Source organism: Nannocystis sp. RBIL2 (genome assembly GCF_026626745.1).
Classification (GTDB): Bacteria; Myxococcota_A; Polyangia; order Nannocystales; family Nannocystaceae; genus Nannocystis.
Genome location: NZ_JAPNJW010000002.1, coordinates 5072858 through 5130528 on the forward strand (window position 1 = coordinate 5072858; position 57671 = coordinate 5130528).

Sequence of the window (57671 nt, forward strand, 5' to 3'; positions counted from 1 at the left end):
CGTCGAGCAGCTCGAGGAGGCGCTCAAGCAGCTGCGCGAGGAGCACGACGCGCTGTCGGCCCGCGCCGATCGCCAGCGCGTCGAGCTCGAGCAGAAGATCGGCGCCCTCGCGCGCAAGTTCGAGGACAGCCTCGATCGCCTGACCGACAACCGCGAGCTCATCTCCGGCATCAAGGCGTTTTTGCGGATGATCCGCGAGGGCGACGTCGACGCCCGCACGTGAGCCGACTGGCCGGCGCGCGCCGCCTCGCGCTATCCTCGGCGTCGTGGACGAGCACGATCGGCACCTCCTCGACGCCTGGCGCGCCGGCGACCGCAAGGCCGGGCAGGACCTGGTCGAGCGCCACTATCCCGCGGTGTACCGGTTCTTCTTCGGCAAGGTCCGCGACTCGGTGTGCGAGGACCTGTCCCAACAGACATTCGAGGTCGTGTGCCGCCGGCGCGACGCCTTCCGCGGCGACGGCAGCTTCCGCGCCTACCTGTTCGGGGTCGCCCGCTTCGTCCTGATCGGCTGGGCGCGGCGGCAGCGGCGGTTCGAGCCGACCGAGGACAGCCTGCCCGCCGACGCCGACCCGCTGCCCGGGCTGCTCGCCGACCGCGAGCTGGTCAAGATCGTCGCCACCGCGCTGCGCGGCCTGGCGCTCGACGACCAGCTGCTCATCGAGCTCAAGGACTGGGAGCACCTCACCCAGGCCGAGCTCGCCGGGCTGTTCGAGGTCCCGCAGCCGACCGTCGCCCGTCGCCTCCAGCGCGCGCGCGCGCGCCTGCGCGCCGCGGTCGAGCGGCTGGTCGACGACCCGGCCCTGCGCGACCGCACCCTGCGCGGCCTCGAGAGCTGCATGGAGAGCATCCGCCTCGAGGTCGACCGCCGCTTCGGTCCGGCGCCGCGCGGGCAGGACGACTCGGCGTGACGGGCGACGAAAAAAAATTCGCGAGCCCCGGGGATCAGCCCCCAGGGACCCGGCACTTGGCGGCCGCACCCCCGGAGTTCGTCATGCCGCCAGTCACCGCCCGCCCCGAAGTCCCCGCCTCACACGTCGTCCGCGCCGCCCAGGCCCGCCTCCTCGCCCACATCGGCGAGTCCGACGTCGATTCGTCCGCCTCGCCGACCCTGTCCCCGAACAGCACGCCCTCGGTGCTCGCCGACCCGACCTCCTGGCCCGGCCCGTCGCGCGCGCCCGGCCGGCCCGAGAGCGACGAGCGCTACGAGTTCGGCGAGGCCTTCGCGATCGGCGGCCTCGGCGTGGTCCGCCGGGCCCGCGACCGCCGCCTCGGCCGCGAGGTCGCAGTGAAGGAACTGCTGCGCACCGACCCCGCCGCCGAGCACCGCTTCGCCATCGAGGCCGCGATCACGGCCCGCCTGCAGCACCCGGGCATCGTCCCGCTCTACGACATCGGCCGCCACTCGACCGGCGAGCCGTACTACTGCATGAAGCTGGTCGAGGGCCAGACTCTCGAGCACCAGATCCGCCAGCGCCCGCGACTCATCGATCGCCTGGCGTTGATCGAGCACGTGATCGCCGCCGCCGACGCAGTCGCCTACGCGCACCGCCACGGCGTCCTCCACCGCGACCTCAAGCCGGCCAACATCCTCGTCGGCGAGCTCGGCGAGGCGGTGGTGATCGACTGGGGCCTGGCCAAGGACACCACCAACCCCGGCCCCGAGCCGCCGGCGGGCCCCGGCTCGCCCCTGAACACCAGCGGCGTCATCTCGACCATGACCGAGCAGGGCACGATCCTCGGCACCCTGCGCTACATGCCGCCGGAGCAGGCCCGCGGCGAGGCCGTCGACGCCCGCGGCGACGTGTTCTCGCTCGGCGCGGTGCTCTACCACGTGCTCGCCGGCGTCCCGCCCTACGCCGACGTCGACAGCCAGGTGCTCGCCTCGCGCGTGGTCGCGGGCGAGGTCGGCGACCTGCGCCGGCGCGCCCCCGAGGCCCCGCGCGAGCTGGTGGCGATCGCCCAGCGGGCCATGGCCCTGCGCCCCGAAGACCGCTACGCCGGCGCCGAGGCGCTGGCCGAGGACCTGCGCCGCTTCCTCACCGGCCGCCTCGTCGACGCCCACCGCTACTCGGCCGGCGAGGTCGCGCGTCTGTGGCTGCGCCGGCACCGGGCCGTCGTCGGCGTCGCCGCGGCCTCTCTGGCCGCGCTGGCGACCTTCGGCGCCTACGCCGTGCAGAACATCCGCCACCAGCGCGACGCCGCCGAGACCGCCCAGCTCCACGCCGAGTCCGCCCGCGGCGACGCCGAGGCCGCCCTTGTCACCGCTCGCCGACAGGCCACCGAGTCGCTGCTGGCCCAGGCCCGCGCCGCCCTCGACAGCGACCTCGTCGGCAGCCTCGGCGCCCTGGCGCGGCTCGACCTGTCCGAAGAGACAGTCGCTCGCCGGGCCCGCCTGCTCGCCCTCGCCGCCGAGACCCGCGGCGCGCCGTCGCGGGTGCTGCGCGGCCACACCCGGCCGGTCGCCCAGGTCGTCGGCCTGGCCGACGGCGGCCTCGTCAGCGTCGACCTCGCCGGCGAGGTGTGGCAGTGGGACCCGCAGCAGGGCACCGGCGCGCGCCTGTTCGACCTCCACGAGCAGGACGTGCAGCTCGTCGCCGCCCGCGACGTCGCGGCCTTCGCCGCCATCGGGGCCCGCAGCGCCCGCGTCGTGCGCCGCGGCGAGTCGCAGGACCTCGACATCGCCATGGTCGACCGCGGCATGTACCGCGCGCTCCACTACCGCTGGCAGATGTCGGCCGGCGGCGAGACCCTGGCCGCCCTCGGCGAGCCGGTCTCGAGCTACGGCGCCACCGCCGGCCCGCCGGCCTACCTGTGGGACATGACCCAAAAGCCAGCCACGCTCGACGTCGTCCCGGGCACGCGCGGCCGCACCGCCGCCCTCAGCCCCGACGGGCGCACCGTCGCCTGGGACGACCCGAACTACGCCGCGTTCATCCGCGCCGGCGGCGAGTCGACCCCGGCGCCCGCGATCTCCGGCCCGCTCGAGTTCTCGAGCAGCGGCGCGCACCTCGTCGCCTGGGCGACCGACAGGCCGCCGCGGCACGTCACGTACACGCCGGCCACCGGCGAGGTCCACCCGCTCGGGCGCTACACTCTGGCGGTCGCCCCGAACGACCGCGCGCTGGTGCTCGACGTCGACGACTTCACCGGCATGATCTCGCTGGCGATGCGCTCGCTCGCCACCGGCGAGACGCTGTGGACCGAGGCCCCGGTCGAGTCGGGCAACCTCGTCGAGTGGAGCCCGACCCAGGAGTACGACGTCGTCGTCGACGCGCGCGGCGACGGCCTCGCGCTGCGCACCCCCGAGGCCTGGCTGCTCGGCTCGCAGGCGGACGGCGGCTTCGCGCGCCGCCTCGACACCGGCGACCGCCGCTTCGGCGCCTACGCCGGCGACGGCCGCTTCGCGCTCGCCCACCACGAGGCCATCCACGTATGGGACGCGGCCCCGGCCAGCCCGAGCGCGCAGGGCCTCGCCCCGCTGAAGGTCGGCAAGATCTCCGCCGACGGCCGCCGCGGCGTCGCCTACTCCCGGCACAGCCCGCCCCGCCTTCGGGACATGTTCTCGGGGACATACTCTGATTCCTGCGTCGACGGCCTGGACATCGACCAGTTCCTCGATTCCAAGGACAGCGTGGCCGTGGGCGGCAGCGGCCGGGTGCTGCGCGTCGACGAGTCCGGCAAGGCGTGCCTGAGCGACGGCGCCGGCCGCCATGAATTCGCCGTAGCGACGGGCATCACCAGCGTCGCCCTGGCCGACGCCGGCACCGCGTTGACTGCCGGCTTCGGCGACGGCACCGTCCTCACCTGGCGCGACGTCGAGGCTGCCCCGCGCAAGTGGGAGCTCGGGGCCGAGATCGCCGCGCTCGCGGTCACCCGCGCCGGCGACGGCGTGGTCGCGCACACGCGCACCGGCAAGGTCTTCGCCCTCGGCGACAGGGCCGACGCACCGCTCGAGATCGCCGCCGTCGATCCCGGCCCGCAGGCCCACTTCTACCGCCCGTCGCAGACCTTCATGCACCCGAAGGCCGCCGTCGCAGTGGTCCCGCTGCCCGGCCAGGACGCGATCGCGGTCCACGACTTCGCCACCGGCGCCACCGCCCGCCACGTGCTGACGCTCCCGGCCGTGCCGTCGGCGGCCTACAGCCCGAGCGGCGCGACCCTGGCCGTCGCGGTCGCCGGTCGCCGCGTCGCGCTCCTCCGGGACGGCGAGCCCGGACGCGAGCTCACCCTGCCCGACGAGGCCCGCGGCCTCGCGTTCCTCGGCGAGGACGAGCTCGCGGTGCTCGGAGCCACCGGCGCGCTGCTCCGCGTCGACACCCGCATCGGCGAGGCCGCGGTCGTCTGCCGCGCCTGGACCCCGCCGCTCGACGGCTTCGACGCCCAGACCCGCGCCGTCCTCGCGGCCGACGCTGACGGCACGATCCTGGCCTTCCAGGAGCCGAACTTCTCCGTGACCACCCAGCCGGCCGAGTCCGTCCCGCGCGAGGCCGCCGCGCTGACCACCTGGCTGCAAGCCCGCGCCCGCCAGCTCGGCGAGCTCTAGTCCACAAGGACATGTCCTGATCGACATGTCCATGAATACATACACCGACGCGCGGCCCCGCGCCGCGGTGTTTCGCGCCTCCGCTGGCGCCCGCAGCCGGCCCGGCGTCCTCGCGCTACCGTGATCCGCGGAGGAGGAACCCGATGAAGACACCGAAGCAAACATCGAAGCAGGTCCCGATCAAGTCCGGCCTCCGCGCCGGCAACGAGATGGCGAAGAGCGTCATCGGCAACTAGCGGCCGCGACCGGGGCATGAGGGGGCCCGACCCCGCTCATGCCCCGGTGGCGTCCCGAGCGAATGTCCCCGGGGACATCTTCGAACTCGTCGCATGGGACCCCGGCCGTGCGCCGCCCTCGATTCTCGCGGCGCTCCGAAGATCGTTGAACAATTACAATGGAACGAGAGCTGCTTGGCCGACGGTCGCATGACCTTCTCGTCTCGACTGCTGTTCCCCTCCATCCTGTTGACAATCGGCGCTCTGGCACCAATGGTCGGCCAGGCCTACGATCTCAAGGTGCCGTGGCGCGGCGACTCCTTGCCGGCTCATTCATACATGCGCACGGCAGGCCACGCCGACTACGACTGCACCGGCACGGGGGTGTGCGACCTCGACATCTCGGCGATGCGCTGGGACGCCGCTACCAGCAATTATTCGTGGTACCGCGCCGACGCGACCCTCCCGTACGGCCGCAGCGACGCCGTCGGCTGGGACCTCCCGCTTTATTCTCCGGTCGACGGCGACATCGTCGCCTGCTTCCGCCGCCTGCCCGACGACAACGAGGACGGCAGCGAGCCGGCCGCCTGCCCGGGCACCTCCGGCGCGTCCAACCGCTGCGTCGCCGGCGGCAACCACGTCGTCATCCGCACCACCGACGGCCACCTGATCTCCCTCAACCATTTCCGGCAGGACTCGATCCCCGCCGCGCTGTGCCCGATCACCGACACCATGCTGTTCGACGACGACCCCAAGGTCTGCAGCCTGTTCGGCTGGAACGCCGCGCTGCGCGAGGGGGCGCGGCTCGACAATCGCAGCATCGCCCCGATCCCCGTGCGCAAGGGCGAGTTCGTCGGCCGCGTCGGCCTGTCGGGCAACACCAACGGCGTCCACCTGCACATGGGCGTGTCCGAGTTCACCACCGACCCGGCCGGCAACTACTGCTCGCGCAAGTCGGCCTCCGAGTTCCGCGAGGGCTGGTCGCAGGTACGTACCCCCGGGGTCGCGCCCGATCCGGGCGACTGGGATCGGCTGCAGGGCACCGAGCTGCCGATCGACGGCACCACCGACTTTTTGTTGTGGCCGGACCCGATCGGCGAGCGGGTCGACAAGCTGCAGATCGAGCCGGGCACGGTGCCGGCGCTGGCGCTGACGGAGCTCGGCGGTGTGGCGGCCTATCGCAACAGCGCCGGCAACCTCGCGGTCAACGCCATGCAGTTCACCTCGACCGACGTCCTGCTCGGCGTCGGCGAGGAGGAGGGCGCAGTCGGCGAGGTCGCGGTGTCGCGGATCAACGGCACCACCGGCCACGCCCTCGTCGCAGTGCGCAACGGCGCCGACAAGCTGCAGCTGATCCCCTATTACGTCAACGCTCTCGCCGACGCAGTCCGCGGCGTCGGCCGCACCGAGTCGACCGCAGGCGTCGGCCAGATCGAGGCCACCTATTCGCCGACCCACGACGGCGCCGTCGTCGCCTTCCAGAACAGCACCGGCGCGCTGTCCGTGATCAACTACGGCGTCACCCTCACCGGCACCGAGGAGCTCACCGTCGACCGCCGCGCCAGCGCCTCGCACAGCACCGCGATCGACGACGTCGACGTCGCCACCGTGGTCATGGGCCGCGGCGTCAGCGAGTCCTCGGGCGCGTGGAAGGGCGTGGTCACCGTCGAACAGCGCAGCGCGGACGACACGGTGTGGCTGCGCACCTGGCAGATCGACACTGCAGGCACCAGCGTCACCCTCGTCGACACCCAGCAGGTCAAGGACCTCGCCACCAACACCGCCTTCACCGCCGCCGACGTCGACGTCACGGTCACCGGCAGCCTCGGCAGCCGCGAGCTCGCCCTCGTCTCCGTCGCCACCCCGTCCGGCCTGCGCGTCCAGACCTGGCAGATCTCGAGCGCCGGCCTGCTCGGCCGCGTCGACCAGTGGGACGCCGGCGCAGCCAGCGAGCTGTCGTCGGCCAGGGCCGGGGCGCAGGACGCCGCTCTCGGCCTGCGCACCGGCGCGGGCGTGATGTCGCTGATCTCGTTCCAGGTCGACTCGGACGGCAACCTCGGCCGCGCCGGCACGGTCGATGCCGGCGCGGTCTCGGCGCTGGCGGTCGACGGTCGCTCCGGCGCGCAGCGGCTGGCCGCCCTCGCGCTCGACGGCGACGGCGAGATCACAGTGTTCCACCACCAGACCAATTATTCGTCGCTCTATTGAGCGGCGTCGGCCGGCGCCGGTCGCTCAGGGCGACCGGCGCCGGCAATGTGGGCACCGCTCACTTGTTCGGCTTGCGCTCCTTCAGGAAGCGCAGGTCGCCGCCGATGTCGTGGAGCGACGTGATCGGCACCACCACCGGCACCCCGGGTGTCGTCTCCAGCACCTTCGGGTTCCCGCCCGACCAGGTGATGCGGTTGATGCGGTGCTGGATCCGCCACTTCCCGTGCACCTTGACCAGGCGGTCGTCGTAGTAGCCCTGGCCCTCCCAGAAGTCGCCGCCGGGCGTCCCGGGCTTGATCAGGCGGAAGTGCCCGTAGGTCATCGCCCAGCCCTCGTTGCCCTGGAAGTCCCACAGCGTGTTCGACATCGTGTGCTGGGTGCCGCTGTAGACCGCGTGGATGACCGCGAAGATCTGTTTAAAGGTGTCGCGGCCGGTCCACACCGCGCCCTCTCCGTAGTCGGCGATCACGTCGGGCGTGAACACCTCGTCGAACAGGTCCCACTGCTGGGTGTCGATCGCCAGCGCGTAGAGGTGGACCAAAGTCAGGATCGTGTCGGCTTCGCTCTGAGACATCCCGAGCCCTTTCGCTAAAGTTCGTGTTTTCGGCGCACACCGCAGACGCGCGCCGTTTTGCAGCCTATCACACGGCCGACGCCTTTCGACGGGAGAATGCGCGCACCGTCTGCTGTCACGATTGCCGACCTCGGCAGCACCGGCGGCCCGCATCCACGAGCGCCCGATATGTCGCCGCTCGCTGCGCGGCGGCGCCGGGCGCCGGTCCGGTGACGGGCGCGGCGATGCCCCGCTCGCCCGCGCCGCGCGGCCGACCGCGGCGAATGACGACACGGGAGGCCGCGCGGATCCCCGGCCGGGCCGCGAATTTCGCCGGCCCTCGCCGCGAACCACCTGTCCGCCGTCGTCGCCTCGCGCCCGGGTCCTCGCCGCCACGCGCTCGCGGGTGGAACGTTGTATCGCCACCATTCTCCCCTCCATGCTTTGTCGCGCAGCAAAGGCGTACGAATGTCCGAGCAGCGCGTGGGAGCCTGCAATGTTCCTTGCATTGGCAACCTTGTCAGCCGCAAAGAGCCGTGGTGAAGTCGCGGCGTGAACGATCCGTTCAGCATCGGACCGCGTCTGTCGGGCGAGTTCGTCGGTCGTGACGCCGAGCTCGCCGACGCCTGGTCGTGCATCGACAACGTGGGCGACAGTCTGGTCATCGTCAGCGAATTGCCGAATGGCCGCACCTCCCTGCTGCGGCGGATCGAGGCGATGCTGCGCGAGCGGGGCCGGCGGGTCGCGTTCATGGACGCGCTGCGGCTGCCGCAGGACATCACCCCGGCGGCGCTGTGGCACAAGCTCGGGGACCGGCTCGACCTCGACCTCTCGCGCAGCTACGGCGACGGTCTGGCCCGCCCGGCCCCGGTGTTCCTTCTCGACGACTTTCACGAGCTGCTCAGCCGCCAGCAGATGCGCACCCCGGAGTTCCTCGGCATGCTGCGCTCTCTGGCCAGCATGCGCGTGCTGAAGTTCGTCAGCACCAGCGCCGCCGACCTGGTCACTCTCGGCCGGCAGCTCGGCGAGGCCTGGGGCTCGCCCTTCCTCAATACGTATCGCGAGCAGCGGCTCGGGCCCCTGAGCAGCCGCGACGTCGAGTACGTCCTCGCGCTGGCCGGCGATCGGCTGTCGGACTGCGACCGGGCCTTCATCGCCCGCTGCGCCGGCGGCCAGCCCAAGCTGCTCAACCTGCTCGCCTCCGGCCACCTGCGGGTCAACCGCGCCGCCCTGCCCGGCACCCGCGCCACGGTCCGCCACCAGCAGACCCTGCACCTCCTGCGCAACGAGCTCGGGCACCTGTTCCGCGGCTTCTGGGCCCGGCTCGCCAGCGACGAGCGCTGGTGCCTGCTGCAGGTCTGCGCCGGCCACGCCTGCCGCTCCACCGTGCCCGGCAGCGAGCTGCTCGATCGGCCAGGTGACCCCGCCCTCGCCTTCGACCACCAGCGCGCCGCCGCAGTCAGTCGCTGCTTTCAAAGCCTGCCGCGGATCGTGCTCAAGCGGGCGGTCGCCGAGGTCCTCGGCGAGGACGCGGTCCCGCAATTGCCGAGCGACATGCAGACCGACGCCGTGTTCGCAGTCGAGACCGAGAGCTTCCTGCGGCGCCGGCTGTGCGTCGCCGCCGTGCTCGCCAACCTGCGCCGGCAGGGCGCCCTCGGCGACGACGAGCTGCGCGCGCTGCAGGACCCCGGCGATTCACTCGCGCCGCCGTCGACGGCGGCGATGGAGAGCGCGCTCGAGCGACTCGCCGACAGCGGACTCCTTTTGCCGAGCGTGTCGCCGCCGGGCTGGGAGATCCGTCCGTGCGCGCTGACCGGCTGGCTGCGCGACCACCTGCGCGCCCCCGACCTCCTGTCCCGACTCATGATCCACGGCGCCGACGGTTATTCGCTCGCGCCGCTCTACACCTTCGTCCACGCCCACCGCGAGCGGTTCGCGGGCGGCGCGGGCGAATATTTCAAGGACCTCTATTGTGATGTCTCGCCGAGCTAATCCATTTATCGTCGGTAACTCCGTCGGCAACACCCCGGCCTTCGTCGGCCGCGAGGACATGTTCGCCCGCGTCGACCTGCTGTTGGGCAGCCCGACGGAGGTCGGCATCCTGCTGTTCGGTCAACGGCGGATCGGCAAGAGCTCGCTGCTCCACCAGCTGCACTCGCGCCTGCCGGCGATGGGGCCGTGGCGGCCGATCTACTTCGACCTCCACGGCCGGGCGACGATGACCGCCGCGCAGCTGCTCGGCGACCTCGCCGAGGTCATCGCCCGCACCGCCAAGTTCCCGGCCTTCACCGGCGGCGAGGCGTCGATCGGCGAGTTCCGCGGGTGGCTGCGCGAGGGCCTGCGCTCGCTGCCCGACGGCCACCGCCTGGTGTTCCTGTTCGACGAGTTCGACGTGCTGTCGGCCCCCGACGGCGAGCGGCGCTCGCACGAGCTCTACTCGGTGCTCACCGACATCCTCCAGGGCGAGGCCGGCGGTCAGCTCGCGGCGGTCTACGCGGCCGGGCGGACCATGAACGACCTGGACAGCGCGGCGCGCCCGCTGCTGCGCGGCGTCCCGGTCATTCACGTGTCCACCCTGAGCCGGCTCGAGTTCGACCAACTGCTCGACCTCGGCGAGCGCGACGGCTCGCTGATGTGGGGCGACGGCGCGCGCGACGTCCTGTGGGACCTCACCTGCGGCCACCCGCTGCTGACCCAGCTGCTCGGCTCGCGGGCCTGGCAGGCGGTCCAGCGCTCGCACAACCCGCTCGTCTCGGCGGCGATGGTCCACGAGCTGGTGCCCGGCGCGCTCAAGGAGTCGCACGGCATGCTCAGCTGGCTGTGGGACGGCATCACCCCGGCCTGCCGGGTCGTCGCCGCCGCCATCGCCGAGCACAAGAGCCGCGCGGTCACCGTCGACGAGATGGCCACGGTCCTGCGCGACAGCGGGGTGCGCATCATCATCAGCCAGCTGTCGGCCGCGCCGCAGCTGCTGCGCGAGTGGGACCTGCTCGAAGAGACAGACGGCAAGTACAGCTTCAAGGTCGAGCTGCTGCGGCTGTGGGTGCGCAAGTGCCAGCCGTTCTCGGCCGTGCGCGAGTGCCTCGACGAGCTGGTGCCGCGCGCCAACGACTTCTTCCGCCGCGCCAGCGAGATGTGGCAGGGCGCCGGCGACCTCGACCCCAAGCGGGTCGCGGCGATCGCCGCCCTGCTCGAGTCGATCTTCAACGACCCGCGCATGAACCCCAACCACGTCGGCGCCGCCCTGCTGCTGGCCGACGTCTACGTCCACCAGGGCCGCCGCGACGACGCGATCCACCTGCTCGCCAGCCTGTACCCGACCCAGCCGATCGCCATCGGCCCGCGCTACGTGCAATTGCTGCTGCAGAGCGTCGAGAAGCCGACGGCCCCGCAGACCGAGGACGAGCGCCTGGCGATCTACGAGAAGATCCTCGAGGCCGCGCCGCGCACCCACGAGGCGGTGGTCGGGCGCGCGGCGATCTTGCGCGAGCGCGGCCAGCGGCACCTCGCGGCCGGGCAGCTCCGCGAGGCCCGCGACTGCTTCGTCCGCGCCGGCGAGGCCGAGCAGGTGCTGCAGCTCGACGCCGAGCTCGAGCGGCGCCAGCTCGAGCAGCTGCTCGGCGACGTGCAGGAGCTCGAGCACGCCGGACGGCCCGCCGAGGCGCTGGCGCGGCTCATGGGCGCTCCCCCGCCGCTCGCCGAGCGCCCCGAGTGCGTGGCCATGCGCGAGCGACTGACCCGCCGCCAGGCCGCCGAGGACACGCTCGAGACCGCAGTGGTCGCGCTGCACAACCACGACCGCGAGACGGCGATCGAGCGGCTGTGCCAGGTGCTGCAGCTCGACCCCGGCCACCCGCGAGCCACGCGGGAGCTGGCCGGCCTGCTGCGCCCGCCCGAGCGCCGGCGGCTGCGCGACCGCTGGGCCCCGTACCTCGTGTTCTTCTCGCTGTGGGTCGCGACTCTCGGGGCGATCCCGCTGATCATCCGCTATTCGTATCCGCCGCCGGTCGCGCAGGAGGTCCTGACGTCCGACAAGTGCGAGGCGTCCGTGTTTCCGGGCTGGATGTTCGCGCAGCAGGCCGAGGTCACCCCGGCGACGATCGCAGCGACGCCGGCCGCTCCGCCGCCGACCGACGAGGTGGCCGCGCCGACGCCCGAGCGGCCGCCGGTCAAGCGGCTCCGGCGCTCGCGTTCGGAGACGCCGAGCAAGAGCGCCCTGGCCCAGTGCGAGCGCGGCAACGCCTGGTCCTGCTACGGCATCGGCCTGCTCTACCTCGAGTCCACCCCGGGCACCGCCATCTATTACTTCGAGAAGCCGTGCGACCGGCGGAACATCGCCGACGCCTGCTGCCGGCTCGCCGAGCTGTACGCCGAGGACGGCCCGCTCCATGACTCGCTGTTGATGCAGACGTACCGCGACAAGGCCCACGCCAACGGCATGCCCACCTGCCTCGCCGACCCCGGGCCCGCTCCCACCGAGCCTCCCGCGGGCGGCCCGAAGGCGCCCGACACTGCGCCGGCGCCGGCCCCCGAGCAGAAATGATATGTCCTCAAAGACATGTCACTCGTCCGCGTCTCGACGGACGACATGACATGCCCCCGGGGACATATCACTTAAACAACACGCTCGTCCGCCCGTAGCGACGTGAGCGAGCCTCGCCCTCGACAATGCCCTCCGGGGCATGTCGATCCCCGATTCGTCTTGTCGGACCAGCGCGGCTCGCACGGGCCCGAGGCAACGGGATGCGTCGTCGCCGAGCCCGCCCGCGACCCGGCGCACATGACCTCTCTCGCAAGTCGACATGTCCCCAGAGACATGTCCATCACGCCACGACGAGCTCACGACCCGCGCGGCTCACACGACAGCGAGTGCCACTCATCAAGGAAGAAATTTCAGGCCATGTTCTTCGGGACAGCTCGTCTTCCCGCTCGCCCGGCCTCGGCGATCCACCACAGCAGCGGCAGCGCGGCCACCAGCAGCGACAGGCCCGTGGGCGCCCAGGCGAAGCGGGTCGCAGCCTCGACCAGAGTGCGCAGCAGGCCGCCCGGCGCGGCGGGGCCGACCACCTGCAGGCTGACCACCGCTGCTGCCGAGAATGCCAGCACCTCGAGCGCGATCGCCGGCGCCAGCACCCGGCGCTCGCGCGCGCGCAGCCGGGCCAGCGCGTCGACCAGCGGCGCCCGCCGCATCAGCCCCACCGGATCGACCACGCGCGGCCGCGGCGACGGGCTGCGAGCCAGACTGTCCATGAAGACAGCCACCGCCCGCTCGCGCGGATCGGCGGGCAGAAGAGCCGGTTCAATCGCGGGAGCCGGGGCCGCGGGAGGGCGCGAGGGCGGATGGGAACGCATGGTGGTCCTTGCTTTCGTTTTGCAGGAGGTCGGCCAGCCGCGCGCGCGCGCGGCTGAGCAGCACGCGGACGCTCGCCGGCCGCACGTCGAGGATCTCCGCCATCTCGGCGTGATCGTGGCCGTCGACGTACGCGAGCCACAACAGCGCGGCGTCGCGTCGCGGCAGGCGGTCGAAGATCGCCTGCAGCTCGCTGCCCTCGCCGGGCTCGGGCGCCCGCGGCGGCGCGGCCTCGTGGGCCAGCAGCAGCTCGCGCAGGCGGGCGCCGAGGCGGGTGCGGCGGCGGTGGTGATCGGTGACCAGGTTGGTGGCGATCCGGTAGAGATAGGCCCGCTCGGCGCCAGCGCGGACGCGGCCGGGCGGCAGCTGGAACAGCCGACAATAACTGTCCTGGACCAGATCGTCGGCCGCGGCGCGCTCGCCCGTCAGGCGGTAGACGTAGGCCCACAGCCTGGCGTGCGTGGCGGCGTAGAGCGCCTGGAATCGGTCCTCGTCCATGAAGCCTCGAGCTCAGGAGCTCGCCGGATCGCGGTACGGCGAGGCCCCGGGGACGCGGCCGCGGCCGCCGAGGATCTCCCACCGCTGCGCCAGCTTGTACGCCACCGCGGCGCCGAGGAGAAGCGCCCCACCGAGGCACAGCAACAGCGTGCCGGGGATGAGCATGTCGCCGTAGCCCTCGAGCGCCGCCGCCAGCACCAGGAACGCGACGCCCAGGCCCGACAGGGCGATGCCGCCTTGCACGCTGCGCAGCAGCCGGCGCTGCAGCGGCGGCTCGCCCTGGTCGAGCAGGCGCAGGAACTCCTGGCCCGCCACGCCGCCGAGGAATTTTTCCAGCGCCTCGGGGTCGCCGAACCGCTCGAGGGTCCGCACCCCGAGCTCGAACCGCCGCTGGGTCTCGTGCTCGGCCCGCAGGCGGGTCTGGCGGACGACGAACCCGATGAGGAGGAAGAAGGTGAGCGGGATCAGGATGGCTTCGAGCTCGACGTCCATGGGCGACTCCGTTTTGCCCCCCAAGACGCCGGCCCCGCCCTCGAGGTTAACAGCCCTTCGCCCGGCGCCCTGCTCGCCGGAAAAAACGTCCTCCCACGCTGACCGCATGTCCAGGTCCGGGCGCGTCTCGCGCTGAACAAACCAACGGACATGTCTTTCAAGGCATGTTCATTCGGTCAGGTCGGTTCTCCGTCAGCGCGGCACCGACGACCCGTCTCCGGCCCGCCCTGAAAGCCCGCTGCGACCGCGTCCCGTGGCAGTTGGAGCCAGATGCCGCCGCAGAACAAAGTTTCTGGGCCGCGCCGCCGCCTTGCTAGGCTGCGCCCATGTTCCTCGCTTGTCCTTCTCGTCCTCTCGCGTTCGTCCTGCTCCTGGCTGCCTGCAGCACCGGACCGGGCGACACCACCACCGAGACTACCCCCGGCACCGAGACCGGCGGCGACACCACCGCTACCACCACGGATGCGTCGACCACCACCGACGCCACGAGCACGGCCACCGACCCGCCCACCGGCACGACCGCCCCGACCACGACGGACGCCACCACCGACGCCACCACCACGACGACCGACGCCACCACCACCGACGCCACCACCACGGATACCACCACCGGCGGCCTCGTCTGCGACCTCGTCGAGATCACCACCGAGCGGGCCCACGCGCACGGCGGCGACGTGCTCGACTGCGGCATCGTCGATCCGTGGAACAGCACCGTCGAGGAGTGGCAGACCGCCCACGACTGCGCCTCCGCGGCCATCGCCGCCGAGCAGCAGTTCCAGCTGGTCGTCTGGCTGCAGGGCATCGACAGCGACGTCGGCCGCGGCTACGTCGGCGTCGCCGGCCGCTCGTACACGATCGAGGAGATCTGGTACGACACTCTCGGCGTCCCGATCACCAGCAAGGCGAACTGCACCGCCCTGGTCCCCGTCGACGGTTGCTACGACTTCCTGGGCTCGCCGTGCTTCGGCTGCGAGGGCCTGAGCGACGGCGAGACCCTCTGCGACATCCCGTGAGACGGGCGCCGCGAGCGATCGCCTGATCGCGCCGTTCGCCCCGAACGGCGCGGCGGAACGGACAGCGCGACGCCGATTGACATGTGTCATCGACACATGTCACGGGTACACGCATCAAAAAGCCATGCCCTGGCGATCCGCAGGACCGGCCTCCCGTTCCTCGCCCCCTCGTACGGGCCGTGTCCTCGCATCGGACCCGTCACACCCGCCCGAGCATCGCGTCGATGCGCTGTCTGAACGCCCCGGCCGCCGCGTAGTACCCCGAATTGTCGGCTTCCCGGTACGGCGCGTAGCAGCGGAGCGTGTGGCCGGAGGCGGAGCCGAGCTCGACGTGGATCAGCCCGCCGTCGAACTCGAACAGCTCGCTGCCGCCGATCCGCGAAGCCGCGACCTCCGGGCCCAGCGACCGCAGCCGCGCCAGCTCGGACTCCGAGGCCGAGAGCTCGATCTGCAGCGAACGGCTGAGGTAGAGGTAGCGGACGAGGAACTCGATCGCCCACGTCGACACCCGCGGCGCGACCGCACGACCGCGGCTGAACCCGGATCCATCACCGCTCCAGTCGGCGACGAAATCATAAGTGGGCGGGTCCTCGCGGCCGAGGTCGCGGAACTGCGGCCCCCAGTGGCGATCGTTCTCGCCGGACACCAGCAGCGAGAACGCCTGGCGCCCCGGCACCTGCCTGAGGGCCCAGGCGTCGCGCAGGACGTCCGTCCAGGCGCCGAGCCGGCGGATGTCGTCGAGCAGCACGATCCACTCGCGCACCGCCAGCGGGAGCTGCTTCTTGACCCGCGCCTCGGCCTCGTCGACGGCCGCGACGGTCCGCCCCACCGGGCCGGTGTCGAGCCCGTGCCAGCGCAGGAGAAATTCGCGGAGCACCGCGAAACGACCGGAGGTGTCGGCGGGCAAGCGGTGAAGCGTGGGCTGGTACGGCGACGTCACGGGCCGGCGATCCTACCCGGATCGCCGGCCCGGCAGAACTCCCGCGGGCCGCTCGAAGCGGGCGCGTGGTGTCCCCAGGCTCGCGATTAGAGGCAGTCGTGCAGGCACTCGGCGCGGTCGTTCTGGCAGATCGCGTGCGAGTTGCCGGCCGCGAGGCAGGCCGCGTACGCGGAGCCGCACTTCTGCTCGCAGGTCACCGCGGAGGCTTGCGGGGCGCCGAAGGCCGCGAAGCACACGCCGATCATGAACGCCATCAGGGTCAGTTTTTTCATGGTGGTCCTTTCGCGCTCCCGCCGGAGCGCTCGTCATTTCGGTCGATCACAAAAAAAACCGCGGCCCTCGCCGCCGGACATAGCGCCCGGCAAGACCGCGACGCTCTCGACGAAGCACCCGCCATGCCGCAATCGTGCTTCAACAAATCCAGGCAATTGGCGCCGTCGACATGTCACGGCAGCGAGTCGTCGCAGGGGACAATGCGTCCATTGTCCCCTGCGACAATGGCGTGCCGTCGGGTCTCGCTGGCACCCTCGCGACCTCGCTCCCGCACCCCCGCGCGGGGCCGGGCGATCTCTCGAGCGACACGCCTCGCGCCCGAGCGAGCGTTGCCGGGTGGATTACCCCCCAGCCCCACCACGCCAGCGGACGCATCGTGGCCCGCCGGCGCCCTACCCTCGCGTCTGTCGCTCGCGCGTGCGCCCGCCGCAGCGCCCTGACTCACGCTATGCTGGGCCCGGCCGCGCCGATTCGCCCGCCCGGCGAAACCTCGGCAAAAGCCTCCTGTAGCCCCTTAGGCCGCGAAATTCGCCCGCCGCAATTTTTCCCGCGGCTGCGGCGACTCCACCCTCGGACGGTGACGCCCATCATGTACACCCCTGCGAACATCTCTTCGACCGCGCGCGCCAGGGTCCTGGCCGGACTGACCTGCGCCGCGCTGTTCGTCCTCCCCGAGCGGCCCGCGGCGGCGCTCTCCTGCGACGGGCCGGCCTGGGACTCCGAGTGGGCGAGGAGGCCCGGCTCGCTGGACGACGCGAGCCACGAGTTCCCGGTCGACGCCCAGTTCTGGGAGCTGCGCAGCTGCGCGTACGACTTCGCGGCGCCCTCGGGCTGTCGGCTGGAGCGCGGCGACGACGTCATCCCGGTCGCGGTCGAGCTCGACGGCGCCGGGCACTGCAACGTCGACGATTCGTACGTCTCCGACGGCAACTACCCCGACGTGATCGTCCGCTACGTGCCCGCGCGCTCGCTCATCCCCAACCGGACCTACGTCCTCGAGTGCGACGCCAACGGCCCCGAGGGCAACGACGGGCAGGGCCAGAACACGGTCGTGCGCTCGCGCCTCGATCCGGCCCCGGCCGAGGCCCCGGGCTCGCTGGACGATCTCGAGCTCGCGTACAAGCGCGGCGACGACGGCTGCTGCTCCACCGGCGATTACCTCGACCTGCAGCTCGACCACGAGCAGACCTGGCTGAGCCAGGGCGGCTACGTCGAGGTGCTCTACGACGACGGCCAGGTGTTCGCCCTCGACGGCCCCGACTCCTGGACGGGCACGATCGAGATGCCGCCGACCCGCGGCGGCCTCGAGTTCACCCCGGTCGCCGCCAACGGCGCCCGCGGCGAGACGCTCCGCCTCGACCGCGGCGAGTACGACCGCGAGCTTGTCTACATGCCCTGCGCAGTGAGCGGCAACGCCTCGCCGCTGGCGCTGTGGCTGCTCGCCCCATTGCTGTGGATCGGCACGTACGGCCGCCGTCGCCGCGCCGCCGTCGGAGGTGCGTCGTGATCTCCCATATCGCATTTTTTAAGAGCATGTTCTTTGTGACAGGTCTTTTCGGACAGCTGCAGGCGCCGGCCACCGACACCGGCGTGGCAGTCCCGGCCGCGCCCGCCGCGAGCGCCCCCGCAGCGCCCGCGCCCGCCGCTCCGGCGGCTGCGCCCGCGGCTCCTGCCGCGGCCGACGTGCCGCCCGCGCCCGCTCCCGCGCCCGCCGACCCGAACGTCGCCCCCGCCGACCCGTACGCCGCGCCGCAGCCGGGGCCCGTCTATGTCCATCAGGACATGTCCGCTCCGCCAGCTTATCCGCCCGCGCCTGCGCCCGCGGCCAAGTCGCGGTTCGTGTTCGCCTTCCTGCCGGGCCCGACCTTCGGCCTCAGCTACCTCCCGTCGGCCAACCTCCCGTTCTTCTTCGGCGCCCGGCTGAAGCACAGCCCGTGGGCCCTGGGCTTTCAGTTCACCCTGTCGACCGGCCTCGCCGAGCGCTACTTCGCGGGGCTGCTCACCCACCGCTATCACATCACCGCCCTGACCAGCTTCGGCGCCAAGGGCCGCGGCTTCGCCAGCGTCGGCGGCGGCTTCGCGGTCCGCTTCCTCTCGCCGATGGTCGAGGTCGAGGGCCGGGTCGGCTTCCGCTTCGGCTCGTCCCGCCGAGGCATCGTCGGCGGCCAGGTCCGCCTCGGCTACGACTTCGCCCACCGCGAGGGCGCCCCGGTCCCGCAGGTCGGCGCCTTCATCGGCGTCTGCACCTTCTGAGCGGCCTGTCTCTCGAGACAGGTTGATACATATTCCGCGACGCGACCCGGCGACGCATCATTAAAGAAGAACCCCGGCACGGCGCTGTGGCGCCGGCCGGGGACACTTCACTGGATTAAAACTCAGTCCTTGGCGAGGAACCAGCTGGAGCCGACGACCGTGCGGACGAGCGCGGCGATCGTGGCCTTCGGGTCGGGGTCGCGGGACAGGCGGTAGCCGGGGGTGCGCATGGCAGCCGGCAGCAGCGGGCGCACCAGGCTGTCGAGCTGCTGTTCGCCCTCTTCGACGATCTTGCCGCGGAGCAGCCCGGCGAGCACCCCGTCGCGCTCGATGTCGAGGTGGAACTTCGCGTCGTCGAAGCTGTAGGACACCCCGGCGAACTTGTAGTCGAGCACCGTGGCCCCGTCGATCTCGATCGGCGGATCGGCGGTGACGATCAGGCCGTGCTCGCCGATCCGGACCACCAGCATCGTGTCCGGCGGCAGCAGGACGCGGGCGAGCTTCGAGTCGTAGAGGATCCGGCGGCCCTCGTCGTCGACCGGGAAGCGGTCGAGCACCGCCGCCACCGCCGAGAAGTCGGACTCCGCCGCGGCCGGCTCGTAGCCGCTCAGGGCCTTGCGCACCGCCGCCTCGACCAGCGCGTTCTCCAGCTGGCCGAACTCGCCGAACTGGACCTCGCCGGACTCGAGGTGATAGCGCGCGCCGTGGAAGTCGACACGCATGCGCAGGCCGGGCACGTCGAACTGCAGCCCGTACTGGCTGGCGACCGCGACCTCGCGGCGGTTCGCGCTCACCGTCAGCACGTCGCCGGGCTGCACGTGGACCAGCGCGTTGGCCAGGCCGAGGGGCAGCTGCACGTGCAGCACGGTGATCCGGCCCGGGTCGGGCTCGGGCATCGGCGGCTGCGGCAAGATCCGCAGGCCCAGCCGCTGCACGAACGCCGGCATGCGCGGGATCACCAGCACCCGCAGCAGGTCGGCCAGCACCTGCTCGGTGCGCGGGCTGACGGGCGACGGCTCGTGGTAGAACCGCTCCTCGATCCCCGCCACCCCGAGGCGCACCGTCCCGTCGGCGAACCGATAGGCCGCCTCGTGGAAGGTGAAGGACGGCATGTCGGCCAGCGCCGGGCCGGTCAGGCGCACGCCTGCGGCCGAACGCACCGCCACGCCCTCCGCGTCGACGCTCAGCTCGAGCGCGCCGCCGGTCGGCGTGCAGACCTCGATCGGGCCCCACTCGGAGTTGGCGCCGAACACCACCAGGACCTCCTCGCCGGGCGCCGCGGTGACGTGCGCCGGCCAGAACCACGGCAGGACGCGCGCCAGCATGCCCCTCACGACATGTCCCAAGAGCCAGTTATCGAGCTCGCCGGCGTCCGGCCGGCTGGTCAGCTCGACGGTGAACGGCAGCAGCGAGATCTTGGCGCCGAGGGCGTCGACGTGGATGCCGAGGTCGGGCATGCGGACCACGCAGCCCTCGCCGAAGTCGAGGTGCGCGCCGTCGCGGCGCAGCGCGACGGTGGCCGGGCGCTGGCGATCGACGTGGACGGTGAGCGGGCCGACGACCGGCAGCTCGAGCATGAAGATCGGGGACGACGCGGGCGCGGGCGGCAGCGGCGGCGGCGGCCACGGCTGCGGCAGGCCGAGCCGCTCGGCCAGGGCGTGCAGCACCACCTTCGGGGTGAAGTGCGCGTGCAGGCGACGCACCAGCGCGTGCAGCAGCGGGCCCGCCGGCGGCTGGGTGACGAGCTCGATCTGCTCGCCGTCAGGGCGCCAGCGGATCGCCTCGACCGCGAACTCGCCGATCAGCGACTCGCCGACCGGACGCACCTGCAGCGGCGCGGTCGCGCCGATCGCCAGCGCGCCGGCGACCCGGGCCACCGTCAGCGAGGCGCCGGGCGGCAGCGTCAGGTCGAACGCGAGCCCGAGCTTCTCGCCGAGGAAGCCCGCCATGACCTGTCGCAAGAGCCAGGTGTTGTTCGGGTCGGCGTCCGGCCACAGCGGCACGACCTTGCGCAGCGCCGGCAGGACGATCGTCTCGAGGCTGGCGGTCGCCAGCGCGATCAGGTAGTCGCCCGCCGGCGGCGAGGCGTCGATCACCAGCTCGTGCCGCGGCAGGTCGTAGCGGGCGCTGCGGAGCTCGAGCATCAGGCCGAGGTCGCGAGCGACCAGGAACAGCCCGCGCTCGCTGCGGAGCGTCAGCTCGGCGGGCCCGAGCGAGCCGCCCAGCGTGTCCTGCGGGTCCATGCGCAGCTCGAGCCGACCGAGCACCGGCAGCGACAGCGACAGCATCTCGCCCGAGAACCGCGCCAGCCGCTCCTCGTCGAGCACCGGCGCCTCGTGCTTGCGCAGGCCGAGCCAGCTCGGCGCCCGCGGAGCGCCCTCGGTGCGGGCGACCGCGGTGAGCACCGCCTGCCCGAACGCGCCGAGCCCCGGGTCGCCCTCGACCTCGAGCGCGCCGTCCTCCCAGCGGTAGGCGATCCGCCGCAGCTCCGCCGGCGGCACGTGCCAGGCCGCGGGGAACCCGAGCGACAGCCCGCCCGGGGCGGTCAGCACCAGCGCCTCCTCGGTGTGGCGCAGCTCGATGTCGAAGCCCGTCTGCGTGTGGACCTCGAACTGCTCGCCGCCGGCCGGCTGGCGCCACAGCACGTGGTGCTCGTTGCCGTGCGGCGGCGGCAGCACGCCGTGCTCGCGCAGCCAGCGAGCAGGCAGCAGCGGCGCGAGGTACTGGTCGGACGCGCGCTGCACGATCGCCTCGAGCAGCGGCCCGAGCGGCGGATCGGTCTGCACGTCGACGACCGGGATGTCCTCGCGGTCGAGGTGGACGCGCGTGCGGACCAGGCGGAGCTCGGCCAGCTCGGGGAACTGATCGGAGTAGAGGTAGATCCCGCGCGGGGCGTCGAGCCGCACGCCGTCCTCGGCCTTGATGAGGGCGACGTCGCCGCCGCGATCGGTGGCGATGGCCAGCGAGCTGAACGGTCCGAGGGGGATCTTGCTCAGCGTACGGGTAGCCGGCGGGGGCTCGTCGGCGGAGATCCGCAAGGTCGCGAGGGCGGCCGCGATCGCCGCCTTGGAGCCCGAGAACAGGCTCGCGGCGCCGCTCTCGCGCTCGCGCGCGTGCGGGTGACCCGGGGTGCCCTCGGCGCCCGCGGGCTGCGACTCGCCCTCCTGCAGGGCGTGGTCGTCGGCGCGCAGACGATGGATGAGCTCGACGAGGTGCTCGCGCCGCTCGGGGTCGGCGAACAAGTCGTAACCGGGCTCGCGCATGGCGTCGGGCAGGCGCTTGCGCAGCCAGCGGGTGGCCTGCTTGGAGGCGGCGCGGACGAGGGCCCGCCGCACCGGGCCCAGCGGTGCGCTGACGACCTCGACCGTGGCAGTGGCGAAGTCGTAGCGGACGCGCAGCACCGAGAGGCTGAGCCCGACGGCGCGGATCACCAGCGGCCGCGACACTGCGACCTCGAGCGCGTCGCCCCGCACCTCGACGGAGAGGATGGCGAGCGGGTCGAGCGAGGCGACCACGCCGGGGAAGCGGCGCCGGAACTTCAGCTGATGCGCCTCCGCCTGGTCGGGGAACAGCCGGGTCGCGGCCGCATGCAGCATGCTCCCGCCCGGGGTCCAGCCGAAGGTGTGCCGCAGGACGCTACACAGCGCGACCGCGAGCGCGCGCGGCAAGAAGGCGCCGAGGCCGTCGCTGTCGGTGTCGACCACGCCGTCCACCAGGTCGACGTAGAGCCGCCGCAGCCGCGCCGACGGCAGCTCGACCGGCCGCACCTCGAGGCCGCTGCCGAATTGCAGTTCGATCGCGTCGGCGTCGAGCTCCAGGCGCAGCGGCTGACCCAGCCCGAGGGCGACGTCGAGGTCGCCGACGAGCGGGACGGTCAGCCGCCCGAAATCCTCGCGCGGCAATACGGCGGTCACATACTCCCCGGATGGCGGAACCTCGTGGCGGACGGGCTGCGGCTGCGGTTGCGGCATGGCCTCGATGTAGTCGGCAATGCCGCGGACGCCCGTGTCAAAGGCCACGTCGCGCCAGGGCGGACGCCAGGGCGCTTTCACTGCCTCGGCCGCCCGCCGCCGGCGGAGTCGTCGCAAGCTGCGCAGCGCCTCGCCTGTGGAGGTCGTAATCATTCCCTCCGCAGCCCGCTTGCCGATCGTCGGAGATCGCCAATCATTCCCCGGCGGACGCTCCGCTCGCGGAGGTACCGCCAATGACGGAGATCGCCGACAAGCTGGCGAAGGTCCGCAGCTGCCTGCAGGCGTCGCAGCTGGCGGCCGTTCGCTTCCGTGGCTCCGACTGGTTCGCGTGGGCGACCGCCGGCGGCTCGAGCGTCGTGCTGACGACGAGCGAGGCCGGGGTCGCAGAGGTCCTGGTGACCGCGGACGAGGCGTGGGTGCTGACCGACGCGATCGAGCACGACCGCCTGCAGGCCGAGGAGATCGCGGGGCTGCCGGTCTGGTCGCACCCGTGGGCGACGCCGGACTCGCGCGAGCAGTTCGTCGCCCGCTGCGCCGCCGGCGGCCGCGTCGCGTCCGATCGCCCGCAGGACGGCGAGGTGCCGCTGCCGCGTCCGCTGGCGCGGGCCCGCTGGTCGCTGTCCGGGCCCGAGCAGGAGCGCTACCGCCGGCTCGGGCGCGAGGCCGCCGAGGCGATGACCGCGGCGCTGCAGAGGGCCCGCCCCGAATGGACGGAGCTGCAGCTGGCCGGGGCCGGCAGCGAGGCGCTGTGGTCGCGCGGCATCGAGCCGGCGCTGATCCTCGTGGCGGGCGAGCGCCGCCTGCCGCTGTACCGCCACCCGACCCCACGCGACGAGCGGCTCGGCGCGCGGGCGATGATGGTGTTCTGCGCCCGTCGCCACGGGCTCTACGCCTGCCTCACGCGCCACCTGTACTTTCGGTCACCCACGGCGGAGGAGCGGCGAGCGGCCGCGATCGTGGCCGAGGTCGAGGCCGCGGCGTTCGCCGCGTCGACACCCGGCACCCCGCTGTCGGCGGTGTTCTCGGCGATGGTCGCCGCCTACGCGCGCGCGGGCCAGCCCGGCGCCGAGACGAGTCACCACCAGGGCGGGCCGTGCGGTTACGCGGCGCGCGAGTCGATCGCCCGCCCGGGTAATTCCGAGACCCTCGCGGAGGACGGCGCGATCGCCTGGAATCCTTCGCTGCCGGGGATGAAGATCGAGGACACCGCGCTGCTCCGCGGCGGCGCGCTCGAGCTCGTGACGGTCGATCCGGCCTGGCCGACCGTCACGATCGCCGGTCGGCCGCGGCCCGACCTGCTGGTGCGCTGATTCGCCGCGCGAGGCGCAGACAGACGACCACGGGCGCCCCGAAGGCGCGCCCGTGGTCGGGCCCCCGATCGGACACAGCGATGACCGATGGCAATGCAACCATCGCCGCCCTCCATGGAAGCAGGCCCCTCGACCTCGCGCAACATCGCGCAACGACCAGACCGCGGCCGTGATCGTCGCCCGCCGATCTGTCGCGGCGGATCGACACAATCCGGCAGCGGGCCTCCCGCGCAGGGAAATCCCCGCGCCGCCCTGCTCAGACGAGACGGCGCCCGACGCGGGGCTCGCGCGACTCTCACCATTTGCTGGCCGAAGCGGCACGCGCGCATCAATCGCTATATGACGACATGTTTATGAGGACATGTCTTCATGGACATGTTCATTCGCGGCGAGCTCACCGCGCCGGCCGTCGCCGCCACGAGCGCCCTGCGCGTCCGCGGACGAGGCGGCGAGGGCCGCTCGTAGCGACGGTGGCGGGCCGAGCCGCGCGGGCGAACGTCTGGCGCGCGTGGGCGGCGTTGCCGGGGTGATACGAGCGAGTATGACTGCGCGATGGACCACAAGGACACCGACCCGCGCCAGGACGAGCCGCAGGAGGTGCCCGCGCAGCTCGGGCAGATCTTCGCCGAGGCGAACATGATCTTGCCCGGGGTGCTGTCGTTGCTCGGTCTCCAGGTGATCAGCACCCTCAACGACATTTTTTTGAAGCAGCTCGGGCCGGTCGAGCACGGCCTGCACCTGGCAGCCTTCATCCTGCTGGCCGTCGGCCTCGCGCTGGTCGTGACGCCGGCGGCCTATCACCGGCAGACGGCTCCATACGGCATCCCGGCCGGCTTCGCCCGCCTCGCCACAATCTACGCGACCCTCGGCCTCGTCCCGCTCATGCTCGCGGTCTCGATCGATCTCTATATCATCACCTCGCTCATCACCAAGAGCGTGGCGATCTCGCTGATACTGTCCGGCTCGCTGCTCGCGGTGTTCGTCGGCCTGTGGCTGGTGTTCCCCCAGGTGGTGGCGGCCCAGCGACGCGCGCAGGCAGCCGAGGAGTCGCGCGGCGACAAGGCCGCGCCGCGCGAGCCGCGATGACGAGAGCGCTGCCGGGCCTTAGGTCCTTCGCTCGAGCGCTCGTTCGTGGCCCGGCTCGGCTCACCGGGCGAGCGATCGCTGAAAGGACGGTGCGCTCCGCTGATCGTCCTTGGTCGTTTGCTCGGCGGACACGGCGACGCGAGCAATCGCTCGGGATCAACCGATCGGCAGACAGGGCGAGCCGTCGTCGGCGCCTCCTCGATCGGCGCCTCCTCGATGGGCGGCGCCCGCTCGGCTTTTCAGCGGAGCCGCGGACACGCGGGCGGGCTGTTGCCCGGCTGCTCCTCGCGCTCTCGGTCCTCGCGGTCGTCGTATTCGTCCTGGTTGCGGCGGTCGCGGAGCCACCGCAGCGCGCGCTCGTCACACGGCCACGACGGCGCCTGCTCTTCTCGTTGCGGAGGGTCTTGCGCTGTCGACATGGGAATCGCTCCAATCCGCTTCTTCTAGGTTCATGAAGAGCGTGGGCGACGTCCGCTCGGCCGACAAGCGGCCGCGGGCGCGTCCGCAGCTCCTTCGTGCAGGCGTCGGCGCGCTCGGGCCCGGCGAATGTCGACACCTCAGCGCTTCGTCCGCGTGCGTGATGATTTCTGCGGCTTCGCCTCGTCGAGCTCGCGTTCGGCGGCCGCGCGCGCGTCCTCGGCCTCCGCTGCCCGCTCGCGCGCCGCCTCCGCTGCGCTCTCGGCCTTGTCGGCGCGCTGTCTGGCCGCCTCGGCCGCGCGCTCGGCTTTTTGCGCCTCGCGCTCGGCGGTTCGCGCCGTCGCCTCCGCGCGCTTGACCAGCTCCGCCAGCCGTCGTGCCTCGCGGAGCATCTTCTCGTGGGCCCGCTCGAGGTCGGTTCGTCGCCGACGCTCGGCTTGCTCGGCCTGCCGCTGCTCCGCTCGCTCGCGCGTCTGCTGGCGGCGGAGCTCGGCCTTCTCGGCGGCCCGCGCGGCCTTCTCGGCGGCCCGCGCCGCCTTCTCGGCGGCCCGATCGCGCGGCGCCTTCTTCTCGCGCGCGGGCTTCGCCTGCCTGGTCTTCTTCTCGCGCTCGGGCTCCTCCCCGCGCCGGCTCGGCTTCTTCTTCGCCGCGCGCTCGCGTCGGCTCGTCTTCTTCTTCGCCCCGCGCGCCGCTTCTTCCTCGGCCTCTTCCTCCGCGACCTCTTCTTCCTCGGCCTCTTCTTCCGCGACCTCTTCTTCCTCGGCCTCTTCTGCTTCGCGCTCGCGCCGGCTCGCCTTCTTCGCCCCGCGCGTCTCCTCTTCTTCGTCCTCTGCAGCCGCGCCGCCCGGGCGGGCTGCCAGCATCTCCATCACGTCGCCGAAGTCGGCTGGCTCGAGCTCCGTCGCCAGCATCCCGCTGCGCAGCAGCTCGCGTTCGTGCTCGCTCGCCGTCGGCACTGATTGCAGCGTCACGCGGATGCTGTCGAGGTGGTCGCCGGGCGAGCGGATGCCGGCCTCTGCGAGCACGTTCGTGGCGCGCTGCAGCAGCTCCCACACCACGTCGTGTTGGGCGCGCATCGCCTCGCGCACCGCTGCGCCGCCGTGGGCCGAGCGCAGGCGTTCTCCGGCGCGCAGCAGCGCCTCCATGCGGGCCGGCTCGCGGCGTGCCAGCTGATTCACCGTCCACACGGCAGTGCTCGGCTTGCGCAGCGCCTTCACCCGCGTCGCCGCCGCGCTGTCGCCCTGCGTCCGCAGCTGCTTGGCCAGCGCGTCGCGCACCGCGGTGAACTCGTCCAGCGGCGCCGCGTACAGCTCGTCGAGCCCGGCCGTCTCCCGATCGTCGGTGCTCCTGGCCCGCCGCGCCATCCTACGTTCTCGTGGCCGAGACTTGCCCGGGCGCCAGTCGGCGCCCGCCCTTCACCCGGCGGAGCCCGCCGGAGCGACCTCCGCGAGCCACGGCGGAGCCCGCGCAGGACGCTCGATCACATGGTCGCCAGCAGCTTCTTGAGCTCGGCCAGCGGCACCGGCTTCACCATGTGGAGGTCGCAGCCCGCCTCCTTCGAGCGGGCCCGGTCGCTCTCTTGCCCCCAGCCGGTCAGCGCGATGATGCGGATCGCGGCGCCCCACGGCTGCTGGCGGATCTGTCGCGTCGCGTCGTAGCCGTTGAGCCGCGGCATCCCCATGTCCATGAGGATGAGGTCGGGGCGGAACGACTCGGCCCCTGCCACCGCCGCCAGGCCGTCGTGCGCCACCTCGACCTTGTGCCCGAGCAGCCGCAGCATCATCGCCATCGTCAATGCCGAGTCCTCGTTGTCGTCGACCACCAGCACGCGGCGGCCGTTGCTGCTGTCGCGATCGCCGCCCGGGCCGCCCGGGCTCGCCGACGGCGCCTGCGGCTCGAGCACCGGCAGCGTCACGGTGAACGCGCTGCCCGTGCCTGGCCCTGCGCTGTCGCAGGTGACCGTCCCGCCGTGCATCTCGACCAACCCCTTCACCAATGCCAGCCCGATCCCGAGGCCCCCGTTCGAGCGTTCGATCGAGCGATCGATCTGCGAGAACATGTCGAAGATGCTGGTCAGCGCCGCCCGCGGGATGCCGATCCCGTCGTCGCGGACCACTACCCGCACCTCGCCGCCCGAGCGCTCCGCGCTGAGGCGGATGTGCCCGCCGGGCGGCGTGTACTTGGCGCTGTTGGTCAGCAGGTTGCTGAACACCTGCGCCAGGCGGGTCAGGTCGGCGTCGAGGACCACCGGCCGCGGCGGCAGCGAGATCTCGAGCGAGTGCCTGGCCGCGTCGATGAACGGCCGCGCCGTCTCGACCGCGTTGTTGACCACGTCGGCGAGCACCACTCGCGCGCGGCGCAGCTCCATCTTGTTGCGGCTGATCCGCGACACGTCGAGCAGGTCGTCGATAAGCCGGACCATGTGCCCGAGCTGGCGGTCCATCACCGCCTGCGAGTGCTCCTGGATCGCCGGGTCGTCGGACAGGCGCAGCGCCTCGAGGCCGTTGCGGATCGGCGCCAGCGGGTTGCGCAGCTCGTGGGCCAGCAGCGCCAGGAACTCGTCCTTGCGCCGGTCCTGCTCGCGCAGCGCCGCGTTCAGGCGGGCGTTCTCGATCGCCACCGAGGTGATGTGCGCCAGCTGGACCAGCACGACCTCGTCGCTGTCGCCGAACCCGCCGTCCTCGTCGTCCCACAGCTGGACCAGCCCGAGGTTTTCGCCCTGGCGGTCGACGAACGGCGCCGCCAGCCAGCGCCGCGGCCCCCCGCGGCCGTCGCTGCGGTTCGCCGGGCCCTCGCCGGCCAGGCGCAGCGGGCGTTGGCTGCGACGCACCAGGTCGACCAGCACCTCGGCGCCGGCGGGCGCGGCGTACTCGCGGCGCAGCCCTTCCTTCGTGGTCGTCATCGCCAGCGGGCCGGACGAGTCGTCGGCGTTGCTCAGGCTCGAGCAGGCGTGGCCGGCCCCGATGATCCGCCGCGCCTCCTCGGCCACGGTCGCCAGCACGCTCTCGAGCGACTGCGCCGAGTGGATCGCCAGCGACGCGTCGGCGACCTGCCGCAGCATGTGGGCCTGCTCGCGCTCGCGCTCGAGGGACTCCGACAGGCGCTGCTCGTCGCGCTTGTCCTCGGTGATGTCGACGGTCACCCCGTCGAAGCGGATCGGCACGCCGTCGGCGTTGCACATCGCCCCGCCGAGCGCGCGGATCCACTTGATCGCGCCGGACTCGGGCTCGACCGTGCGGTAGACGGTGTCGTACGGCGCGAGGTCGCGGATCGACGCGTCGATCGTCGTGCGCGTGCGCTCGCGGTCCTCCGGGTGCATGCGCTCGTAGAACATGCCGATGGTGACGCGCGCCGTCGGCGGCAGCCAGAAGTGCTCCTTGACCCGCGCGTCCCACTGCAGCTCGTCGAACGGCAGGTCGCAGTACCAGAAGCCGACGCCCGACAGGCGCACCGCGAAGTCGAGGCGCGCGCGGCTGTCGGCCAGCGCTCGCTCGGCCAGCGCCCGCTCCGTGACGTCGCGGCTGACCGCCAGGTGGTTCCAGCCGCCGCCCGCCGCCGGCAGCGGGACCGCCGTGCTCTCCATGTGCCGCCGGGTGCCGCGGAGGCCGATGATGTCGAACGCGAGGGTGCCCTGCTCGCCGCGGCACACGCGTTCGTGGAAGGCGCGGAAGGCCGCGCGGTCCTCGGGCGCGATCACGTCGTGGATGTTCGCGCCGATCGCCGCCTCGGCGTCGGCCTCGATCATGCCCAGCCCGGCCGAGTTCATCTGCAGCAGCGTGCCGTCGGGCGCGATCAGCTTGACGCACTCCGGCGTGGCCTCGACGATCGCCCGGTAGCGCGCCTCGCTGTCTCGCAGGCGCCGCGTCGCCCGGGTCCGCTCGAGCGCCTCCCAGCAGCGGTCGGCCACGGTGCGCAGCAGCGTCACCTCGTCGGCGCCCCAGCGCCGCGGGCCCTTGGTGTGGACCGCCATCGTGGCGATGAATTTTCCTTGCTTGTGCAAGGGCACGTAGGCTCCGGCCCCGATGTGCGCCGCGCGATAGGCGGTGAGGTCGGCGCCGGCGCGCGGGTCGTGCTCGACGTCGTCGATCACCCACGGCTCGTGGGCCCGCATCGCGTCGAGCAGCGTCGGGCCGAACGCGGGCACCGGCCAGCGGCCGACCATGCTGGGGATGCCGCGCGAGTAGTCGCCGGTGATGACGAACGTCGCCTCGTCCTCGACCTCCGCGTAGGCGCAGCGGTCGGCCTCGACGTGCTCGGCGAGCATGCGCGTCGTGACGGCCAGGACCTCCTCGGGCTCGGTCAGCGGTTGGGTCGCGGCCGCGAGGTCGGCGAGGAAGCGGTGGCGGCCCTCGCTCTTCCGCAGCGCCGCCTCGGCCTCTTTCTGCAGCGTGATGTCGCGGGCGATCTTCGACGCGCCGACGATCCGGCCGTCGCCGTCGCGCAGCGGCGAGACCGTGAGCGAGATGTGGAGCCGTCGCCCGTCCTTGGCCATGCGCACGGTCTCGAACGACTGGATGCGCTCGCCGCGGACCAGGCGGCTCAGGATCAGCCGCTCCTCGTCGAGCCGCTCGGGCGGGATGATGATCGTGATCGACTTGCCGACGACCTCGGCGGCGGTGTAGCCGAACAGCCGCTCGGCGCCGGCGTTCCACGTGCGGATGACGCTGTCGAGGGTCTTGCTGACGATCGCGTCCTCCGAGGTCGCGACGATCGCCGCCAGACGGGCCTGGGCCTCCTCGGCCCGGCGGCGCTCGCTGACGTCGCGGAACACGAGGACGGCCCCGACCGGCCTTCCCGCGCTGTCGCGGATCGGCGCGGCGCTGTCGTCGATCGGTCGCTCGCCGCCGTCCCGCGCGAGCAGACAGGTGTGATTCGCCAGACCGACGACCACGCCCTCGCGCAGGGCCCTCAGCGCCGGGTTCTCGGCCGGCTCGCGCGTGAACTCGTGGACGATCCGGAACACCTCGGTCAGCGGGCGGCCCACGGCCTCGCTCATGGGCCACCCGGTCAGCGTCTCGGCGACCGGGTTGAGGTACGTGACGCGGCCCTCGACGTCGGTGCTGATGACGGCGTCGCCGATGCTGGCGAGGGTGATCTGCAGCCGCTCGCGCTCCCGCGCGAGCTCGTCGTCGTCACGCACCATCATCGACTCCGCCGACCCGCTCCGGCGCAGGCGGCGGCGCGCGTCCCCGGGACTTCACGGCGCTCAGAGACTACAGTTCGCGGCGGGGAGGCCATGAGGCAGCAAGGCTAGGCCGAGGCCGCCGCCGTCGCAAGCGGAACGGGCGAGCGCGAGCGCACCCGCGAGCCGGCACGCGCCGCGGCGCTGGGAGCGGCGCAGTCAAAGACGTGTATCTACCGCCCTCGCGGCGCCGCGGCCTCGACCGGCAGCACCCGCGGGGCGTCGACCTCGCGGTTGGGGACGGTCGTCGGCAGCTCGAGGTGGTAAACGCCGCTCGGCATCAGGCCGCAGCCGCCGAAGCGGGCCATCACGCGCAGCTGGGCCAGCACGTCCTCGCCGCAGTGCTCGCGCGGCAGCTCGGTCCAGAAGTCGAAGCCGCCGACGGCGCGCAGCTTGGCCGCGTCGTAGAGCACGCAGCCGCCGACCCACGCGACCTTGTAGCAGCGCGTGGCGGCGGGGCCGAGCCCGAGCCCGCGCTGGACGTGCCACAGGTTGGCGGCGTTGTGCAGCTCGTGGCGCTGCCACGCCGCGCTGCCTGGCTCGACCAGCTCGGGCTCGACGCGGCCCGACCACAGCTCGACGCGCTGCTGGTGCGGGCGCACCGAGTCCTCCCGGCTCAGACCGATCACCGCGCTGCCGACGAACCCGCAGGCCTCGCGCGCCAGCACCTGGGTCATCTGCGCGACCACCCACGGCTCCAGCAGCAGATCGTCGTCGAGGCACAGCAATTGCTCGGCGTGCGCCTGCGCCAGCAGATAGTGGCGCTGCTCGGCCAGGCCGCGGCGGGGCAGATGCCGGTGCAGCTCGACCTCGTGGCCGTGGGCCCGCAGCACCCGCACCACGGCGCGCAGCTCGCCGGCGTCGCCCGCCGGCGCGTCGCCCTGATCGGACACGACCACGCGGAACGGCGTCCCGCCGGGCGTCGCCAGCGTCTGGGCGCACAGGCTGGTCAGCGTGACGGCCAGCGCGGCCGGACGATCGCAGGTCGGGATCAGGACGTCGAGGGTCGGCATACGCGCTGCGGCAGATGAGGTTGCATGCGCAAGGAACTTCCCTGGCGGATGGCGGCCGCGCGAGGTCACGGGCGCGTCGCCGCGCAAGCATGCGCAAGCGACGAGGCCGAGCAAGCGCGGCGCGACACCTCGCAATCACCGGTCGCTGCACCGCGCTGCCCCCCGCGTCGCGAGGGTTCTTCCCAGACAATGCGCGGAGGGCGAACGACGGCGGCCCGGCGTGTTGCGATGCATCATCCTCGCGCGCCGCCACTCGACAGGCGCGCGGCGCCTGCTTGACGGCAGGGGCGCGGGTGCTACCAAACCGCGCGCTGGAGATTCAATCATGACCAAGGCAGGCGCTTCCCCCATCGAACTGACGCATCAACTCCGCGGCATCGACTTCCCGGTCAGCAAGAAAGAGCTGATCCAGTACGCCCGCGACAACAACGCCGACGAGGCGGTGCTGCGCGAGATGGAGGCGATGCCCGAGCAGGAGTTTCGCAGCATGCGCGACGTGACCCGGGCCATGGGCCAGAGCGACGAGTCCGACGACCGCTCGCGCTCCGGGCGAGACGAGGAGCGCGGACGGTCGCGCAGCGAGGAGCGCGAGGGCGGCGAAGAGCGCGGGCGGTCGCGCGGCGAAGAGCGCGAGGGCGGCGAGGGCCGGTCGCGCAGCGGCGAGCGCGAGGGCGGCGAAGGTCGCGAGCGTTCACGCGGCGAGGCGCGCGAGGGCGGCGAGGAGCGCGGCGGCCGGCAGGGCGGCCGCGGGGGCGGCGAGCGCTGAGACAACCACTTCGCACGACCCGGGAGGGTGCATGACGATCGACCTCCGCGAAGGCGCGCCCGCGATCTCCGTGCTCATGCCGACTTACGGCCACGCGCGCTTCATCCCGACCGCGATCGCCAGCCTGCTGGCGCAGGAGCGGGCCGACTGGGAGCTGATCGTCGTCGACGACGGCTCCCCCGACGACACCGCGGCCGTGGTCGCGCCCTACCTCGCAGATCCGCGGATCTGCTACGAGCGCCTGGCGCACAACGTCGGGCTCGGCGCGGCCCTCAACGTCGCGCTGGCCCGCGCCCGCGCCCCGCGGATCGCCTACCTCCCGTCCGACGACCGCTATTGGCCCGACCACCTCGGCTCGCTCGCCGCCCGACTCGACGCCGCGCCGGCGGCCGCGCTGGCCTATTCGGGGGTGCGTCATCACTACAATCGCCGCGCCGACGGGGCCGTCGCCGGGCATTCGTTGCAGTTGGTCCAGGTGATGCACCGCCGCAGCGAGGCGCGCTGGCTGGGGCGCACCGAGCTGGTCACGGACGACCTCGGCCGCATGCTGTGGGACCGCCTGCTCGAAGCGGGCCCGGCGGTCGCGACCGGGCGCGTCACCTGCGAATGGGTGGACCACCCCGAGCAATTGCACAAGCTGCTGCGCGAGCCGCTGGGCGGCCTCAACGCCTATCGTCAACGGTTCGCGGTGGCGCACCCGCTGCGGTTCCACAGCAGCGTCGGCAATCCGATCGACGAGGTCGAGCACTACCGCCGCGCGCGCGAGCGGCCGCCCACCCCGCGGGCCCGCGACGGCCTGACGCTCCTCCTCGTCGGCGAGCTGGCCTACAACGCCGACCGCGTGCTCGCGCTCGAGGAGCGCGGCCACTCGCTGTACGGGCTGTGGATGGCCGAGCCGCACTGGTACAACACCGTCGGCCCGCTGCCGTTCGGCCACGTGCGCGACCTGCCGCGCGACGACTGGCGGCGGATGATCCGCGCCCTGCGGCCCGACGTCGTCTACGCCCTCCTCAACTGGCAGGCGGTCCCGTTCGCCCGCGAGGTGCTGGCCGCGGACACCGGCGTGCCGTTCGTCTGGCACTTCAAGGAGGGCCCGTTCATCTGCCGCGAGAAGGGCACCTGGCCGGCGCTGATGGACCTGCACACCCGCGCCGACGGCCTGGTCTACTCGAGCCCGGAGATGCGCGAGTGGTTCGCCACGGTGCTGCCGGCCGACGCCGCGTCGATCCCCTCGCGCATCGTCGACGGCGATCTGCCGCGGCGCGAGTGGTTCGCCGGCGAGCCGTCACCGCGCCTGTCGCAGGCCGACGGATCGATCCACACGGTGGTGCCCGGGCGACCGATCGGCCTCCACCCGCACCACGTCGCCGAGCTGGCGGCCGAGGACGTGCATCTGCACTTCTACGGCGACTTCACCCACGGCCAGTGGCGCGAGTGGATCGACCGCGCCCGCGCCCTCGCGCCGCGGCACCTGCACCTGCACGGCCACGTCGACCAGCGGCGATGGGTCGAGGAGTTCTCGCGCTACGACGCCGGCTGGCTGCACTTCTTCGCCAGCGACAACGACGGCGACATCGCCCGCGCCGACTGGGACGACCTCAACATCCCCGCCCGCGCAGCGACCCTGGCGGCCGCCGGCCTGCCGATGATCCAGCGCGCCAACGACGGCGCCCGCGTCGCCAGCCAGAGCCTGGCCCGCCGGCTCGGCGTCGGCGTGTTCGCCCGCGACATGGCCGACCTCGCCGCCCAGCTGCGAGACACCGCCCGCACCCAGGCGATCCGCGAGCAGGTGTGGCGCGTCCGCGACGAGTTCACCTTCGACCACCACGCCGACGACCTGCTGGCGTTCCTCGGCGAGGTCGCCCGCACGCGGCCGCGCGCGAGCGCCTAGGCCGGCGCAGCACATCACATGTCCCATGGGACATATAGATTCACTGCTTCCCGCCGGCGCCTCACTCGGTCAAGCCCGAGCCCTGGTCGCACGAGGTCGCCGGCGCCTCTCCGCACGCGGCGACCTCCTCGCGGAAGCCGTCGTTCATGCAGAGGAAGCGGGCCAGCGCGTCGGGCTCGGCGAGGCAGCCCTCGAAGTAGCCGGCGTCCTCGATGGTGAAGTGGGTGAAGGGGCCTCCATCGCAGCGGTCCGGGAAGCTCAGCAAATGCAAGACAGTCCCGTCGTCGCGGATCCGCACGATCAGCCGCTCGGCGGTCCCTGTGTCGAAGCCGAAGGTCCGCGACCATTCGAGGCTGCCCGGCTTGCGGTCGCGCAGCGCCTGGATCGCGCACTCGAGCGCGGCCTCGTCGTCCACGGCCCACCACATCTCGGGGTCGCACGGCTCCCACTCGCACCCGACGACGAAGGACTCGCAGATCGAGGACTTGCAGGCCGGATCGCCCACGCAGACGCAAAGCTCCCCCTCCGGGAAGTCGCCGGTGGTCGGCGCAGTGCTCGACGAATCGGAGCTCGACGAGCCGGTCGTGTCGGTATCCGTCGCGCCGTCGGTCGCACTACCCGGCGCAGGACCGCAGGCGACGAGGGTAACCAGGGCGAAATAAAGTAAGCGAGACTTCATGTCTCATTGTGACACTTGCGCAGCACGGCCCGCAAGCAATCGCCGCCCGGAACGCGCTCCAGCAGCGCCGGCGGCGGCGAGCCGGAGCCCACGCGGACGTGTCGGACGGCGATCGGACTTCCGCGGCAGGCGCACCCTGGCCGGCTCTCCCCGGCCGCAGGTCAGCCCTGGCCCGTCGAGAACGCCTGCGCCGCCCGGTGATTGTCCTCCGCCGCGCGCGTGCGCATCGTGACCGCGTCGATGAGGGTCTCGTCGCGCCGCGTCGTGTCGATCCAGAATCGACGAGGGTCGCGCGGATCGTACAGCACGCTGAAGATCCGTCCGGGAGTCAGATCTCCGAGCTCGTCCGTAACGATGGGGATGACCGCCTCGGCCACCACCTCGCCGCCGCCGATCGGCAGCAAGCGGACCTGCAGGCGCATCGGTCGCCGCTCCTCGCGCACGTATCTCCGCGCGGTCCGCCCGGAGGCCATCCTGTGCCCCACGAACGCCGCGCGGAACACCGGCGGCTCGCCGGTCGGCTCGGCCTGCTCGACGCGCGCCTTGCAGAGCAGCCACGACTCCAGCGCCTCGCGGTGGCGCGTGCCCGCGGGCGACTGCTCCCAGGCGTCGATCCCGGCCTGCCGCTGCATGTTCAGGCGATAGAAGAACCCGATCGTCGCGGCGATCATGAGCAGCCAGATCAGCGAAACCCATGCAGGCATGCGGCTGTCGTACGCTCGAACGGCGCGACAGTCCAGCGCGTCGTTCGAGTGGCGCGCGGCCGCGCCGGGCCACCGCGGTCGCGCGTCGCCCTGGGCGAACACCCCACGCGCCCGCTCCAACGTCGGGCGTCACCCCAAATTAAACACGCGCCGGGCGTTGCCGGCGAGGAACAGCGCGCGCGCCTCGTCGTCGAGGCCGAGCGCGTCCAGCCCCGCGAGCGCCCGCGCCGGCGGGATCATCGGCCAGTTGCTGCCGAACAGCACCTTCTTGCGCCCGTGCGTCGCCAGGTACTGCACCAGCGTCGGCGGGTAGCGCTTCACGGTGTACGCGGAGGTGTCGATGTACACGTTCGGGTGCTTGGTGCAGACCGCGACCATCTCCTCGGTCCACGGGTAACCGATGTGACCGCCGACGATCACGAGCTCGGGGAAGTCGATGGCGATCTGGTCGACGTAGGGGATCGGTCGCCCGACCTCGGAGGGCTTGAGCGGGCCGGTGTGGCCGACCTGCGTGCAGAACGGGACCCCGAGCTCGCAGCACTCGGCAAGCAGCGGATAAAACCGCGGGTGCGTCGGCGGCAGCTCCCACAGCCACGGCAGCACGCGCACGCCGCGGAACCCGAGCTGCTTGACGCAGCGCCGGAGCTCGCGCACCGCCTCCATCGGCCGGCTGATGTCGACCGAGCCGACGCCGACCAGCCGCTCGGGCGCCTGCGCGACCCATGCGGCGACCTCGTCGTTGCTCACCAGCGCGCCCATCGGCCCGACCCACGCGCTGATGATGCCGCGCGTGACGCCGCCCTCGTCCATGCCCGCGAGCGTCGCCTCGAGCGGCCACGGCCCGGCGAAGTCGTTGCCCGTCCAGCGCTTGAGCGAGTCGAGCCACGGCTGGGCCATGAACCGCGGCGTCGGGTGCTGCATCCAGGCGTCGATGATCGTCGGCGAGTCGGCGGAGCTCATGCGCGCCGACCCTATCACGAGCCCCGAGCTCCCGATCACGTCGAAGCGCGCCGGTCACGGCCCCGCGCACTGCTGCTCGCACGCGTCGCCGCGGGCGATCGCCCCGCCGAACGACCCGCCTCGGAGGTGCGTCACGCCGCGGCGCGGGCGCGCGGATGCGCGGGCTGTCGGCACCTCGCGATCCCTGCGAGGTCCCGGCTCCGTCCCCATCCACGCGGATGCCCCGCGCCTCATCGAATGACGCGCGGCCGCAATTTTTCGGCTGACCGAAGAGACAGGTCGAGGATGCTCTGCGCCGCAGAGCAGGCGTACACCCCCTCGTCGCAGCTCGCTCGAGTGCGGACGGCTATGGCCACAGGTGTGCGAGCCCGGTCTTCGGCGGAACGCCGCACTGCCGACACAATAGCGCGCGTATCGTCATCTCGGGGACTTGTCGGTAGGTCCGCCGAAGATGCGCTTGACGAGCTCCGTGTCCATGTACTCGCGGATCTCTGCGATCTTGCCGTCCCTCATCCTGAGAACGATGCCGTACAGGTTGTTGTAGCTGAGTCCGTCCTTGGTGCGTGATTCACCCTGGGCCTCGACGAAGACCTGATCACCTTCGGCAATGGCGTTCGTCACGGTGATCTTGATCGGGCCGTCGAGCCGCGCGAGCAGGAGAGGCACGTAGTTCGACATGATGTCCGCTTTGCCGCGGTAGGTGCCGGTGAATAGATGATCGCCGAAGTAAGTGATGGTCACGTCCTCGGTCATGCTGTCGAAGTAGCTCGCGACATCTCCTGCTTTCAGGGCGGCATAGCCCTTCAACACGATCTGCTTGTTCGATTCACGGGTGCTGGTGCTCATGGTGCTTCTCACTTCTGGGTGGGGAGATCGAGGGGTTCTTGGCATCGGCTCGCATCGTCGCGGGTGGTCAGGGCGGCCCGCTCGCGGCGACGCGGGCGGCCTCGTCGATCACATCGGCGACGGCCAGCACGACGTTCTTCACGGCAGCTTGGTCGGGTGACTGCAAAGCCGACTGCGTGCGGGCGCAGGAACGCGCGGCAGCTGCGGTCGCCGCGCTGAGGCGGAGGGTTTGAATGGCTTTCGTCATGAGGAGACTCCCAATCGAGCTGAGGCCGGGTGCGCCGGTGTCCCCAACGTTGCACAGTGGCGCGACGGATGCCTCTCTCGATGGAGAGAGACGGCAGCGCTCCATGGAGAGAGCGAACGTCTCGCCCGGCCGGCGGACTCAGGTCGTAAGCGGCATGTCGACGACCAGCCGGGTACCCGCGCCGAGCATCGAGTCGATCCGAAGCGAGCCGCCCATGTCCTGGATGCGGGCCCGCATGTTGCGGATGCCGAAGCCGTCGCTGTCACCCTCGACGAAGCCGACCCCGTCGTCCTCGACTTGCAGCCGGATTCCCGTCGACGTTCGCGCGAGAGTGACCTCGATGGCAGTTGCCTGCGCGTGTCGCAGGGCATTGTTGAGCGCCTCCTGGACCACGCGGTAGAGGTCGTGTGAGTGAACGGGCCCGAGCTCGGCGCCGACATCCCAGCTCTGCGAACGAAAGTCGCAAGCGACCTTGCCCGGCACACTGGCGCACTCGACCAGGTGCGCCAGCGCCGACGCCAGGTCCTCGCGCGAGGTGCCCTCCGGCTGCAGCGCCATGACCGCGCGGCGGGCATCGGCGAGCCCTTCGCGCGCCAGGCCGGCTGCGCGGCGCGCCAGTTCCTTGGCGTGGGCGAGGTCACTCTGGGTTTCGGCAAGCGCGCCGAGCTGCAGGAGAATGCCGGTAAAGCCCTGTGCCACGCCGTCGTGAATCTCGCGCGCCATGCGCGAGCGCTCGGCGAGCAACGTCTCGCGGCGGGTGCGGCGCTCCAGCTCGGTCGACATTGCAGACAGGCGGATCGCCAGCGCGGTTTGCTGGCAGATCGCCTCCACCAGCCATTCGATGGCGTCTTTGTGCTCGGGAGCGGGGGAGAACCCCAAACGCAGCACGCCGACAACCTGGTCACCGTCGAAGATCTCGGCATCCAGCACGTGCTCGATGCCCCGGTCGCGCCACGGCAAGCCTCCGTCGGTATCGTCCTCTTCCACGTGGCGCCAAGCCAAGTTGGACGGAGTTCCTCTGGAGGCGGCCCGCGTATCGGGCGCCGGAGGACCCGGCGGCTGCATCGCGTGAGCCATGAAGGCCACGAGGTGGAGCTCGCCGCCCAGCAACCGCGTCAGGCCGCCGGCTCGCGCTCCCACGGCAAGAACCGCTTGCTCGAGGATGGCCTGCAGTGCCGCGACAGGTTCACCGCCATCGGCCATGCGCTGGTTGATCGCACGGAGCACGGCATTCGCCGCCTCGAGCTGGTCGGCGCGATGGCGCGCATGGCGCGCCTGCTCGAACTGGACCGCCTCCAACCGCTCGCGCTCCCGCTCGATCCTGCGCTCGATCGCGCGCTGACGCTGCAGTGCCGCAGCGATGGAGTTGGCAGCGAGCTGCAGCACACGAAACTCGACACCATCCGCGCCCAAGTTGGGCTCGAAGCACCAGCCGAAGGCCAGCATCCCCGCGTAGCCGCCCTCGACCAGCAACGGTAGCGCACCGCTCACCGCCACACCCAGCGCTTGATGTCGAAGGCTGAACGGATCGCTGCGTCCCGCGGTGCGCCACCAGAAGGGGGAGCCTGACGCGAGCCCTGCGACGGCTCCGGGCGGCGCCACGTCATCGAAGAGAACCGAAAGGGATTCGGTAGCCTGAGACGGCTGTCCGGGCGCAAGCCACTCTTGGGTCAGTCGGTGGCAAGGCCGCCCGTCGAGCTCGTCCCGCATCAGGAGGACCACCCGATGGCAAGCTGCCATCGCACCGATGTGCGGCAACACCTGATCCAGGGCGGACTCGAGATCGCCGAGCAACAGCAGGTCGCCCACGACGTCGAGTGCCGATTCCATGGCGGCCTCGCGCGCCAGATGCCGACGCCGCACGGCGCGAGAGCGCGTGCCCTCGGCGTCAGAACGGCCAAGAGTGCTGGCGATCAGCACCGCCATCGAGCGCAGGGTGCTGACCTCCCGGGCAGGAAACACGGCCTGGCCTCGGCACTGATCGATGCTGAGGATGCCGCGCACTTCCCCGTCCACGAGCACGGGCACCAGCAGATCAGCCGTGGTTCCGCTGCCCGCGTTGACCTCCAGATTGCGGCCGGACTTACTCGCGAGGGTCGTGCTGTAGATTTCTCCGCGCGACAACGGCCTGATGACTTCGTCGAAGTCCTCGTCGCGGTAGGGTCCGGGTCGCATCGGCTCGATGCCCTCGCGCACCCAGGCCGAGATGCAATGCGAGACTCGGGCCGAAGTGTCGCGCACGAAGTACTGCATCCGATCGGCGTCGAGCGCTTGGCCTATCTTGCGAACGACATCGACCATTGCCGTGAGCGGATCGCTCGGCCGTGCCAGCAGCTCGCCGCAGTCGGCCAGGAGACCTAGCAGCTCGTCATCGGTTGCCGAGTTGGTCACAGGTGGAGCAGCCCACGCCGTGCAGCGATTGCGACGGCCTCGGTTCGGCTCATGGCGTCGAGCTTCGCCAGGATCGCTTTGACATGCGTCTTGACTGTGCCTTCCGTCATGTTGAGGCGGCAGGCAATGTCCTTGTTGCTGCGACCCTCAGCGATCTGGACGAGCACATCCTGCTCGCGTCGGGTCAAGGCGGCGTGGGACAGGCGCCGCATCGCCTTGGCCGCCACCAAGTGCGAAGTGTATTGGCCGCCGCCGCCGACCACCCGGATCGCGGTCAGGATCTCGGAAGGGGGCGCGTCCTTCAGGAGATATCCCTTCGCCCCCAGCCGCAGGCAACGAAAGATGTCCTCATCACCGTCATAGGTGGTCATGACCAGCACCTGCGCGGCCGGATCCGCGTCGAGGATGCGCGTGGCGGCCTCGAACCCATCCATGCCTGGCATCCGCAAATCCAGCATCAGAACGTCGGGTCGCAGGGAGAGGTAAGCCGCGACCGCGGAGGTGCCGTCAGCCGCCTGACCGACGACCTCCAGGCTGCCGTGCGTCTTGATGATCGACGCCAATCCGTCTCGCACCACCGGGTGATCATCCACCAAGAGAATTCGCAGCGCCTCATGGCTCATGCTCGTCACTCCGACGCGAAGCTGGGAACGTTGCGGCCGACGGCCAACCCTCTGCGGAGTCTAGCACTACGCGCTCCCCGTTGCACAGGTCGATCGAGCCGCCGGTAGTGCGGCGCGCGGTGCCGTCGCCGAACATCTCGAAGGTCTGGTAGGAGTCATGCTCGCCGCCGACGTCGGTCCAGCGGACCCGCCCGGTCTTGCGGTCGCGCATGGCTCGAACACGCAGGTCACGGCCTCGGCATACCCCCGGTCTCGTCTTCCCCCATCGGCACGGTCGGGCACAGCTCCACGCTGCATGGGTCGCCCTCGTCGCACTCGCATGATTCGGCCGCCTTGTCGTCGTCTCCGCAGGCGGTCGCCAGCAGCGAGACGACGCAGGCGCACGCAACCAGCTCGAGTCGACGACGCATGCCCGAGGATGACGCGACCGGAGCGACCGACGCTAGCGCACGGCTCTCGCACGGCATGGCCGGGCCCATTCCTCGCCCGGGAAGACGAGCGGTCACACGGCCGGGGTTATTTCCTCGCCCCGCCCGCGAGCGGCCGCCGATGATTGGCCATTCCCGCGGTCGCACGGCCGGGGTATTTCCTCGCCCCGCCCGCGAGGGGCCGCCCCGATGATTGGCGATTCCCGCGCCCGCCGGGCCGAGCCATCGCCTCCGCTGCCGAGCCGCCGTTCGCATGATTGGCGGTTCCGGCGCGGTCGAGAGGCCCAGGGTCAATCCTTGCAATGCAAAGGGACACACCGGCCTCGGCCGCCGATCGACGCAGATCGGCGGCTGCGCCGGCCGCCGAGTTTCGGCCCCGGCGCGCCCGCAGGGGCGCGCCGCCTCGGCCCGCGCGCGGGCATTTGACGCGCCCGCCCCTGCCGCTCAAGCCTGAGCCGCGGAGGTCGTCGTGCGCGTTCATCACCTCAACTGTGGAACCATGTGCCCTTACGGTGGGCGCCTGATGGGCAAGCCGGCGGACGATCCCGGCCCGGCGCGGATGACCTGTCATTGTCTGCTGCTCGAGACGGATCGCGGCCTGGTGCTCGTCGACACCGGCCTCGGCCTCGAGGACATCCAGAGCCCGACCACCCGCCTCAGCCGCTTCTTCGTCGGCATGATGCGCCCGCGCTTCGACGAGGACGAGACCGCGGTGCGCCAGGTCGAGCGCATGGGCCTGTCGCCCCGCGACGTCCGCCACATCGTCCTGACCCACCTCGACTTCGACCACGCCGGCGGGCTCGCCGACTTCCCGCACGCGCAGGTCCACCTGCTGGCCGACGAGGCCCACGCCGCCCAGGACCGGGCCGGCGCGATCGCCCGCGGCCGCTACCGTCCGCAGCAGTGGTCGACGGCGGGCTCGTGGCAGACCTACGCCCCGGCCGACGGTGAGGATTGGTTCGGCTTCGCCTGCGTGCGCGACCTGGTGGGCCTGCCGCCGGACATCCTGCTGGTCCCGCTGGTCGGTCACACCGCGGGCCACGCCGGAGTGGCGGTGCGCGCCGACGAGGGCTGGTTGTTGCACGCCGGCGACGCCTACTTTTATCGCGGCGAGCTGAACACCGAGCACCCGCGCTGCCCGCTCGGCCTACGCGCCTATCAGACCATGATGGAGGTCGACCGCCAGGCCCGACTGCGCAATCAGCAGCGGCTGCGCGACCTCTCCTATCAGCACGGCGACGCGGTCCGCGTCCTGTGTGCCCACGACCCGGTCGAGTTCGAGACCTGGGCCGCCCGCAGCCCGCACGGTCAGCCGCCTCACCCGCACGCGCCGCAGTCGCCGGGCGTCGGCGTCGGTTGAACTCGTCACATTCGTCGCGGCCCGCCCCCGCCTGAGCTTGCGGCGAGGACCGCTCGCGTTACCGTTCGTGGGCGGCCGCGCGGCCGCGAGGAGAGTGTGATGATTTCAAGGTCCAAGCAATCCCGCTGGTTGTTCCCCTTGCTGCTGCTCGCGCCGCTGGTCGGCTGCGAGAGCCGCTCACGCGACACGCCGAGCGACCGCCCCCAACAAGACCGCGACACCGTGTACACGCGGACGCAAACTTCGCCCCGCTCCGGCGGCCAGGGCGGCGCGGACAGCTCGTCGCCGACGCCCGCCGAGGGCGGCGCAGTGAGCGGCCGCGGCAGCGAAGGCTCCGCGACGACCCCCGGTCCGGGCTCGCAGCGTCGCGACAGCGCCGACCTCGGCCGCTCGGTCCAGCGCGACAACCCGCAGGGCGCGATGGGCACCCCGCCGACCGAGCAGAAAGGCTCGTCGGCCACCAATCCTCAGGCCGGCACCGGACCGACGGGCTCCAATCCGCCGACCGGCTCGCAAGGCGCCATGGGCACCCATCCCCAGACCGGCTCGCAGGGCGCCATGGGCACCCATCCCCAGACCGGCTCGCAAGGCGCGACCGGCACCCAGACCGGCTCCAAGGGCGCCAAGGACGACAAACCTCCGACCGGCACGCAGGGCTCGAAGGGGACCACGAAGACGGAGCCCGAGACCCACAAGGGCAATCCACCCGCCACCGGTGAGATGGGCGATCGGGCTCGCTGAGGCGCTCGCCCCGATTCGGGGCACCGCAAGTGCCCCGGGCCCGGCGGTCGATCCCGCCGCGCGTCCCTCATGCTGTCCTTCGGGACAGAATGCAGTGCGCCCGCCCCCGTGAACCGGGCGAGCGGGCCACGGACGCGATCCCCCGATTCGGGGCCCCTGAGTGCACGTCGGCGAATCAAGGCACCGGGAGGAAGGCGTTCGTAGCGACCTTTTCTGGCCCGCGACCCCGCGCACTACAGGCCGAACGTGCACTCCAGGCCCGCGCCGATGGCACACACCGCGAATTCGCCGCACTTGTCGGCGGCGCACGACTGCAGGTCGGTGACGGTGTCGGCCTGCTCGTCTGCCCGGCAGCGGTTGAGTCGGTTCTGGCACCGACTCTCGCACGAATCGGGGCGGATCGACTTGTTGCACTCGCTCGCCTTGGCGCAGTACGACTTGCAGCCGGCCTCGATCTGCGCCAGCGTCGCCCCGGGCTTGTGCTCGACGTCACTGCAGGCCCCGCAGAGGAAGGCGCCGAGCGCCGCGAATCCCAGCATCTTTCGCATCATTCCAGTCATCGCCGTGTCTCCCGCCGTCTTCGTGGGCGACCTGGCCCGTCGCGCAAGCGGCCGACCGTGCTCGCGCCCCCATGAATCGCAAGAGTCCGCCTCCCACGATTCGCCGACCGACGCGGGCCCAGCAGATTCATGCGATGGATCGCGGCATAGCGAATCGCCGTACACCCTCCGATCGCAGCGGCCCCCCTGCTCGCCGTCGCGGCCGGTGAGCCGCGCATACGCCCGCGAGGACGCGCACGCCTCGAGTCGAGACCAGCGAGGCGCCGCCGCCGCTCACGCCTCCCCGCCTCCCCGCTCCGGGCCTGCGCGCGGGCTGTCACCGCTCCGCAGGCGTCGCGCGGCCCGGCGCGGCGACTGCCCGCATTGGAAAAAACATGCGCAATTTCAAAGCCCGGCCCGCCGCGGGGCTCTCGCTGTTCCGCCGGCTCGCGCTCGCCACCTGGGACGACCCGCGCGATCCATCGATCCGCGGCACCCTCGAGCTCGACGCCACCGCCGCGCTCGCTCACCTCGAAGCCTTGCACGCCCGCACCGGCGAGCGCGCCACCCTCACCCACCTCGTCGGCCGGGCGCTCGCCGTCGTCCTCGCCGAGCGCCCCGAGCTCCACGTTCTGGTCCGTCGCGGCCGGCTCTACCCGCGCGAGGACGTCGACATTTTCTTTCAGGTCGCGCTGACCGACGCGCACGCTCCGGTCGGCGGCTGCGACCTCACGGGGCTGGTCATCCGCGGCGCCGATCGCAAGTCGCTCACCGACATCGCCCGCGAGTTCGGCGAGCGCGTGGCGAAGGTCCGCCGGGGCAGCGATCCGCAGCTAGGGCCGACACGTCGCCGCCTGGCCGCGCTCTCGCCCACGCTGCTGCGCCCGCTCCAGGCCGCGCTCGACGTCCTGCAATACCGCCTCGGCCTCCACGTCCCCGGCTTCCCGCGCGACCCGTTCGGCTCGGCCGCGGTCACCAACCTCGGCATGTTCGGCGTCCGCTGGGCCTACGCCCCGCTGTTCCCGCCGGCGCACTGGCCCATCCTCCTGCTGGTCGGCGCCGTGAAGCCGCGCCCGTGGATCGTCGAGGTCGACGGCGACAGCCGCATCGAGGTCCGCCCGGTGCTGCCGCTGCACGCGACGCTCGATCACCGCATGCTCGACGGGGTGCAGGCGGCCCGCCTGTCGGCCCGCATCGAGGAGCTGCTGCTCCACCCCGAGCTGCTCGAGCTGCCGGCGTGACACGACGACGCGGCTCGCCGCGCAGTCGCACTCGAGCACGTTCCGCGCAGCCGATCCGGGGGCATGCTTCAGCTCCCGTCGTTGCCATGAGGCGATTCACAGTTCGTCTCGACGAACAAGCCCGTGACCGCCGGCGGCTCGCCCTTCAGCGCGACGCCGCTGATATACATGTAGAAATCATAGCCAAAATGCACATAGAACTCTTGCCCTTCCAGCCGACACCACAACACCTCACGCAAGGCCAGCCTCGCCACCTCACGGATCTCGGCCTTCTCCAGCCAGACCCCTTCGGACAGGCCCTGCTTCGCATCACCCCGACACCTCTGCAAGGAGGCTCGATCGTTCACCTCCATGCCGCAAACCTTCAGTTTTTTCACGCGGCCCCACCCGAGAAACTTGTCGAGGAGCTCGAGGTATCTCGCCTCGACGACGAGATACTCGGCGAGGGTCAGCTCCGCGCCGTCAAACACCTTCCCGATGTCGCCATGACTGGTCCACTCTTCACGCGTGTACGCCCCGCCAGCATCGCGAAGAGACGGGTCGTACTTCGAGATTCGAAACACCGGCATCAGGCACCTGTTCTCTTGAGATCCTCATCCGACTCGTCGGGCCTCGGCGTCCCGGGCCGCACCGGCGCGGTGGTCGGCCACCCGCTCGTGGAGCTTGGCATCCAAGGAGATCATAGGCGCTCGCCAGCGACGGCGTCCGCGAAAAATCATCCGCGCACCCGAACACGCGGACTCGGCCGTCGGGCCGCAGCGTGGCAGTCGGCCATCTGATATATTGTTTCGGTGCGGGCGACCTTTCCTCATGGCTGGGTCTGGGTTGGCGGCGCGGGCGATGACGGCGCTGACGCGTGGACCTGCGGCGCCTACGGGGGCGGAGAGGTCCGGACCGCCACGCTCACAGGACGTGCCGGCACGCCGGCCCCGGAGCGGCGGTGCGTGCTCCAGCACGCGTGGCAGACCCGGACGAGCGCGAGCTACACCTGTCTCGGGGCGTCGCTGCTGCCGGGCCGCGATCAGCTTCGCATCGAGGTCGTCGACGGGCGCCCCCTCGGCGCCACGCTGACCGGCGAGATCCTCGCCGGCGCGCTGGCGGGGGCCGCAGCCTCGAATGTGCCGGGCGTGCTCCGCTTCGACCGCGCGCGAGTACTCCTCGTCGACCTCGACCCGGCCCTCTACCGCCGAGCGGCCCGGGTGATCGCGGAGCTGCTCGCCAGAAACCTCGCTGCGCTCTCGGAAGCGTCGCTCGGCGAGCGGACCGCAGCGCTGTGGAGCGCGGGTGATGGCCCGGGGAGGGGATCCTGAAGTCGGCGCGGTGGCGATCGTCGATCGGCTCAGCGATGAGGTCACGACAAGGTGGATTGAAAGTATAAAAGCATCTTTATGCATGTCCTCGAGGACATGATTCCTCGAACATGCTTGAATAGACATGTCTTGAAGGTCAATGCGGCCCTCGGGTCGCCTTGTTGCGAGCCGCACCGGGCGAGGGTGCGAGCGGCGGGTGCGAGGTTCGCCGCCGGCGCGCCGGCCTCGCCGCTGCGCGCGACGATGGCTCGCGGGCCGCCGCGTGGCATGAATGGCCTGAGGGTCGCAATCATCCGCCCCCTTCTGAGACCGCCTCGCGGAGGTTTCGCCATGTCGCTCGTGCTCGCCCTGTCCCTGGCCTCGGCCCCGCAGCTCGAACCGGTCGTGCCGGCCCCGATCGCCGACGAGCAGCCGGAGCGGGCGACGGGCGCCGCGTGGCTGGCAGCCGGCGCGCTCGCGGGCGCGACCGGCCTCGGCCTCGGCCTCGCTGGCGCGCCCGAGCTGGCCGCCCTGGAGCGCTGCCTCGAATGTCCCTCGCGCCTGCCTGCCACCCTGTTCGCCGCGGTCGCCCTCAACACCGCGAGCCTCAGCCTCCTCACCGTCGGCGCCGGCCTCCACGGCCGCGCTCGCGGCTCTCGCGGGACCTCGCGCGCGGCCGCGACGCCGTGGATCTCCTTCGGCGGGCTGGCCACCGCGAGCGGCCTCGTCATCGTCGCCGCCGGGCTCGGCTGGCAGTTCGCCGAGGAGGCGCGCGCCTCGGCGACCCCGTGGGCCATGCTGCAGGTCGGCCTGTCGAGCGTGGTCGCCGGCTCGAGCATGCTCGTCTACGGCCTGGCCTACCGCAAGTACGCGCCCGCCCGCGAGGTCCAGATCGCCCTGGTCCCGACCCTGGCGCGCGGCCGCGTGGGCCTCGTGTTCGAGGCCCGCTTCTGACGCCTATCGAGCCCGCCGCGCATCGCTGCCCTCCCGAGCCCGCCGCGAATCATCATCGCCGCTCTCCCCATTGCGATTCTCCCGAGCCCGCCGCGAATCATCGCCCTCCCCATCTTCCCCGCCCGCCTCCGCCAGCGGCAGCGTAAAGCGAAAGCTCGTGCTCGTATCGCCGCTCTCGACCCAGATCCGGCCCCCATGCGCCTCCACGAGCCCGTGCGCGATGTAGAGGCCGAGGCCCAGCCCTTCGACCGCCGCGACCGCGCGCGAGCGGTAGAATCGTTTAAAAAGGCAGTCGATCTCGGCGGGCAGCAGGCGCTGGCCCTGGTTGATGGTGGACACCATCACCTCGTGCCCGTGCGGTCGCACCTCGACCACGATCGGCCCGCGGGGGTCGCCGTATTTGAGCGCATTCGTCAGCAGGTTCTCGGCGATCTGCTCGATGCGAACCGCGTCGCCGCGGACGGGCGGCAGCCCCGGGGCGACGTCGAGCCGCAGCGAGCGGTCGGTGGTGTCGGCCAGCCGCGCCACCACCTCCGCGAGCACCGCCCCGACGTCGATCGTTTCGCGGCGCAGCGACAGCTGCCGGGCCTCGATGCGCGCCGCGTCGAGCAGGTCCTTGATCATCCGCTCGAGGCGCCCCGCGGCCGCGAGGATCCGCCCCACCGACTTCGCGGTCAGTGGGTCGCGCTCGCTCGCCCCGGCGCGCTCGATCGTCCGCGCGCACGCGTGGATCATCTGGACCGGCTGGCGCAGCTCGTGGGCCACCACCGCGGTCCATTGCTCGCGCAGCCGCTCGATCTCCTTGAGCGACGAGATGTCCCGAAGGACACATACCGCCCCCACCCGGCGCCCGTGCTCGTCGCGCAGCGGCGACGCGCTGGCCAGCAGCGGCACTCTCTGGCCCTTCCGCGTCTGCCCGACGCACTCCATGCCGATCGTCGTCACCCCCTCGCGCAGCGCCCGTGACAGCGGCAGCTCGTCGTCGGCCAGCGGCGCGCCCGTCGACTCGTACAGCGGCAGCCGCGACGGCGCGCTCGCCTCCTCGGCCGGCGCGAACTCGCGGGCGGCCGCGTTGAAGGAAATTTGTCCCCCGGCATCGACGAGGATCACCGCCTCGGGGATGCCGTCGATCGCGCCGCGCAGCCACGTCGTCGCCTGCGTCGTCTCGTGGTAGAGCCGGGCCGTCTCGAGCGCAGTCCCGGCGCGCGCCGCCAGCAGCTCGAGCGCCTGCTGATCTTCGGCGGTGAACTCGCCGCCGCCCTGCTTGTCGGCGAGGTAGAGGTTGCCGCGGCTGCGCCCCTCGTAGAGGATCGGCACCCCGAGGAAGCTGTGCATCGGCGGGTGCCCGGGCGGGAAGCCGATGCGCTCGTGGCTCTCGGCGATGTCGCGCAGGCGCACCGCGCGGGCCTGCAGGGCCACCGCGCCGAGCAATCCCACGGGCCGGGGCACGCGACCGATCCGCTCGGCCTGCTCCGAGGTCATGCCGGCGAAGACCCACCGCTCGAACGGTCGCGTCGGGTCGGTGCCGAGGCCCAGCGCGGCGTAGCGGGCCTGAGTCAGCGTCTGCGCCTGCAGCAACACGACCAGGAGGACTGCGTCGAGGTCGGTCTCGGGGATCCGCGCGACCGCATCGGTGATCGCGGAGGTCGCCTGGGTCAGCGACTCGAGCTGGACCCGGAGCCCGCGCTCCTCCGCGTGCGCCCGGGCGAGCTCGGCGTGGACCGTCTCGCGCCCGCCGAGGTCGCGGACGAAGCTCTGCACGCGCCCGTCGCACAGCAGGATCATCCGCAGCTCGGCCACCTGCCGGCTGCCGTCGCGCCGTCGCAGCGGGTACTCGCCGACGTGCGGCTCGCCCGGCACCAGCGCCGCGCGCACGCTCGCCAACCGCTGCGCCTCGTCGTCGGCCAGAAAAGCCGCCAGCGGCTGACCGACCAGCTCGGCGGGCGAGGCCCCGAGCAGGCGCGCCCCGGCCTGGTTGACCCGGAGCAGCCGACCGTCGTGGTCCGCGAGGAACACCCCGTCGTCGGCGTGCTCGACCAGCTCGTCGTAGTCCCGCTCGAGTTGGCGGCAGGTCGCCTGCAGCGAGTTCGTCTCCCGCGCGTCGCGCCACAGCACCGCCACCCCCGCGCCCTGGCCCCGCGCGCCGGGCAGCGGCACCAGCGTCACCGCCACCTCGATCCGGCTGCCGTCGCGGTGGAGCCCGACGTCCGCGAAGCTCACCCCGCTGCGCCCGACCCCCCGCGCCAGCCTGGCCGACAGCTCCGCGCGCCGCTCGGGCGCCACGACCTCGAGCAGCGACCGCCCGGCGATCTCGTCGCTGCGCCAGCCGTACAGCCGCTCGGCCGCGGCGCTCCAGCTCGTCACGGCCCCGTCGCGGGTCACGGTCGCAATGGCCTGCTCGGCCGCGTCGACCACCGCCCGCCAGCGCCGCGCCTCGTCCGCGAGCCCATCACGCTCCGCCTCGGCCCGCCGCGCCCGCCCGACCGCCCGCAGCGCCTGCAGGGCCAGAGCCGTGCTCGCGGTCGCCAGCAGCCCGAGCACCACCAGCGAGCGCATCACGGCCGACAGCACGATCGAACAACCCCACAGAGTCACCAGCAGCCTCGACCACCCGATCAGCGGCGCGCTGCGAGCACGCACGGAGCTGGGGCGGGTCGATCGCGCGGACGCTGCCATGAAACACGCACGGGGGGAATACGCATAGTTTGAAGCGAGATCACCCGAGGCGCGACGGCGCAGGCCTCGCAAGGCGCACCACCGGCCCCGACCGCACCACCGCCGGGCCTGGTGTGCCACGACCCCCTCGCGGACGGAGGCCCTTGCCGATGCAATTTCTCCGCGGCCGAATCACGACGGAGCTGTCATTCACCAGACTGCTCGTCTCCGTCGCGCCACCACTGGTGTCGTCCGGGAGCGCCCACCCGTCTGCAGCGGCCTCGCAAAGGCGGTATGCCCATGGCTGGCTCATCGGACAGGCCGCCTCGAGTCCGACGAATCCTCCGGCTCGCGCAGACCGATCGCCCGCGGCAGCCCTCGCATTCGCAATCATCAGACTGCTCGCCGAGCTGCTCCGGCTCGTCCTCAAGGCGCGAGCGACCGCGAAGACGACCGGTCCGAAGATCGCCCCCGACGAGCGCCGCCGCCCCGCGCATCGACCCCCGTGGGCCGACGGTCCCCCTCCCACCTGCACCGACGCCGGCTCCGCGAAGACTCCCGTCGGGCGCGCCTGGCCGGCCCGCCGGCATCGCCGCGTTCCGTGCCGGCGCGGCAGTGAGCTCGCGGGCCGAGCCGCGATGGACAGGCGCTCCCGTTCCGGCACCCTGATCGCATGCGTCGTCCGCTCCTCGTCCTCGCCGTGCTCCTCGCCTGCGGCCCCGACACTGCCAGCGACACCGAGAGCAGCGGCACCGCGGGGACGACCACCGGCACCGGCGGCGGCTCCGACAGCCAGGGCACCACCGGCGACTCTGCCACCGACTCCGCGCAGCCCACCACTGGCCAGCCCGCCACCGTCACCGGCACCACCGACACCGACGACACCACCGATTCCTCGTCCGCCACCACCGCCACCACGGGCCCGGCCGCCTCGTGCAGCGAGATCGTCCTCGCCGACCCGTCCATCGAAGAGTCCGTCCGCTGGCTTTTAAAAATTCCCGAGGGCCCGATCCCCGTCGAGGCCGCCGAATCTCTGGCGGTCCTCCACACCTCCAACGACGTGACCTCTCTGGCCGGCCTCGAGTGCTTCACCGGCCTCACCGACCTCGAGTTCGACAACGCGGAGGTCACCGACCTCGCCCCGCTCGCCGGCCTCACTGGCCTCACCGTGCTCTCGTTCAGCAGCAACCTCGTCACCGACCTCACCCCGCTCGCCGGGCTCGTCAACCTCGAGGAGCTCGACGTCGCCCGCAATCCGCTCACCGCCTTCGCCCCGCTCGCCGGCCTGCCGCTGCGCAGGCTTCGCGCCTCCGACACTCCCGCGGCCGACCTCGCAGGCCTCGGACAGGTCGTCTCCCTCGAGTCGCTGTCGCTGCTCGGCTGCGGCTACCAGGACATCGGCGAGCTCGCCCCGCTCGTCAACCTCACCCGGCTCGACCTGAGCGACAACCAGATCGGCGACATCTCCGCCCTGGCCGGCATGACCGCGCTCGGCGAGCTCCGGCTCGACGACAACGCGATCGTCGACCTCGCCCCGCTCGCCGGCCTCCCCCAGCTCGGCGAGCTGCACCTGCGCACCAACGCGATCGTCGACCTCGCCCCGCTCGCCGGCCTCACCCAGCTCACTGCGCTCCACCTCGATCACAACGCGATCGTCGACCTCGCCCCCCTCGCCGGCCTGTCCGCGCTGGCGCACCTCGACCTCACCGACAACCAGGTCGTCGACATCGGCCCCCTCGCGAGCCTCGGCGCTCTCTACATCACCAACCTCGATCACAACCACATCGTCGACCTCGCCCCGCTCGCCCTCCCGAAGTTGTACGAGCTCGACCTCGACGACAACGCCGTCGTCGACTTCGCCCCGCTCCTCGGCGCGCCCGCGCTCGGCCTGCTCTCCCTGTCGTACAACCCCCTGGGCGGCGACCTCGACGCCCTCGCCAGCCACCCGACCCTGCACCGCCTCGAAGCCGACTCCGCCGACCTGCAGGTCGTCCCCGAGTTCGCCACGGCCACCCTCCTGTCGCTGTCGCTGCGCGGCAACGCGATCGCCGACCTCGCGCCGCTCGCCGCCTACCAGGTGCTCCAGACCGTCGAGGTCAGCGACAACGACATCACGCAGATCGCCGTGATCGCGGACGACCCGTGGCTCAGCGAGTGCGACGACATCTACCTCGAGGGCAACCCGCTCGACGCCTTCACCTTGATGGTCACCGTCCCGGAGCTGTGCGCCGTCCCGATCCACCTCAACGGCGTCGCGGACCCCTCCTGCCGCCAATGCATCAGGCAAGGCTGACCGCGGCTCGACCACCTGGCTGACGACGCTCCGCCGCGTGACTTGGGGCGTGCGGACGTGGCAATGCTAACCCCGGCAGGTCGCCATGGGTGGCAAGCTGCTCTGCTCGCGGTGGCAATCACCATCGCCGCGGCCGTGATGATCCGGCTCACGGTCGCGTCGCGCGAGGAACCGTCAATCGAGCCGACGACCGAACGCAAGGAATTAGAGCCCACGGTTTCCCCATCGATCCGCGAAGCGACGTCGCCCCCCACTGCATCTGCGCTTGACGCTGCCCCGGTCGCGAAGCACCCGACCGCGGAACCCGAGACCTCGGCTCCGCAGGACCTCAACCCACAGACCCGCACGAGCCCACAGGCGAGCGTTGCGCCGACGAACACGCCCCGACCGCGCAAGCCGTCGACAGCCCCGACCTCGCCCCCTGCCAGGACCTGGGAGGCCCGCATGCACGACGCCGAGACGAGCGCGCGCAGGTGCCTCGAGGCTGCCGGGGAAAAGACTCGCCGCGTGGTCGTGACTCTGGCGCCCGGCGAGCCTGTCGAGTTCAACGTCCCGTCGGACTCGCCACCCGCGCGGTGTATCCGCGAGGCGCTCGCCAGCCACCACATCCGTGCCGAGACCCCCCGCCGCCACGTCTTCTTTGGTGCTACGTAAGAGCCCGTCATGCTGACGCGCTTCACGCTCGCTCTGACGATGCTCGCGCCGCCTTCGCAGGAGGCCGCCGACGCGGCCTTCACGCCGGAGACTTCCGCAAGGCGCTCGACCTCTTCCTCGAGCGAGCCGCCGACTCGAGCGTCCACCGCCCGGACGCACTTCACGGCGCGCACGACAGCCTGATCGCTCTTCACGGAACGACCGGCGAGGCCGAGCACCTTTGCCGCGCCCTCGCGCTGACCCGCGAGCTGCTGGCGAACGGGCCGTTCGCGGACTCGGAGGAGCGCGCGGCATGGACAGAGATCGAGGCCAGGGACGTCGACAGGATCGAGCGGGCCCGTGTCACCTGTGCCCCGGACAAGCCGCCCGCCGAGACCCCCGTCGGCCCGACAGACTCCCTTGCCAGCGAGTCTGCCGGCTCACAAGCCGCACCGATCCAGCCGCGCGAGTCGCAGGCGGATGAACCTGACGTCGACGCCCTGCTGCCGATGACGGGACGCCCACCCGCAGCCCCATCGACCACGCTGCGGCGGGGCCGCGAGCTGATGATCGCCGGAGGCGTGACCCTCGGCGTCGGTCTTGGTCTCGCCACCGCCGCCGGCGTCCTGGGCGGCCGCATGCTCGACATCTGGCGCGAGGCCGCCGCTCTGTACGAAGCGAATGGCCCTATTGGCCCCGGCGCAGTGGCCGACCAGAGCGCCGCTCTCGCCCGTGACTATCATCGGCTGCAGGCACCGATGCTCACGACCGCGGTCATCGGCGGGAGCGCCCTCGTCGTCGGTGCAGTGCTGACCGGCATCGGTGCAAAGCGCCTCGCGCGTGCAACGTCCCGCGCCGCTCTCCTGCCCGCACCCGGGGGCCTCGTCCTCCACGCTCGCTTCTGACGTGCTCTCCCGAGGCCCGATGTCCACGCTCCCCCGCTTCCTGACCCTGCTCGCCCCGTTCTGCCTCGCTGGTTGCCCGATCCCGGAGGTCGCGCACTGCGCCGACTACGACCTGTGCACCACTTCATCCGGCGCGACTGCCACGAGCACCGGTGGCGATCCGATGCCGCCGACCGGCGAGGTCCTGACCGTCACCAGCGATGGCGAAACGACGCCCACGGCCACGGCCACGACCACGCCCAGCACGACGGGTGACCCGGTGGTGCCGGCTGTGCTGTCGGTGATGTTCACGCCCGACCCGCTTGAGCAGGTCGGGATCATCAACGTCGAGGTCGTCGCCGAGAACGCGGACCAGGTCCGCATGGACCGCCCCGGCTTCGAGTCGGTCGAGCTGTCCAAGGGGCCCGACGAGCACTTCCACGGCGCCATCGAGATCCTCAGCGGCCTGTCCAATGGGACACATGAGGCGAGCATGGTGCCGCGCCAGGATCAGGTCGAGGGCGCGACCGAGATCGGCCACTACACGGTGGCGCTCCCGGAGGCCGGCTCCGAGGTCCTGTGGGACGTGATCCCGGACGACGGCCTTGGCCAGGTAGACGCGCTCGCCGTCCTCGGCGACGACGCGATCGTCGGCCTCGGCACGCTGTACGACGGCAACACCCCGCGCTGCTACATGCACCGCCGCAACCTCGACGGGAGCTACAGCGGCGCCGACGTGCAGGTCCTGTTCCCGGAGTACCCCTGCACTGCGGTCGACATCGAGACCCACGGGGAGACGATCGATCTGCTCGTCTCGGTCACCGGCGGCGACGGGCCGCGCTGGCGTGTGGCGTCCATGGCGTGGGGGCAGGCGCCGACCGTCCTCCGCACGGGCGAGAAAGACGAGGTAGCCAACGCCCTCGCCCGTGACGCGAACGGGAAGCGAGTCGTCTGCGGCACAGCTCCGTCGCCAGGGCTGATGGACAAGATCGACGGGCGGGTCTGGACGCTCAACGGGCCGACGAGCGAGCTCGACTACCGGCTTCCACCTGACGAGGAGCCGCACATGTTCGACGAGACCGTGATGGATTGCACGTTCCGCGGCGAGCAGATCGTCCTCGTCGGTGAGGTGTACGGGAAGCACGAGGAAGATTTCGAGGTCCCTTACCGCAAGAGGCCGTTCTTGCTCGAGCTTGACAACCAAGGCGAGGCGCACTGGACGGTGCCGGGGCTTGGACCCGGCAACACGACACAGGGAGGCGCAAGTGTTCTGGCGATCGACGATCAGGGCCGCGCCGTCGTCGGGCTCTACACCAGCGAGGACATGGGTGACCGGGAGCCGGAGCTGTGGATCTACGAGCCCGGTGGCGACCTCGCGTTTCCGCCAGTGACGCTCCCCGCGGACGTCTCGGTTCCGTTCGGCCTCACGTGGAGTCCGGCGGGGTACGCCGTCATCGCCGGGGCCCTCGGCACCGGCAATACACAGTTTCTTCTGCAGGGCTATGTGCCCGGCGACTACGCGCCCGCATGGACCTTCGCGAAGGGGAAGCAAGCCGGCCTGCACATCGCGTTCGCGGTCGTGGCCGCCCCGGGCGTCGTGGTCGGCGCCGGAACCGGCGCGGGCGGCTACCCGGCGTTCGCGTTCGTCAACCCTTGAGCGCAGTGACGACAGCCCACGGTGGGGGCTTTACTGCGGGATGAACTTCGAGCAGGCGGCTTCGACGAGGTCTGTCGCCTCGTCGAACCCCGGCCCGTAGTCCGGCTCATCCGGGCGAATCGAGTACGTGTAGGGGAACAGCTTCATGAGCTGACAGATCCGGTTATACGGCTGACATTTCTCGCCGTCCTGCACGCCGCCGATGCTGAACATGACCACGGACTCCTCGTCGTCCTTGGCGTCCACGATCGCCTGCGCCCAGTCGGCGGGTGTACCCTCCGAGTTGCCATCGATGGTCCACGTGACGAGCGTGGCGACGAGCAGCGCGTCATCGCGGAGGAAGCCCTCGTTGCAGCCGCCGGGGCCGTTCAGCTCCGGGCTCACCGCGTGGACCAGTGCCTCGCCGAGCAGGTCGCCGCCGTCCGTGCCGACCTTGGCGATGCAGGCGAAACTTTCGGACAGGTCAGGCGTGTCCCGCGTCAGGTAGCGGCGGCCGTCCGCGATCTCGCAGGGCTTGTTGGGGGCGTTCTCGCCGGCGTTGAACACCGCGCCCGCGCCCCAGGTCGTGTCGCACTCGGGGACCTTGCCGACCATCTCACACGGGTAGTCGTCTCCGGCCGGGCACTTCGCGGTGAAGGGGCCAGGACACTCCGCGTCGCAATTCGAGAAGCCCCACAGCGGATCGCCCTTGACGACCATGATGTGGTAGTCGAAGTCGGCGAACTTGCTCTGGATCGTCTCGAGGAACTTCGGGACCGCGTCGGCAAGCTGGGCCTGGACCGCGTCCATGTAGTCGTGGCGCGAGATCATGAACAGGAAGTCGATCTTCCCCTTGCAGCCCTCGGGCTGGACGGAGCCGAGGTCGTCTCGGCTGCCGACGTCGAGGATGAGCGTCGTCCCGCCGGGGCTCGCGCTGCCGCTGCCCGAGCCGGTCGACAGCTCGCCGCCCGTCGTCGACGTCGAGCCGCCGCTCGAGGAACTGGTGCCCGGGTCGGAGGTGGCCGGGATCGGCGGCGCCGTGGTGAACGGTGACGTGTCGGTCTGCGATGGCTGGCAGGCCAGCGCGAGACCGATGGCGAGGAGGGGCCGGGACCGTGGCCTCATGTTTTAAAAGGTAGCCCATGGCGCGCGGAGCGTCTACGAACCGACGACCGCGGGTCCCAACCACCAACACAATGATCAGCCTCCCCGGGCGTCGCGGCCGGCCGGGCCGGCGCTCCGCGGACGGCCGCGGACCGGCGCTTCGCCGCGCTGACGTGGGACCGACCACCCCGCCCTGCCTCGCAGGGCTCGCGGATCGAGCGACGACATGACTTATCGGACATAAACCAAAGACCCTGCTCGCGGCGGCTTGCCGTGCCGTTCCGGATCGCCTCCGGCGGCTCGCCCGGCACGTTAAAAAATAAATCGCCGCGACCGTCGCCGTCGAAATCGAACGATGACGTTCCGAACCGGCCGCAGCTCAGCACCCTGTTCAACGATCCCGGCGCCCAGCTTGAGCGCGCGGGGCACCGGCCCCGCGGTCGAGCATGGCACTTACGCGTCTTCCCGAGCGCGCGGGGTGGCAGTCTCACCGTGGCCGCCTGCAGGCGGGAGCGAGTTAGCCAAGGGCTTCGCACCAAGAGCTCGGTGCCGGAGTCGGGCCCGTAGGTAGTGCTCAAGCACCGCGATGAACAGAAAGGGGCCCACACCCCCGAGCAGAGCACTCACCCATATGGGTGTCCATTGGACTACGAACATGCCGAAGATCATCAACCATAAGAAGACGAAGGTACCGAGCCAGGGTCCCACGATCTTCCCAACGTCCGGCCGCTTCCAAAAGGCGAGCGTAGGCAAGAAGCCTAACGGCTGCGGCTGGTCAAGGCGGGCTGGTTCCTCTTCGTGTTCGCGTAGTGCGGGCGTTTTCATGGTTGCCTATCCCAACGGGCAGTCGGGTTGCACTCCTTGTTGCAATCGATACCGTCAACGTAATCGGCAGCGGCTAAACCTCCCAGGGTACAGGTCGGACAGGCAAAGCCAAAGGATCCACTGCAACATGCCGCGCCAGCGAGAGCCAACACTCCCTTCATCCCCCACTTGAACACAGAGCATGCCGGGTTCTTTTGGAGCGGGTCAGGCGGCAGCGTGCTCAGCCATTCTCCAACCTGCGCGTAGATCCGCGAGTCAAGCAAGACGGCCCAGAAGACGAGCATGACGTCCGGAGCGCCACGCGCGAGTTCATCGTGAATCGTCGGCGACGGCGGACGGCGATGCATTCCAGGAGATCGAGCAGGCGCGTCCTGACGAGTTGTCGGTTGAGCTTCAGCGAGTGGAGCGCGGCGGTCTTGCTATCACAGCCCAGTTTCGCTTCCAAGAATCCGGGGTCCCCGGCGAGTTGCAGCTCGACCTGTGGAATGGCGTCGCCGAGGCGCACTTCTCGGTTGACGGTGTGTCGCACGTGCGGCTCCGGCACGTGGACGGCGTTGAAGAGCACGATCAAGTTTGGTTGTCTGCGCCTTTAGTTCGGTGGCGGCGGGCGCGAAGAACAGTGCGAGCGCTAGAGATGGGGTGGATTGCATGATGCATACTCA

The 57671-nt window shown here is 71.6% G+C and carries 47 protein-coding genes (1 of these 47 cut by a window edge); 22 read left to right on the forward strand and 25 right to left on the reverse strand.

The window, feature by feature from the left end; all coding sequences use genetic code 11:
- The 4 genes from OV090_RS45050 to OV090_RS45065 form a co-directional block, all read left to right on the forward strand.
- Positions 1–223 carry the end of a hypothetical protein gene (locus tag OV090_RS45050; RefSeq protein WP_267711154.1) on the forward strand. 509 nt of this gene lie to the left of the window's left edge, so only the last 223 of its 732 coding nucleotides appear in the window; the start codon falls outside the window, past its left edge; it ends in the stop codon at positions 221–223.
- A 43-nt stretch (positions 224–266) separates the two neighbouring features.
- Positions 267–911 (forward strand): sigma-70 family RNA polymerase sigma factor, encoded by a 645-nt coding sequence (locus tag OV090_RS45055; protein WP_267711155.1) that lies wholly within the window; start codon positions 267–269, stop codon positions 909–911.
- Positions 912–994: 83 nt separating this feature from the next.
- Positions 995–4546 carry a serine/threonine-protein kinase gene (locus tag OV090_RS45060; protein WP_267711156.1) on the forward strand — a complete coding sequence of 1184 codons (3552 nt, stop codon included), beginning with the start codon at positions 995–997 and terminating at the stop codon, positions 4544–4546.
- Positions 4547–4971: 425 nt separating this feature from the next.
- Positions 4972–6969 carry a hypothetical protein gene (locus tag OV090_RS45065; protein ID WP_267711157.1) on the forward strand — a complete coding sequence of 666 codons (1998 nt, stop codon included), beginning with the start codon at positions 4972–4974 and terminating at the stop codon, positions 6967–6969.
- Between the two features lie 58 nt (positions 6970–7027).
- On the opposite strand, the gene OV090_RS45070 is transcribed toward OV090_RS45065, so the two are convergent.
- Complete coding sequence (locus tag OV090_RS45070; protein ID WP_267711158.1) at positions 7028–7543, reverse strand: nuclear transport factor 2 family protein; 516 nt, start codon at positions 7541–7543, stop codon at positions 7028–7030.
- Positions 7544–8074: 531 nt separating this feature from the next.
- Between OV090_RS45070 and OV090_RS45075 the strand changes: the two genes are divergently transcribed.
- Both OV090_RS45075 and OV090_RS45080 read left to right on the forward strand, forming a co-directional pair.
- Complete coding sequence (locus tag OV090_RS45075; protein ID WP_267711159.1) at positions 8075–9514, forward strand: hypothetical protein; 1440 nt, start codon at positions 8075–8077, stop codon at positions 9512–9514.
- Positions 9498–12065: an ATP-binding protein gene (locus OV090_RS45080; protein ID WP_267711160.1), complete on the forward strand. Its 2568-nt coding sequence runs from the start codon at positions 9498–9500 to the stop codon at positions 12063–12065. The genes OV090_RS45075 and OV090_RS45080 overlap by 17 nt, the downstream gene beginning before the upstream one ends.
- A gap of 350 nt (positions 12066–12415) precedes the next feature.
- On the opposite strand, the gene OV090_RS45085 is transcribed toward OV090_RS45080, so the two are convergent.
- The 3 genes from OV090_RS45085 to OV090_RS45095 are packed head-to-tail and all read right to left on the reverse strand — an operon-like array spanning position 12416 to position 13862.
- Positions 12416–12772: a hypothetical protein gene (locus OV090_RS45085; protein ID WP_267711161.1), complete on the reverse strand. Its 357-nt coding sequence runs from the start codon at positions 12770–12772 to the stop codon at positions 12416–12418.
- A gap of 49 nt (positions 12773–12821) precedes the next feature.
- Positions 12822–13370 (reverse strand): RNA polymerase sigma factor, encoded by a 549-nt coding sequence (locus tag OV090_RS45090; protein ID WP_267711163.1) that lies wholly within the window; start codon positions 13368–13370, stop codon positions 12822–12824.
- Between the two features lie 12 nt (positions 13371–13382).
- Positions 13383–13862 (reverse strand): hypothetical protein, encoded by a 480-nt coding sequence (locus tag OV090_RS45095; protein ID WP_267711164.1) that lies wholly within the window; start codon positions 13860–13862, stop codon positions 13383–13385.
- A 326-nt stretch (positions 13863–14188) separates the two neighbouring features.
- Here OV090_RS45095 and OV090_RS45100 point away from each other — a divergent pair, with 326 nt between their 5' ends.
- Complete coding sequence (locus tag OV090_RS45100) at positions 14189–14875, forward strand: hypothetical protein (protein WP_267711165.1); 687 nt, start codon at positions 14189–14191, stop codon at positions 14873–14875.
- Between the two features lie 199 nt (positions 14876–15074).
- On the opposite strand, the gene OV090_RS45105 is transcribed toward OV090_RS45100, so the two are convergent.
- On the reverse strand, positions 15075–15815 hold the full coding sequence (locus OV090_RS45105; RefSeq protein ID WP_267711166.1) for a hypothetical protein: 741 nt from the start codon (positions 15813–15815) through the stop codon (positions 15075–15077).
- A gap of 86 nt (positions 15816–15901) precedes the next feature.
- Positions 15902–16087 (reverse strand): hypothetical protein, encoded by a 186-nt coding sequence (locus OV090_RS45110; RefSeq protein WP_267711167.1) that lies wholly within the window; start codon positions 16085–16087, stop codon positions 15902–15904.
- 590 nt (positions 16088–16677) lie between these two features.
- On the opposite strand from OV090_RS45110, the gene OV090_RS45115 reads away from it, so the two are divergent.
- Entirely contained in the window at positions 16678–17595 is a 918-nt protein-coding gene (locus OV090_RS45115; protein ID WP_267711168.1) for a hypothetical protein, read from the forward strand.
- Positions 17592–18341, forward strand: coding sequence for a hypothetical protein (locus tag OV090_RS45120; protein ID WP_267711169.1), 750 nt, complete (start codon positions 17592–17594; stop codon positions 18339–18341). Before OV090_RS45115 ends, OV090_RS45120 begins: the two co-directional genes overlap by 4 nt.
- A gap of 122 nt (positions 18342–18463) precedes the next feature.
- Here the strand turns inward: OV090_RS45120 and OV090_RS45125 are convergent, their stop codons facing one another.
- Positions 18464–22312, reverse strand: a complete 3849-nt coding sequence (locus OV090_RS45125) for a hypothetical protein (RefSeq protein ID WP_267711170.1) — start codon at positions 22310–22312, stop codon at positions 18464–18466.
- Positions 22313–22545: 233 nt separating this feature from the next.
- Between OV090_RS45125 and OV090_RS45130 the strand changes: the two genes are divergently transcribed.
- Both OV090_RS45130 and OV090_RS45135 read left to right on the forward strand, forming a co-directional pair.
- Positions 22546–23622, forward strand: a complete 1077-nt coding sequence (locus OV090_RS45130; RefSeq protein ID WP_267711171.1) for a M24 family metallopeptidase — start codon at positions 22546–22548, stop codon at positions 23620–23622.
- Positions 23623–24174: 552 nt separating this feature from the next.
- Complete coding sequence (locus OV090_RS45135; RefSeq protein WP_267711173.1) at positions 24175–24708, forward strand: DUF6328 family protein; 534 nt, start codon at positions 24175–24177, stop codon at positions 24706–24708.
- Positions 24709–24947: 239 nt separating this feature from the next.
- Here the strand turns inward: OV090_RS45135 and OV090_RS45140 are convergent, their stop codons facing one another.
- From OV090_RS45140 to OV090_RS45155, 4 genes are all read right to left on the reverse strand, one after another.
- Positions 24948–25127, reverse strand: a complete 180-nt coding sequence (locus OV090_RS45140; RefSeq protein ID WP_267711175.1) for a hypothetical protein — start codon at positions 25125–25127, stop codon at positions 24948–24950.
- 138 nt (positions 25128–25265) lie between these two features.
- Positions 25266–26489, reverse strand: a complete 1224-nt coding sequence (locus OV090_RS45145; protein ID WP_267711176.1) for a hypothetical protein — start codon at positions 26487–26489, stop codon at positions 25266–25268.
- 116 nt (positions 26490–26605) lie between these two features.
- Positions 26606–30271 (reverse strand): PAS domain S-box protein, encoded by a 3666-nt coding sequence (locus OV090_RS45150; protein ID WP_267711177.1) that lies wholly within the window; start codon positions 30269–30271, stop codon positions 26606–26608.
- Positions 30272–30480: 209 nt separating this feature from the next.
- Positions 30481–31320: a glycosyltransferase family A protein gene (locus OV090_RS45155; protein WP_267711178.1), complete on the reverse strand. Its 840-nt coding sequence runs from the start codon at positions 31318–31320 to the stop codon at positions 30481–30483.
- A gap of 325 nt (positions 31321–31645) precedes the next feature.
- On the opposite strand from OV090_RS45155, the gene OV090_RS45160 reads away from it, so the two are divergent.
- Entirely contained in the window at positions 31646–32086 is a 441-nt protein-coding gene (locus OV090_RS45160; protein WP_267711179.1) for a DUF2795 domain-containing protein, read from the forward strand.
- 31 nt (positions 32087–32117) lie between these two features.
- Positions 32118–33977 carry a glycosyltransferase gene (locus tag OV090_RS45165; RefSeq protein ID WP_267711180.1) on the forward strand — a complete coding sequence of 620 codons (1860 nt, stop codon included), beginning with the start codon at positions 32118–32120 and terminating at the stop codon, positions 33975–33977.
- A gap of 61 nt (positions 33978–34038) precedes the next feature.
- Here the strand turns inward: OV090_RS45165 and OV090_RS45170 are convergent, their stop codons facing one another.
- From OV090_RS45170 to OV090_RS45210, 9 genes are all read right to left on the reverse strand, one after another.
- A complete protein-coding gene (locus OV090_RS45170; protein WP_267711181.1) occupies positions 34039–34656 on the reverse strand; it encodes a hypothetical protein in 618 nt (205 codons plus the stop codon).
- Between the two features lie 161 nt (positions 34657–34817).
- Entirely contained in the window at positions 34818–35360 is a 543-nt protein-coding gene (locus OV090_RS45175; protein WP_267711182.1) for a hypothetical protein, read from the reverse strand.
- A 129-nt stretch (positions 35361–35489) separates the two neighbouring features.
- Positions 35490–36320 carry an amidohydrolase family protein gene (locus tag OV090_RS45180; RefSeq protein ID WP_267711183.1) on the reverse strand — a complete coding sequence of 277 codons (831 nt, stop codon included), beginning with the start codon at positions 36318–36320 and terminating at the stop codon, positions 35490–35492.
- A gap of 417 nt (positions 36321–36737) precedes the next feature.
- Positions 36738–37166 (reverse strand): nuclear transport factor 2 family protein, encoded by a 429-nt coding sequence (locus OV090_RS45185; protein ID WP_267711184.1) that lies wholly within the window; start codon positions 37164–37166, stop codon positions 36738–36740.
- Between the two features lie 67 nt (positions 37167–37233).
- Positions 37234–37413 (reverse strand): hypothetical protein, encoded by a 180-nt coding sequence (locus OV090_RS45190; protein ID WP_267711185.1) that lies wholly within the window; start codon positions 37411–37413, stop codon positions 37234–37236.
- 138 nt (positions 37414–37551) lie between these two features.
- Positions 37552–39804, reverse strand: a complete 2253-nt coding sequence (locus OV090_RS51325) for a GAF domain-containing sensor histidine kinase (protein WP_267711186.1) — start codon at positions 39802–39804, stop codon at positions 37552–37554.
- The gene (locus OV090_RS45200; protein WP_267711187.1) at positions 39801–40427 is read right to left on the reverse strand and encodes a response regulator transcription factor; all 627 of its coding nucleotides are present in this window, start codon (positions 40425–40427) and stop codon (positions 39801–39803) included. Before OV090_RS45200 ends, OV090_RS51325 begins: the two co-directional genes overlap by 4 nt.
- Positions 40417–40638, reverse strand: coding sequence for a hypothetical protein (locus OV090_RS45205; RefSeq protein WP_267711188.1), 222 nt, complete (start codon positions 40636–40638; stop codon positions 40417–40419). The genes OV090_RS45200 and OV090_RS45205 overlap by 11 nt, the downstream gene beginning before the upstream one ends.
- A 16-nt stretch (positions 40639–40654) precedes the next feature.
- Complete coding sequence (locus OV090_RS45210; protein WP_267711189.1) at positions 40655–40837, reverse strand: hypothetical protein; 183 nt, start codon at positions 40835–40837, stop codon at positions 40655–40657.
- 487 nt (positions 40838–41324) lie between these two features.
- Between OV090_RS45210 and OV090_RS45215 the strand changes: the two genes are divergently transcribed.
- Together OV090_RS45215 and OV090_RS45220 are read left to right on the forward strand one after the other, a co-directional pair.
- Positions 41325–42215, forward strand: coding sequence for an MBL fold metallo-hydrolase (locus tag OV090_RS45215; RefSeq protein ID WP_346660417.1), 891 nt, complete (start codon positions 41325–41327; stop codon positions 42213–42215).
- A gap of 99 nt (positions 42216–42314) precedes the next feature.
- A complete protein-coding gene (locus OV090_RS45220) occupies positions 42315–42956 on the forward strand; it encodes a hypothetical protein (RefSeq protein ID WP_267711191.1) in 642 nt (213 codons plus the stop codon).
- A 233-nt stretch (positions 42957–43189) separates the two neighbouring features.
- Here OV090_RS45220 and OV090_RS45225 read toward each other — a convergent pair whose 3' ends face one another.
- Positions 43190–43495 carry a hypothetical protein gene (locus OV090_RS45225; protein ID WP_267711192.1) on the reverse strand — a complete coding sequence of 102 codons (306 nt, stop codon included), beginning with the start codon at positions 43493–43495 and terminating at the stop codon, positions 43190–43192.
- Between the two features lie 395 nt (positions 43496–43890).
- Between OV090_RS45225 and OV090_RS45230 the strand changes: the two genes are divergently transcribed.
- Positions 43891–44736, forward strand: coding sequence for a 2-oxo acid dehydrogenase subunit E2 (locus OV090_RS45230; protein WP_267711193.1), 846 nt, complete (start codon positions 43891–43893; stop codon positions 44734–44736).
- Positions 44737–44804: 68 nt separating this feature from the next.
- Here OV090_RS45230 and OV090_RS45235 read toward each other — a convergent pair whose 3' ends face one another.
- Entirely contained in the window at positions 44805–45305 is a 501-nt protein-coding gene (locus tag OV090_RS45235; protein WP_267711195.1) for a hypothetical protein, read from the reverse strand.
- A 222-nt stretch (positions 45306–45527) separates the two neighbouring features.
- On the opposite strand from OV090_RS45235, the gene OV090_RS45240 reads away from it, so the two are divergent.
- Positions 45528–46046, forward strand: a complete 519-nt coding sequence (locus tag OV090_RS45240) for a hypothetical protein (RefSeq protein ID WP_267711196.1) — start codon at positions 45528–45530, stop codon at positions 46044–46046.
- Positions 46047–46376: 330 nt separating this feature from the next.
- The gene (locus tag OV090_RS45245) at positions 46377–46979 is read left to right on the forward strand and encodes a hypothetical protein (protein ID WP_267711197.1); all 603 of its coding nucleotides are present in this window, start codon (positions 46377–46379) and stop codon (positions 46977–46979) included.
- Positions 46980–46982: 3 nt separating this feature from the next.
- On the opposite strand, the gene OV090_RS45250 is transcribed toward OV090_RS45245, so the two are convergent.
- Positions 46983–49619, reverse strand: coding sequence for a PAS domain S-box protein (locus OV090_RS45250; protein WP_267711198.1), 2637 nt, complete (start codon positions 49617–49619; stop codon positions 46983–46985).
- A 688-nt stretch (positions 49620–50307) separates the two neighbouring features.
- On the opposite strand from OV090_RS45250, the gene OV090_RS45255 reads away from it, so the two are divergent.
- The 4 genes from OV090_RS45255 to OV090_RS45270 all read left to right on the forward strand — a co-directional run bounded on the left by OV090_RS45255 (position 50308) and on the right by OV090_RS45270 (position 55101).
- Positions 50308–51927, forward strand: a complete 1620-nt coding sequence (locus OV090_RS45255) for a leucine-rich repeat domain-containing protein (RefSeq protein ID WP_267711199.1) — start codon at positions 50308–50310, stop codon at positions 51925–51927.
- 111 nt (positions 51928–52038) lie between these two features.
- Positions 52039–52581 carry a hypothetical protein gene (locus OV090_RS45260; RefSeq protein WP_267711200.1) on the forward strand — a complete coding sequence of 181 codons (543 nt, stop codon included), beginning with the start codon at positions 52039–52041 and terminating at the stop codon, positions 52579–52581.
- A 560-nt stretch (positions 52582–53141) separates the two neighbouring features.
- Positions 53142–53465, forward strand: coding sequence for a hypothetical protein (locus tag OV090_RS45265; RefSeq protein ID WP_267711201.1), 324 nt, complete (start codon positions 53142–53144; stop codon positions 53463–53465).
- A 19-nt stretch (positions 53466–53484) separates the two neighbouring features.
- A complete protein-coding gene (locus OV090_RS45270) occupies positions 53485–55101 on the forward strand; it encodes a hypothetical protein (RefSeq protein WP_267711202.1) in 1617 nt (538 codons plus the stop codon).
- A gap of 30 nt (positions 55102–55131) precedes the next feature.
- Here the strand turns inward: OV090_RS45270 and OV090_RS45275 are convergent, their stop codons facing one another.
- Positions 55132–56205, reverse strand: coding sequence for a hypothetical protein (locus OV090_RS45275; RefSeq protein ID WP_267711203.1), 1074 nt, complete (start codon positions 56203–56205; stop codon positions 55132–55134).
- Positions 56206–57229: 1024 nt separating this feature from the next.
- Positions 57230–57574 (reverse strand): hypothetical protein, encoded by a 345-nt coding sequence (locus OV090_RS45280; protein WP_267711205.1) that lies wholly within the window; start codon positions 57572–57574, stop codon positions 57230–57232.
- Positions 57575–57671: the final 97 nt, after the last annotated feature.

Excerpts from the sequence above, each read along its gene's own strand:
- OV090_RS45065 (WP_267711157.1), top strand. The coding sequence starts at position 4,972 with ATGACCTTCTCGTCTCGACTGCTGTTCCCCTCCATCCTGTTGACAATC.
- OV090_RS45140 (WP_267711175.1), bottom strand. The coding sequence starts at position 25,127 with ATGTCGACAGCGCAAGACCCTCCGCAACGAGAAGAGCAGGCGCCGTCG.
- OV090_RS45275 (WP_267711203.1), bottom strand. The coding sequence starts at position 56,205 with ATGAGGCCACGGTCCCGGCCCCTCCTCGCCATCGGTCTCGCGCTGGCC.
- OV090_RS45190 (WP_267711185.1), bottom strand. The coding sequence starts at position 37,413 with ATGACGAAAGCCATTCAAACCCTCCGCCTCAGCGCGGCGACCGCAGCT.
- OV090_RS45155 (WP_267711178.1), bottom strand. The coding sequence starts at position 31,320 with ATGCCGACCCTCGACGTCCTGATCCCGACCTGCGATCGTCCGGCCGCG.
- OV090_RS45100 (WP_267711165.1), top strand. The coding sequence starts at position 14,189 with ATGTTCCTCGCTTGTCCTTCTCGTCCTCTCGCGTTCGTCCTGCTCCTG.
- OV090_RS45125 (WP_267711170.1), bottom strand. The coding sequence starts at position 22,312 with ATGCCGCAACCGCAGCCGCAGCCCGTCCGCCACGAGGTTCCGCCATCC.
- OV090_RS45200 (WP_267711187.1), bottom strand. The coding sequence starts at position 40,427 with ATGAGCCATGAGGCGCTGCGAATTCTCTTGGTGGATGATCACCCGGTG.
- OV090_RS45130 (WP_267711171.1), top strand. The coding sequence starts at position 22,546 with ATGACGGAGATCGCCGACAAGCTGGCGAAGGTCCGCAGCTGCCTGCAG.
- OV090_RS45110 (WP_267711167.1), bottom strand. The coding sequence starts at position 16,087 with ATGAAAAAACTGACCCTGATGGCGTTCATGATCGGCGTGTGCTTCGCG.
- OV090_RS45170 (WP_267711181.1), bottom strand. The coding sequence starts at position 34,656 with ATGAAGTCTCGCTTACTTTATTTCGCCCTGGTTACCCTCGTCGCCTGC.
- OV090_RS45090 (WP_267711163.1), bottom strand. The coding sequence starts at position 13,370 with ATGGACGAGGACCGATTCCAGGCGCTCTACGCCGCCACGCACGCCAGG.
- OV090_RS45095 (WP_267711164.1), bottom strand. The coding sequence starts at position 13,862 with ATGGACGTCGAGCTCGAAGCCATCCTGATCCCGCTCACCTTCTTCCTC.
- OV090_RS45175 (WP_267711182.1), bottom strand. The coding sequence starts at position 35,360 with ATGCCTGCATGGGTTTCGCTGATCTGGCTGCTCATGATCGCCGCGACG.
- OV090_RS45180 (WP_267711183.1), bottom strand. The coding sequence starts at position 36,320 with ATGAGCTCCGCCGACTCGCCGACGATCATCGACGCCTGGATGCAGCAC.
- OV090_RS45165 (WP_267711180.1), top strand. The coding sequence starts at position 32,118 with ATGACGATCGACCTCCGCGAAGGCGCGCCCGCGATCTCCGTGCTCATG.
- OV090_RS45230 (WP_267711193.1), top strand. The coding sequence starts at position 43,891 with ATGCGCAATTTCAAAGCCCGGCCCGCCGCGGGGCTCTCGCTGTTCCGC.
- OV090_RS45135 (WP_267711173.1), top strand. The coding sequence starts at position 24,175 with ATGGACCACAAGGACACCGACCCGCGCCAGGACGAGCCGCAGGAGGTG.
- OV090_RS45080 (WP_267711160.1), top strand. The coding sequence starts at position 9,498 with ATGTCTCGCCGAGCTAATCCATTTATCGTCGGTAACTCCGTCGGCAAC.
- OV090_RS45185 (WP_267711184.1), bottom strand. The coding sequence starts at position 37,166 with ATGAGCACCAGCACCCGTGAATCGAACAAGCAGATCGTGTTGAAGGGC.
- OV090_RS45255 (WP_267711199.1), top strand. The coding sequence starts at position 50,308 with ATGCGTCGTCCGCTCCTCGTCCTCGCCGTGCTCCTCGCCTGCGGCCCC.
- OV090_RS45060 (WP_267711156.1), top strand. The coding sequence starts at position 995 with ATGCCGCCAGTCACCGCCCGCCCCGAAGTCCCCGCCTCACACGTCGTC.
- OV090_RS45220 (WP_267711191.1), top strand. The coding sequence starts at position 42,315 with ATGATTTCAAGGTCCAAGCAATCCCGCTGGTTGTTCCCCTTGCTGCTG.
- OV090_RS45160 (WP_267711179.1), top strand. The coding sequence starts at position 31,646 with ATGACCAAGGCAGGCGCTTCCCCCATCGAACTGACGCATCAACTCCGC.
- OV090_RS45145 (WP_267711176.1), bottom strand. The coding sequence starts at position 26,489 with ATGGCGCGGCGGGCCAGGAGCACCGACGATCGGGAGACGGCCGGGCTC.
- OV090_RS45210 (WP_267711189.1), bottom strand. The coding sequence starts at position 40,837 with ATGCGTCGTCGACTCGAGCTGGTTGCGTGCGCCTGCGTCGTCTCGCTG.
- OV090_RS45205 (WP_267711188.1), bottom strand. The coding sequence starts at position 40,638 with ATGCGCGACCGCAAGACCGGGCGGGTCCGCTGGACCGACGTCGGCGGC.
- OV090_RS45270 (WP_267711202.1), top strand. The coding sequence starts at position 53,485 with ATGTCCACGCTCCCCCGCTTCCTGACCCTGCTCGCCCCGTTCTGCCTC.
- OV090_RS45070 (WP_267711158.1), bottom strand. The coding sequence starts at position 7,543 with ATGTCTCAGAGCGAAGCCGACACGATCCTGACTTTGGTCCACCTCTAC.
- OV090_RS45225 (WP_267711192.1), bottom strand. The coding sequence starts at position 43,495 with ATGCTGGGATTCGCGGCGCTCGGCGCCTTCCTCTGCGGGGCCTGCAGT.
- OV090_RS45085 (WP_267711161.1), bottom strand. The coding sequence starts at position 12,772 with ATGGACAGTCTGGCTCGCAGCCCGTCGCCGCGGCCGCGCGTGGTCGAT.
- OV090_RS45150 (WP_267711177.1), bottom strand. The coding sequence starts at position 30,271 with ATGATGGTGCGTGACGACGACGAGCTCGCGCGGGAGCGCGAGCGGCTG.
- OV090_RS45235 (WP_267711195.1), bottom strand. The coding sequence starts at position 45,305 with ATGCCGGTGTTTCGAATCTCGAAGTACGACCCGTCTCTTCGCGATGCT.
- OV090_RS45245 (WP_267711197.1), top strand. The coding sequence starts at position 46,377 with ATGTCGCTCGTGCTCGCCCTGTCCCTGGCCTCGGCCCCGCAGCTCGAA.
- OV090_RS45115 (WP_267711168.1), top strand. The coding sequence starts at position 16,678 with ATGTACACCCCTGCGAACATCTCTTCGACCGCGCGCGCCAGGGTCCTG.